This window comes from Streptomyces sp. NPDC059169 (genome assembly GCF_042755225.1).
In the GTDB taxonomy this organism is placed as follows: Bacteria; Actinomycetota; Actinomycetes; order Streptomycetales; family Streptomycetaceae; genus Streptomyces.
Genome location: NZ_JBHZCF010000020.1, coordinates 1 through 57,061, shown reverse-complemented (window position 1 = coordinate 57,061; position 57,061 = coordinate 1). Strand labels below are relative to the sequence as shown.

The window sequence follows — 57,061 nt, the reverse complement described above, 5'->3', positions numbered from 1 at the left end:
ACCGTCCTCGGCCGGGGTACGACCGTCGTCGCGCACCCGGACGGGCGCCTCGGCGACTACCTCGACTCGCTACGTCGACTGCGTTCACTGACGGTCGACGACGGGGTGCACACGGTCCTGCCGGGGCACGGTCCCGTCCTGGACGACGCCCAGGGCGTCGTCGAGTTCTACCTCGCGCACCGGGCGAACCGCCTGGCCCAGGTCGAGACGGCCGTGGAGAACGGGCACGGCAGCGCGGCCGAGGTGGTCGCGCACGTGTACGCGGACGTGGACAGGTCCCTGTGGCCCGCGGCCGAGCTCTCCGTGCGGGCACAGCTCGAGTACCTGCGCGAACACGGTCTGATCTAGCTCGGGGGTACCCCCGCTCCACCCCCTTGCCCCCGGGTGCTTTACTCTCCGCTTACTTTCGGCATGCCGTCTTGCTCTCGGCATGTCGTCCGTCGTTCGTACGCGGTCCGTGGACGGTCCGCACTTGGGGGGTAGCAGTGTTCGTCCTGTCCGTCCTGCTCGTCATCGCCGCGGTGGTGCTGTACGTCGTCGCGCGCACGAGCGACCGGCGCGGCCTCAAGGCCGGCGCCGCCGCCACACTGGTCGCGGGCCTGTTCGCGGGCACGGCCAGCATGGTCTACGTCGTCAGCGCCTACGAGGTGGGCGTCCCGGTCGTCTTCGGCAGGGTCGGCGCGCCGATGACGTCCGGCATGCACCTCACGTCGCCGTTCACGAGTGTCACGACGTTCTCGACCCGCCCGGTGGACCTCAACCTCTCGGACAAGGACGTGGTCGAGGTGCGGTCGAGCCAGGGCGGCGTCATGTACGTGGAGGTCACGGTCAAGTGGGCGGTCACGCCCGGGAAGGCTGTGGAGCTCTACAAACTGGCGGGCAGCGAGGGAGCCATCCAGCAGCGGCTCGTGTATCCGGACAGCCGGGAGATCGTCCGCAACGTCTTCGCCCGCTACACGAGCGAGCAGGGCTACACCTCGGCCCGCGAGAAGATCAACACCGAGATCGGTGCGTTGATCAAGGAGCGTCTGGCCCCGCGCGGCATCGATGTGACCACGGTCAACCTGCGCAACGTGAAGCCGTCGGACCGGCTCCAGGACCAGATCGACCGCAAGATCCAGCAGCAGCAGGCGACGGAGCGCGCACTGGAAGCGGCGCGTACGGCGACGGCCGAGGCGGAGCGGCGCCGCATCGAGGCGGAGGGCATCGCCCGCGCCAACAAGATCCTCAACAATTCGCTGAGCGACAAGGTCCTGATGAACCAGTGCATCGACGCCTTCAAGGAGGCGGCGGCCAAGCACCCCGTGTACGCGGTCCCGTGCGGTGGCGGAACCGGGAACCCGCTGATCGTGGACGGCACGAAGAACTGACGCGCCGAATCGACCGCAGACAGGACGGAGGCCGCTCCGGTGTGTACCGGGGCGGCCTCCTGCGTTCGTTCGCCGGCGAACCGTGCGTGAACCGCGCGAACGGTCCTCGTGCCGAAGGTCTCAGCGGGAGCGCTTGGCGAGCCGCTCCACGTCGAGCAGGATCACGGCCCGCGCCTCCAGGCGCAGCCAGCCGCGCTGGGCGAAGTCGGCGAGTGCCTTGTTGACGGTCTCGCGGGAGGCGCCGACCAGCTGGGCCAGCTCCTCCTGGGTCAGGTCGTGCACGACGTGGATGCCCTCCTCCGACTGCACACCGAAGCGGCGCGACAGGTCGAGCAGCGCGCGCGCCACACGACCCGGGACGTCGGAGAAGACCAGGTCGGACATCTGGTCGTTGGTCTTGCGCAGCCGCCGTGCCACGGCGCGCAGCAGGGCGGTGGCCACTTCCGGGCGTGCGTTCAGCCACGGCTGGAGGTCGCCGTGGCCGAGGCCGAGCAGCTTCACCTCGGTGAGCGCGGTGGCGGTCGCCGTGCGCGGGCCCGGGTCGAAGAGCGACAACTCGCCGATCAGCTCACCGGGGCCGAGTACCGCCAGCATGTTCTCGCGGCCGTCGGGCGAGGTGCGGTGGAGCTTGACCTTGCCTTCGGTGACCACGTACAGGCGGTCACCGGGGTCGCCCTCGTGGAAGAGCGCGTCGCCGCGGGCGAGCGTCACTTCACTCATCGAGGCGCGGAGCTCCGCGGCCTGCTCGTCATCGAGCGCCGCGAAGAGCGGGGCGCGCCGCAGAACGTCGTCCACGAGTTCTCTCCTTGTCGACCTGCTCAGGGGACGGTGGTCCCCATGATGCCGCACCGGAAAACAGTGCGATCGATCACAAGGGTCCGACACAAGTTTGACGCACGGCCGTGTCCTGCCGGGAGCCAGGGGTCGAATCGGGTGGTGATCCGCTGTGGCCGGGGCGTAAGCCGACGGTGACCTTTAGGCTGGCCGGGTGTCCAATTCGCCGGTGAAAGCACAGGCCGAGGGGGCCGGAAGAGTGTCAGGGGAGCAGAATTCCGCCGTGGGCGAACAGTCGCCGCCCGCATCGACGAAAGCCGCAAAAGGGTCAAATGGCAGGACCTCGCGGGCGTCGCAGGCTGCGCGGCCTGCGAAGACCCGGGGCGCCGGGAGGCGCACGAAGACCGCCGAGGAGGCCGAGAGCGCGAAGGGGACCGGGAGGGCGAAGGTGACCGAGAACACCCAGGCAGCCAAGAGCGCCAAAGCGACCAGGAGCGCGAAGGCGGCCAAAGCCGGCGGGTCGTCCTCGGCCACGGCCCGGACAGCGGGTCGGAGGTCCGTCGCGTCCTCCGGCGCCGAGCCCCCGGCGAAGACCGCGGCCAAGCCGGAATCGCGGCTCGCGATGGTCCGTCGCGCCCGGCGGATCAACCGGGAACTGGCCGACGTGTACCCGTACGCACATCCCGAGCTCGACTTCCGGAACCCGTTCCAGCTGCTCGTCGCCACCGTCCTGTCTGCCCAGACGACCGATCTGCGCGTCAACCAGACGACCCCGGCCCTCTTCGCCAGGTACCCCACCCCCGAGGACATGGCCGCCGCCGTGCCCGAGGAGCTCGAGGAACTCATCAGGCCCACCGGCTTCTTCCGAGCCAAGGCCAAGTCACTGATCGGACTGTCCGCGGCGCTGAGGGACAACTTCGGCGGTGAGGTCCCCGGGCGGCTCGAAGACCTCGTCACGCTGCCCGGGGTGGGCCGCAAGACGGCTTTCGTCGTGCTCGGCAACGCGTTCGGGGTCCCGGGCATCACCGTCGACACCCACTTCATGCGGCTCGCCCGCCGCTGGAGGTGGACGGAGCAGGAGGACCCGGTGAAGATCGAGGCGGAAATCGCGACGATCTTCCCCAGGAGCGAGTGGACGATGCTCTCGCACCGGGTGATCTTCCACGGTCGGCGCATCTGCCACGCGCGCAGGCCCGCCTGCGGCGCCTGCCCGATCACCCACCTGTGTCCTGCGTACGGCGAGGGCGAGACCGACCCCGAGAAGGCGAAGAAGCTGCTCAAGTACGAGATGGGCGGCTACCCCGGCCAGCGGTTGAACCCGCCGCCCGACTATCCGGGCACGCCCGCTCCGCCGCTGAGCGCCACGTGACGCGCCGCGCCGCCGCACGTCCCGCCGTGGCTCGCGGACCGGTCCGTCGGCGTGTGGTGCCGCTCCCCGTCCACGGGCAGCCCGGAGGCCCCCTCCCCGAAGCACACGATCCAGGGGCACCCCCTCCGGCGCTCGCACGGCACGGACGGACCGCCGGGGGGCGGGGTTCCCACCACGGGGGTCCCGCGGGCCCGGTGCCGGCCTGCGCGGGAGCGTCCGGCGGTACGGGGGCGTCTCCCTCCGGGAGGGGGCCATGGCCGTCCTCGTCCGAGGGCGGGGCCCCGAGGGGCTTCTCACGCCGGGCCGCCGTCTCTCCGGTGGCGTCCGGGCGGAGGGTCGGTCCCCTGCGGCACCGCCGGGTCGGTCGTGCCGGAACGTGCCCCTGCGCCCGCCCTTCCGGCTGCGCGTGGAACGATCCCGGCCACCGCACGCGTTGCACACGACGGGGGTGCCCATGACACGCACAGACGAGACGTACGACGGCGACCTGGCCGTGACGAGCGACGGTCTGCCCGACTGGCTGGCTCCGGTCGACCGGGCGGCCAGGACCGTGGCCCCCGAGCAACTGAGTCGGTTCCTCCCGCCCGAGGGCGGCGGAGGACGCCAGTCAGCGGTGCTCATCCTCTTCGGGCACGGCGCCCGGGGCCCGGAGCTGCTGCTCATGGAGCGTGCGAGCAGTCTGCGCTCGCACGCCGGACAGGCGTCGTTCCCCGGCGGTGCGCTGGACCCCGAGGACGGAAATCCGACCACCACCGGTCCGCTCCGTGCCGCCCTCCGCGAGGCGGAGGAGGAGACCGGCCTCGAGCCGGCCGGCGTCCAGATCTTCGGTGTGCTGCCGCGCCTGTACATTCCCGTCAGCGCGTTCGTGGTGACCCCCGTCCTCGGCTGGTGGCGCGACCCCAGTCCCGTCAGGGCGGTCGACCTCGCGGAGACCGCCCGTGTCTTCACGGTTCCCGTGGCGGATCTCACGGATCCGGACAACCGAGCAACGACGGTCCATCCCAGCGGTCACCTGGGCCCGGCATTCCTGGTCGAGGACGCTCTGGTCTGGGGTTTCACCGCCGGAGTGATCGACCGCATCCTTCATTTCGCCGGTTGGGAGCAGCCCTGGGACCGCGCGAAGCGGGTCACGCTCGACTGGCGCGCATGAGAGCGTTGCCCACGTGCTGTGTTTGCCCGGAGCCCGGCTCGGCTTCACCCCGTGTTGACCTGAGAACCCCCGGCCGGACCGAATGCCGGACGACGAAACTGCGAGGCTAATGACGGTGAACGTGCTGGACATCCTGTTGTTGGTCGCCGCCGTGTGGTTCGCGATCGTCGGTTACCGCCAGGGCTTCGTCGTCGGCATCCTGTCGGTGGTCGGCTTCCTCGGCGGTGGACTCGTCGCCGTCTATCTGCTCCCTTTCCTCTGGGACAAGATCACCAACGAGGCCGAGGTCACCACGAGCGTCGCGATCGTCGCCGTGGTGATCGTGATCGTCTGTGCCTCCGTCGGGCAAGCCTTCACCACGCACCTCGGCAGCCGGCTACGCCGCCACATCACGTGGTCGCCGGCGCGTGCCGTCGACGCGACGGGCGGCGCGGTCGTCAACGTCGTGGCCATGCTGCTCGTCGCCTGGCTGATCGGTTCCGCGCTCGCGGGAACATCCCTGCCGACACTCGGCAAAGAGGTGCGCAACTCCAAGGTCCTCCTCGGCGTATCGCGGGTGCTGCCCGCTCAGGCCTCGGGATGGTTCACCGATTTCTCCTCGGTCCTCGCGCAGAACGGCTTCCCCCAGGTCTTCAGCCCGTTCGCCAACGAGCCCATCACCGAAGTGCGCGCACCCGACCCGGCGCTCGCCAACAGTCCGGTGGCGGCCCGCTCGCAGCGGTCCATCGTCAAGGTCGTCGGCACGGCGCCGAGCTGCAACAAGGTGCTCGAAGGCACCGGATTCGTCTTCGCCCCACGACGCGTCATGACCAATGCCCACGTCGTCGGGGGCGTCAGCGAACCCACCGTCCAGATAGGCGGCCAGGGGCGGCTGTACGACGCCAAGGTCGTGCTCTACGACTGGCGCCGGGACATCGCCGTACTGGACGTGCCCGACCTGGAGGCGCCCCCGCTCAGCTTCACCGACACCGACGCCCGCACCGGCGACAGCGCGATCGTCGCGGGCTTCCCCGAGAACGGCTCGTACGACGTGCGCTCCGCGCGGGTCCGCGGCCGCATCGACGCCAACGGCCCCGACATCTACCGCCGCGGTGAAGTGCGCCGCGATGTCTACTCGCTGTTTACGACGGTCCGCCAGGGGAACTCCGGAGGTCCGCTGCTCACCCCCGAGGGCGACGTGTACGGAGTGATCTTTGCCAGGTCGCTCGACGACACCCGCACCGGCTACGCCCTGACGGCCGATGAGATCCGTGACGACATCAGGCTCGGCCGGAGCGCCAACCAGCAGGTCGACAGCCAGGGCTGCGCACTGTGACGCCGCGGCGGGTCAGCCGCGAGGGTGGCGGAGCCGCGCCGAGACCCAACGGGCCCGGCGGCGGAGGATACGCGGGATCCCGAGACGGGGGTCGTGTCCCTGCCCTTGCGGGCGGCTCCTCCCGTCGGTGATCGGCGCGGAGGCCGAGCGGGAAGTGCTTGCCGTGTCACCGTAGTCGTGCGTCCAGCCCATACCCCGACGTGTGCCCCTGCGCCAAGGTCGGTAACCGTATCGGGGACCGCCAATTGGCCTATGCGCGAGGCAATGCCCATGTGTCGGACACCCGTTCGGCCCGACGCCTTCGTGAGCGGAGAGCCCCTTTCCGCCCGGCGCTTGGACCCGACGGTCCCGCCCACCCTGCGCCCGGCCGCACGCCTGGCGGGTCGCACGATGTCACCGGTCAGGTTCGGGGTCCTTCAGCCAGTTGATGAGTTCCGTGGAGAACGCCACCGGGTCCTCCTCGTGAGGGAAGTGCCCGAGGCCGTCGAAAAGGCGCCATCGGTACGGGGCTTCGACGTACTCGCCCGACCCGGCTGCGCTGCGCGTGCGCATCGCGGGGTCGAGCGAACCGTGCAGGTGCAGCGTCGGCACCCGCACGGGCCGCTTCATCCGTCGGTTGAACTGGATGCCGTCGGGGCGGGCCATCGACCGCACCATCCACCGGTACGGCTCGATCGAGCAGTGTGCTGTTGACGGGATGCACATGGCTCGCCGGTAGACGTCCAGCACCTCCTCCTCCGGCGGCTGTGGGCCCGACCAGTCCTGGATCAGTCGACCCACCAAGGCTGCGTCGTCCGCGACCAGCTGACGCTCCGGCAGCCACGGCCGCTGGAAGCCCCAGACGTACGACCCGGCGCGGCTCTGGGCGTAGTCGCCGAGCATCGATGAACGCCAACGGCGCGGGTGCGGCATGGAGGAGACCGCGAGGCGGCGCACCAGCTTGGGCCGCATGACCGCCGCCGTCCAGGCGAGATAGCCGCCCAGGTCGTGGCCGACGAGCGCCGCGTCGGGCTCGCCGAGGGACCGTACGACCCCCGTGATGTCGAGGGCGAGGTTCGCCGGGTCGTACCCGCGTGGGGTGCGGTCACTGCCGCCCACCCCTCGCAGGTCCATGGCCACCGCGCGGAACCCGGCGTCCGCGAGCGCGGTCAGCTGGTGTCGCCACGTCCACCAGAACTGCGGGAACCCGTGGAGCAGTAGTACCAGCGGCCCGTCGCCCAACTCGGCGATGTGGAAGCGCGCACCATTGGCCGCCACGTCCCGGTGGGTCCATGGACCCCCGATCCGTACCGGGCTGCCATGGCCCTTGCCGTACCCGCGGTCGCTGTCGGCCGAGGGCGTGTCAGGTGCCGTCATGCCGACGAGCGTGCCACAGCAGTGGACGACTCCGGTGCCGGACGGGGGTGCGGCTTCGCGTTCTGCAGCACGGCAGCGGTCTGCTTCGCCGAGGCGATCGTGCGCTCCGGTGGCTTGACCTTCTTGAACTTGGACACCGCGACCAGCGCCAGGATCCCGGCCAGCAGCAGGAACGCCGCCCCCACGATCAAGAACGACCAGGCGAGCCCGAGGCCCAGGTTGTGGATGCCGTACGCGGCGGCGAAACTCAGCACCGGCAGGGAGAACAGCGCCAGGACACCGGCGACGCTCACAGCCGCACCGCCCGTCACGCCGCGCTTGACGTCCTGTCGGATCTCCGCCTTGGCGAGTGCGATCTCGTCGTGCACCAGGGCGGACATCTCGGTGGTCGCGAGCGCGACCAGCTGCCCGACCGTTTTGTCGGTGCCGGCCAGCCGGACCGGACCGACCGCGTCGCCCGCGGCCTCGAGGGCGGTACCTGCGCTGCTGCCGGGGTCGCTCATCGCTGTATCCCTCATCTCTGCTTCGTCTCCGTGGTCAGATCATGCCGGACGGTCGCCGTCGCCGCGCGACGCCCCCGCGACTTGTGCCTTGCGCCGGTGCTCCGCCGCCTTCTCCTCGTAGATTGCGGCCATCCGAAGGTGGTACTGCGGGTTGTCCTGTTCATACACGTCCGGTATGCCGTCCAGGTCCTCGTCGCGCTCCTCCTCGTCGCACAGCGCCCGGTAGGTGCGTACCCGCAGTTTGAGCAGCACGCTCGCGAGGACCGCGGCGATGAGGGAGCCCATCAGCACCGCGGCCTTCACCTCGTCCGTCAGCAGCGGGTCACCGGCGAAGGCCAGCTCGCCGATGAGGAGGGAGACGGTGAAGCCGATCCCGGCGAGCGACGCCACGGCGAAGACGTCCGCCCAGGCAAGGTCCTCATTGAGTTCGGCCTTGGTGAACCGGGCGGCGAGCCAGGTACCGCCGAAGATGCCGACCGACTTGCCCACCACCAGCCCGAGGACGACGCCGAGGGTCTCGGGCTTGCCGAAGACGTCGGTGAGGGCGCTCCCGGAGATCGTCACCCCGGCCGAGAACAGGGCGAACAGCGGCACGGCGAGACCGGCGGAGACCGGGCGTACGAGGTGCTCGATGTGCTCGCCGGGCGACTGATCCTCGCCCTCGTGCCTGGTGCAGCGCAGCATGAGGCCCATCGCCACTCCGGCGATGGTGGCGTGGACCCCGCTGTTGTACATCAGGCCCCAGATGACCAAGGCGAGTGGTACGTACACGTACCAGCCGCGTACGCCCTTGTGGAGGAGCAGCCAGAAGACGCCGAGTCCGACGATCGCGCCCGCGAGGGCGGCGAAGTTCAGGTCGCCGGTGAAGAAGATCGCGATGATCAGGATCGCGAAGAGGTCGTCCACGACGGCGAGGGTGAGCAGGAACGCCCGTATCGCGGAGGGCAGTGAGGTACCGATGACCGCGAGGACGGCCAGGGCGAAGGCGATGTCGGTGGCCGTCGGGACGGCCCAGCCGGCCATCGAGCCGCCGCCCGCCGCGCTGACCACCGCGTAGACGACCGCGGGTGCGACCATGCCGCAGATCGCTGCGATCACCGGCAGGGCCGCTGCTCTGGGGTCGCGGAGCTCGCCCGCGACCAGTTCGCGCTTGAGCTCGATGCCGGCGACGAAGAAGAAGACGGCGAGCAGTCCGTCGGCGGCCCAGTGCTGGACGGACAGGTCGAGGCCCAGTGCGGCCGGGCCCAGGTGGAAGTTGCCCACCGCCTCGTAGCTGTCGCTCAGGTTCGCCCATATGAGGGCGGCGACGGCCGCTGCGAGGAGCAGGATGCCGCCGACGGTCTCAGCGCGCAGCGCATCCGTGAGGTACGTCCGCTCGGGGAGTGGTAGACGTCCTAGGAACTTACGGGCAGTGGGGGTCGGCGCGGGCACGTGCGGGCACCTCCGGTCTGACGGGCATGGGTGAACACATGCCGACCAGACTTCCCGGCTCACCTGGATCTTCGCAGTGCACTCTCAATCGATCATTACTTTACCTAAGAGTTTGCCCGGGTGCACAAGAGAGGTCTGGCGAGCTTCACCATAGGCGCAGAACGGGGCACCCGGCGCGTTGATGCCGGGTGCCCCGAGGAGTGCGCGGGGAGACCGATCAGTCTTCCGCAGCCGCCGCCGGCAGCTTGGACTGGATCAGATCCATCACCGAGGAGTCGGTGAGGGTGGTGACATCGCCGAGCTCGCGGTTCTCGGCGACATCGCGCAGCAGCCGGCGCATGATCTTGCCCGAGCGCGTCTTGGGTAGTTCGGCCACGGGGAGGATGCGCTTGGGCTTGGCGATCGGCCCGAGCGTCGCACCGACGTGGTTGCGCAGGTCCGCGACGAGCCCAGCGTCATTCGCGTCCGCCGCGGCGCTTCCGCGCAGGATCACGAAGGCCACGATGGCCTGGCCGGTGGTCTCGTCCGCCGCTCCCACTACGGCGGCCTCGGCGACCTTCGGGTGGGAGACCAGGGCGGACTCGACCTCGGTGGTCGAGATGTTGTGCCCCGAGACCAGCATGACGTCGTCGACGCGGCCCAGCAGCCAGACGTCGCCGTCGTCGTCCTTCTTCGCGCCGTCACCCGCGAAGTACCTGCCCTCGAACCTCGACCAGTAGGTGTCGATGTAGCGCTGGTCGTCACCCCAGATGGTGCGGAGCATCGACGGCCACGGCTCGGTGAGCACCAGGTAGCCTCCGCCACCGTCGGGCACTTCACGGGCCTCGTCGTCCACGACCGTCGCGGAGATGCCTGGGAGCGGGCGCTGCGCGGAGCCCGGCTTGGTCTCGGTGACACCGGGCAGCGGAGAGATCATCATGGCGCCGGTCTCGGTCTGCCACCACGTGTCGACGATGGGGCACCTTCCGCCGCCGATGTGCTCCCGGTACCAGATCCAGGCCTCGGGGTTGATCGGCTCCCCGACCGAACCGAGGATGCGCAGGCTGGAGAGGTCGAACTTGGCGGGGATGTCGTCCCCCCACTTCATGAACGTACGGATCGCCGTCGGCGCCGTGTAGAGGATCGTCACGCCGTACTTCTGCACGATCTCCCAGAAGCGCCCCTGGTGCGGGGTGTCGGGCGTGCCCTCGTACATCACCTGCGTGGCGCCGTTGGCCAGCGGTCCGTAGACGATGTAGGAGTGACCGGTCACCCAGCCGATGTCGGCGGTGCACCAGTAGACGTCGGACTCCGGCTTGAGGTCGAAGACGGCGTGGTGGGTGTAGGCCGCCTGGGTGAGGTATCCGCCGGAGGTGTGCAGGATGCCCTTGGGCTTACCCGTCGTCCCGGACGTGTAGAGGATGAAGAGCGGGTGCTCCGCGTCGAATGCCTCGGGCGTGTGGTCGCTCGACTGGCGTCCGACGATGTCGTCCCACCACACGTCCCGTCCCTCGGTGAAGTCGACGTCCTGGCCGGTCCTGCGGACGACGAGCACGTGCTCGACCTGCGGGCACTTTCCGACGGCGTCGTCGATGGCCGGCTTGAGGGCGCTCGGTTTGCCCCGGCGGTAGCCCCCGTCGGCCGTGATCACGAGCTTCGCGTCGGCGTCCTGGATGCGGGAGGCGACCGCATCGGCCGAGAAGCCGCCGAAGACGACGGAGTGGGCCGCGCCGATGCGGGCGCAGGCAAGCATCGCAACGGCCGCCTCGGGGATCATCGGGAGGTAGACGGCGACGCGGTCGCCCTTGCGCACCCCCAGCTCCGTCAGGGCGTTGGCGGCCTTGGAGACTTCGTCCTTGAGCTCGGCGTAGGTGAGGGCCCGGCTGTCGCCCGGTTCGCCCTCGAAGTGGATCGCGACGCGGTCGCCGTGGCCCGCCTCGACGTGCCGGTCCACACAGTTGTACGCGACGTTCAGCCTGCCGTCGGCGAACCACTTGGCGAACGGGGGGTTCGACCAGTCGAGGGTCTCGGTCGGCTCGGTGGCCCAGGTGAGCCGGCGGGCCTGCTCGGCCCAGAAGCCGAGCCGGTCCGCCGCCGCCTGCTCGTACGCCTCGGCTGTCACGTTGGCGTTCGCGGCGAGCTCGGCCGGCGGCGCGAACTTCCGCTCCTCCTTGAGCAGGTTGGCCAGGCTTTCGTTGCTCACGACTTCTCCCTTTCCCAGGGCGTCCTATGTGCCTATGTGTCCCAGGCCATAGCTCATCAGGCAGAAGGCCGGGTGACAAGAGCCTTCGAAAGATTGGTTTAGACCTCTTTGTTCAGTTCCGTCGCCCGTGAGGACGAGCGGCCCCTCCTCCCCGGGCGGTGGGGAAGAGGGGCCACACTTTTTCACGTGCGCCGGGCCCGCCTGGTTCACGCCGCGTTCGGAGCGGGCGTGTCCTGTGGTGCGTGTGGGGCGGATGTGACCCGGTGGAAGACGCCGGGGACGGTGCCCTGTCCCTCGGTCAGGAGGTACGCCTGTGCCTCGCCCACGTGGAAGTACATCCCGTGAAGCTGCAGCGTGCCCTCGGCCAGGCGCCGGGCCACCGCCTCGTGCCGCCGCAGGTGCTCCAACTGCTGGACCACGTTGGTGAGACACAGCTGCTCCACCGCGTCGGCGGGCGGCCTCCAGGAGATCGTCGCACCGGAGGCGTGCGGTGCCGCCGTTCGGTCCAGGCTGGGGCGGCCGTGTCGCAGCCAGCGCTGCAGCGGGGTCGATCCCGCAGCCTCTTTCGGTGGACCCTGCATCAGAGCCTGCATCGCGCCGCAGCCGGAGTGGCCGCATACCGTGATCGAGTCCACCCGGAGGACGTCGACGGCGTACTCGATCGCCGCGGCGACCGAGTCGTCCCCGCTCTCCTCGCCTGGGAGCGGGACGAGGTTGCCCACGTTCCGCACGGTGAACAGGTCCCCCGGCCCGCTGGCAGTGATCATGCTCGTGACCAGCCGGGAATCCGCACAGGTCAGGAAGAGCTGCGAGGGACGCTGTCCTTCTCGGGCGAGGCGGGCGAGCTCGTCACGGACCAGCGGTGCGGTGTCGCGCTGGAAGGAGCTGAGTCCACTGGCGAGTTGATGGCCGACCACATTCGGCCGCTGACCCGCGGCGGCGTCCGGATGCCGTCCGCAGTGGTGGTTGCGCCAGGGCGTCCAGGGCCTGCAGCAGGCGTGCGGCTCGGACGCGGGCTCGGCGATCCGCCCGCCCGAGCGCCCCGTGAACTCGACCGTGCCACCGTGGGCCTCATGAGCCGCCTGCCAGTCGTGCAGTGCTTCATGAGCCGCGTGGTCCATGAACGAACCGTTCAACTCCACAACCGCGGCGGCTCCGTGGGGGACCTGACCGAGGACCCGGCTCAGTCGTGGCACCGCCAGGAACGTCAATTGCCCGTGGACCCGGACCCGGTGGACCGCCTCACCTTCCTCCACCGTGATCCGCGTACGGGTCAGCCGCTGAAGTGAGACCGCCACCGCCACGGCGATCCCGATGGCCACGCCCTCGAGAACTCCGGTGAGGACGACGCCGGCCATGGTCGTCGCGTACACCAGCAGTTCACGGTTCCGCTTGACGCTGCGCACATGCGTGATGTTGACCATCTGGATGCCGATGACCATCACGAGTGCGGCGAGGGCGGCCAGCGGGATCAGGTCGAGGACGGGCACCAGCAACAGCGCGGCGATGGCGATCCACAGTCCGTGGAGGATCGTCGAATGACGGCTCACCGCGCCGGACGAGACGTTCGCGGAGCTGCGGACCGCGACGCCGGTGATCGGTAGTCCGCCGAGGGCGCCGGAGACGACGTTCGCCGCACCTTGTCCGGTGAGTTCACGGTCGAGGTTGACGCGGGGGAGGCGGACGGCTGGCTTCTTGCGCGCCGCGGCCAGCTTGTCGATGGCGACGGCCGACAGCAGGGACTCGACACTGCCGACCAAGGTGATCGTCAAGACCGCGGCGATCAGGCCGAGCACGGGCCCTTCGGGGAGCTCGGGCAGAGCGTGGCTCTGCCAGGAGGGCAGGTCTACTCGGGGAAGATCGAACCCGGCCAGGGCGGCCAGTGCGGTCGCGGCGACGACCGAGGCGAGTGCGGCGGGGAGCTTCCGTGCGGTGCGGCCGATGTGCCCGGGCAAACGCGGCCACGCGAGCAACACCGCGATAGTCAGGACGCTGACGGCCAGTGCGCTGAGGTGGACGGCGGCCATTTGGCTGGGCAGGCCGAGGAAGTTGTCCAGGGCGGAACTCTGCGGCGTGCCGCCGAGCACGATGTGGAGCTGGGCGAGTGCGATGGTGACGCCGATGCCGGCCAACATGCCGTGCACGATGGCCGGACTGACGGCGAGGGCGGACCGGGCCACTCGGAGCGCGGACAGTGCGAGCTGGGCGAGTCCGGCGAGCACGGTGATGGCGCACGTGGTGCGCCAGCCGTAGCGGTGGATGAGATCGGCGGTGACCACGGTGAGTCCGGCAGCGGGGCCGCTGACCTGCAAGGGGGAGCCGCCCAGGAACCCCGCGACGATCCCGCCGACGGCTGCCGCGACGAGTCCGGCCTGTAGGGGCGCCCCGGTGGCCAGAGCGATCCCGAGGGAGAGTGGTAGCGCGATCAGGAAGACGCTGACGGAGGCGGAGACGTCCGCGCCGGCGACCCGGAAGCGGCGTCCGGGTCCGCGCTGTGGCCGCTCGCCCGGTCCCGTGGGCTCGGCGTCGTCGCCCGGCGCGTGGGTGCCTGTCGTGCGCGAACTGTCGGCTGTTCGACCGGCGTCTGGCGGTGGCGGTGCACCGGCCGTGCCGTTGGGATCAGGGGAGTCGGCTGAGCCGGTGGCTTCGGTGGTGTCAGCGGGAGTGGGGGCGTCGGTCGCGGACTGTGGGTCTGTCGTTCGAGCGGCGCGGGTGGTGGGGGGCGTGCAAGGCAGGTCGTCGCAGGCAGACATGTTCCCGTCTCCTCCGGGGCTGCGCGGTCGCGGAATATGGGGCGCGGCCGTGGGTCACGGCGTACAGCGGCGGGCTGTCGACCTCGGAGCACTGAACTCGGTGCTACCTCAACTCCGCAGTCAACGATCAGTAAATGGATCGTAATCCAGAGTAAAGGTTTCGGTAGGATTTTTCGTGCAAATAGGGCATCAATTCACTCAGTTGGCTGATTAGTCATTCTGGTTCAGCCTGTTGTGACCTGCTTCCCGGTACATGACGCCCCACATTCCTGCCGTCGTATGCGCGTACCGGCCGGTGCGTCGGCAAGGGGTGGGCGTGTGGCCTTTCTCGCGGAAGGCGTACTTCGAAGGTCACGTCACGGCGATCCGCGCCGGGCTCACGGGGCGCGCGAGCAGCGACGGGCAGAGGCCGGTACCTGGCAGTCCGCCGCGCCACCGCCGTCCATCGACGAGGACGTGGGGCGGGGCCCGTCGGGCCGCACCTCCGGGACGGCGTGTGCACGCGGGAGGGTGCCCGGAATGTGATGGTCCGTCAATTCGTCGACCGGCCCGGGTGTGCAGCCCTCCGGAGCCTGTACGCCCGGACCTCGACAGGTAGGTGCCCGAGCGGGACTCGGGAGTCCTTCACGGCCGTTGCCCGTAGGCCGCCCACTGGCCCCCGTGGGCCGGACGGGCGCGCGTGGATGTGTGAACGCGCACCCGTCGACGCCGGTGCGGTGAGGGGGAGAGCGAGAGGGAGCCGACGATCGTCTCCCCTGGTCGGCGCTGAACGTGCAGCCGTGGTCAGGCCGGCTGCGGGGCGTTGGGCTCCGCAGCCCGTTCCCCGAGCACGAAGGCAGGGTCGACCTGAGCGGCGAGGTCGACCCCGGTGCGCGCGTTGCCCCAGCTCTCCGCGTTCTTCAGGTGGAAGTGCACCATCTGGCGGGTGTACCGCTCCCAGTCGCGGCCGGTGTACGACGCGTCCGCCGCCTGCTGGAGCGTTCGCAGAGCGGCCCGGTTGTCCTCCTCCAGGCGGCCGAAAAGGGGAGGGCGTCCCTTCTCCATCGCCCGTACCCAGTTTGAATGGCCGACGGTGACGAGCAGGTCATCGCCCGCAGCCTCGCGGAGGAACTCCAGGTCGTCCGGGCTCTGGACCTTGTTGCCGACGACCTTCAGTGAGACGCCGAAGTCCCGCGCGTAGCTCTTGTACTGGCGGTAGACGGAGACGCCCTTGAGGGTCGGCTCGGCGACGAGGAATGTCATGTCGAAGCGCGTGAACAAACCTGAGGCGAAGGAGTCCGAACCCGCCGTCATGTCCACCACGACGTATTCGTCCGCCCCGTCGACGAGGTGGTTGAGGCACAACTCCACGGCTCCGACCTTCGAGTGGTAACAGGACACCCCGAGGTCCGTCTCGGTGAACGGACCCGTCGCCATCAGTCGGATCTCTCCGCCGTCCAACCGCAAGGGTCGGGAGCAGGCGTCGTAGACCGGGTTGTCCTCGCGTACCCGCAGCAGGCGGGAACCCTCTCCGGGCGGTGTCGTCTTGATCATCGTGTCGGTCGAGGTGATCCGCGGATTGGTGCCGCGCAGGTAGTCCTTGATGAGCGGGAGGTGTGCGCCCATCGCGGGCAGCGCCGCCGCCTGTTCCTCATCGAGGCCGAGCGCCGCGCCGAGGTGCTGGTTGATGTCGGCGTCCACCGCGATGACATGGGCCTGCTGCGCGGCGAGGTGGCGGACGAACAGCGACGACAGCGTGGTCTTGCCGCTGCCGCCCTTCCCAACGAAAGCGATCTTCATGTTCACCTAGGGTAGCGGTGTGGTTACTCGACGCGCTGTGGGTGCGTGAAGAAGACCACTCCAACGTGGGGCGGGCGCCGGGGGCGCGTAGCCTCGCTACTTATGAGTACGAACGCCTCTGACCCCTTGGCCGCACTGAGTGACCTCCCTGGGGTCGTCGACGCCGTGGACTCCGTGCGCAAGGCGGTGGACCGCGTTTACGGGCACCGCGTCATGCGGCGCCGCAGCAACGAGGTCGCGTCGGAGGCGGCTTTGCGCGGGGCCCGCGCCTCGGCGGCCCTGGCGGGAGCCGACTGGGCACTGGAGGAAGTTCGCCGGCGGACGGACTTCAGCGGCGACGCGGAGGCCCGCACGGTCGGGGCCGCACTGCGCCTGACGGCGGAGTGCGGCCAGTTGCTGTCGATCTGGCGCCAGTCGCCGCTGCGCGTCCTGGCCCGGCTGCATCTGGTGGCGGAAGGCGGCGTGGCTCCCGATGAGTCCGTCGGCCGGCCCAGGCTCGCGGGCGAACGGGTCGACGAGCCGTTGATCGAGGCGCCACTGCCTGATGCGGGGGAGGTCGCGGGGCGTCTGGAAGGGCTCTCCGGTCTGATCATCGCAGGGACTTCGGCCCCGGCTCTGGTGACCGCCGCCGTCGTGCACGGCGAATTGCTTGCACTGCGTTCCTTCTCCTCGGCCAACGGGCTCGTCGCCCGCGCCGCGGAACGCATCGTCCTCGTCGGCAGTGGACTCGACCCGAAGTCGATCTGCCCGGCCGAGGTCGGACACGCCGAACTCGGCCGCGCTGCATACCTCGCTGCGTTCGACGGCTATCTCTCCGGGTCCCCGGACGGGATGGCCGCCTGGATCGCCCACTGCGGGCGCGCGGTCGAACTCGGCGTGCGGGAGTCGACGGCGGTGTGCGAGGCGCTGCAGCGCGGAGCCGCATAGGGCTTCGGGAGTGATCAGTCCACGGCGGACGGCGTTTCCGTCGGTCCGTGGCGGCGAAGTGGCGTTCCGCCCGAGGGGCGTGCGGCGATCCCGGCGGCGACGGCGCTCATGTACCGATGGGTGCCGGTCGGTTCGGGCGGCCTGGCCATGCCGTGCGGGACGCGTGGGGAGGCCGGGAAAAGGGTTGCGGCGGTACCGGTTGGTACCGCCGCTGGCATGTCGGTCGAGTTACCAAGCGTCCTCGATGTGTTGCCCATCAGGTCGGGAACTTTGCCCGTCACCTGGTGCGGCTGGCCCGTAATCGACGGGTCGACGTCGCGTGGGTGCTCGGCGTCCATGCTTCGGTCCGTGGGGCCTTTGTTGCGTAGAAGGTGATCCTCTCGGATGTCCCAGGTCTCGCGGGCCGTTAAGTCCTTTGTACTCCAGCGATCCGGCAAGTGGAACCCCTGGCTGCACTTTTTACTTTTGACCTCAAATCCGGGCAAGGGAGGCGCTGCGCCTGCGACTGGTGTACCAAACCAACCCGGCGGTGGCGACGGCGGCGCCCACGGCAGCCGCCGCGACCAGCGCAGGACGGGCCGGCAGCGTGAACGCCGGGATCCGCTGCTTCAGCCGTACCGGACGGTTGAAGACGAGCACGGGCCAGCCGCGCGAAACGGCCTCGCGGCGCAGCGCACGGTCGGGGTTGACGGCGTGCGGATGGCCGACGGACTCCAGCATGGGGACGTCGGTGACGGAATCGCTGTAGGCGTAGCAGCGTGTCAGGTCGTACCCCTCCGACGCGGCGAGTTGCTTGACCGCCTCGGCCTTCGTCGGCCCGTATGCGTAGTACTCCACCTCTCCGGTGAAGCAGCCGTCGTCGCCCACGACCATACGGGTGGCGACGACCCGGTCGGCGCCGAGTAGTTCGCCGATGGGTTCGACGACCTCGGCCCCCGAGGTCGAGACGATGACGACGTCTCGACCCGCGGTGTGGTGTTCTTCGATGAGGGATGCGGCCTCGTCGTAAATGATCGGGTCGATGAGGTCGTGCAGGGTCTCCGCGACGATCTCCTTTACCTGTTGCACGTTCCATCCGGTGCAGAGCGCCGAGAGGTACTTGCGCATCCGCTCCATCTGGTCGTGGTCGGCACCGCCAGCGAGGAACACGAACTGGGAGTACGCGGTCCGCAGTACGGCGCGGCGGTTGATCAGTCCGCCGTGGTAGAAGGACTTGCTGAAGGTCAGCGTCGACGACTTCGCAATGACCGTCTTGTCCAGGTCAAAGAACGCTGCTGTGCGCGGCAAGGAGTGGTTTTCCACGCCCCAGAGCATAGGGGCCCACCATTCGGCGTAAGCTATGGCGTGTGGGTTTGCCTGAGAAGGCTCTCGGGTACACCATGGAAGTCACGGATCGTTCGCGACCGTGCTAACCCGGTCCGACTCCTCCCCCCCCGAGTCGGCCGTGGGGACGACCCCCGCTCTCCCCCCCGGCGGGGGTCGTCGCATGTCCGGACGCGTTTTCGGTCGCTTGCATCTGATCATCTCTTCTCTCCTCGGCCTCGCGCTGCCGGTCATGGGCCACCTTCGGTACGTAACTCTGGGTAGTTGATGCGCTGCGCTCCGGCAGTCATGCAGGAAGTCACCGGTATGGGTTACGGAGATATTCACAAGTGGTGAGTTGTCCACAGTTTTAGAGCAAGATCCACACGATTTCCCGGGCCGGTGCACGGTGATTCCGTTCGTGAAAGTTCACGGGCCGAAGGAATCGCAGATCGCGGAACGATCTCGCCGTGCACCGGGCGCCGGGGCGGCCGCTGCGCCGCACCCGTGACGCCCCCGCGACCGCACGGCGGAAGGGGGAGAAATCGTGGCGGGTTTCATCACGTCCGGTCCTGCCTGGGCTTCGGGACCAAGCACGTCCGGCCCTGAAAGCGCATCGGGACCTACCGTCGGGACACCGGGAGGTGGAGAGCGGCGTGCGGGTCCGCTGATCGTCACGGAGGATCCGGTGCTGTTGGACGATCTGCTGCGGCTGTGCGCCGCGGCCGGTGCCGATCCCCAGGTGCACCACTCCGTTCCCGACGACAGACAGGCCTGGGAAGGCGCACCGCTGGTCCTGGTCGGGGAAGACGCTGCCGCACGCTGCAGGGGCGTCCCGCGTCGGCGCGGGGTGCTGCTGGTCGGTCGCGGCCAGGACGATCCACGGGTGTGGCGCTCGGCCGTCGAGATCGGAGCCGACTGCGTGCTGCGGTTGCCCGAGGCCGAGGGGTGGCTCGTGGACCGGATCGCCGACGTGGCCGAGGGGCACGGCAGACCGGCACTCACCGTCGGTGTGATCGGGGGCCGAGGCGGTGCGGGAGCGTCGACGCTGGCTTGTGCGCTTGCGGTGACGGCAGCCCGTGAGGGGCGGCGCACCATGCTCGTCGACGGTGATCCGCTGGGCGGCGGGCTCGATGTGCTCCTCGGCGGCGAGCAGTCAGAGGGCAGGCGCTGGCCCGACTTCGTCGCGTCCAGGGGAAGGGTGGCCGGCGGCGCCCTCGAGGAGTCCCTGCCGTCGGTGCACGGGCTGCGCGTCCTCAGCTGGGACCGGGGGGATGCGGTGCTGGTCCCTCCCGAAGCCGTGTGCTCGGTGCTGGCTGCCGCCCGCCGGCGCGGAGGGGTCGTGGTCGTCGATGTGCCGCGCCGGGTCGACGAGAGCGTCGCCGAGGTGCTGGCGCAACTGGACCTCGGGCTGCTGGTCGTTCCCGGCGAACTCCGTGCGGTGTCAGCCGCCCGGCGCGTCGCCGCCACGGTGGGCATGGTGCTGGGCGATCTGCGGGTCGTGGCCCGCGGCCCGTACTCCGCGGGGCTTGACGAGAAGTGGGTGGCGGAAGCGCTCGAACTGCCGCTAGCCGGAGAACTGCCGGTTGATTCAGGGCTCTTGGCCGACCTGGACGGAGGGATTCCGCCGGGTGGTGGGGCACGTGGGCCACTGGGCCGGTTCTGCTCGGCCTTCTGGGAGCGCGCTCTCGCGGGCGGTGATCCGTCGTGACCGCGATGCTTCTGGAAGCAGTGCGGCAGCGGCTCGCCGAGAGCGGTGCCGAGCCGACCCCGGCCAGGGTCGCGGCCGCTCTCCGGGCGCAGGGGCGGCTCCTGGGCGATGCGGAAGTCCTTGGCGCCGCCGAGGAACTGCGCTGCGAGCTGGTGGGTACGGGGCCCCTGGAGTCGCTGCTCGCAGATCCGGCGGTCACGGACGTGCTCGTGTCGGCTCCCGACCAGGTGTGGGTGGACCGGGGACGCGGGCTCGAACTCGCCGGTGTCACCTTCGCCGATGCGGAGGCCGTGCGCAGGCTGGCGCAGCGGCTCGCCGCGGTGGCGGGACGCCGACTGGACGACGCTCGTCCGTGGGTGGACGCAAGGCTGCCCGACGGCACCCGGATGCACGCCGTGCTTCCTCCCGTCGCGGTCGGATCGACCTGTCTCTCGTTGCGGGTCGTGAGGCCGAAGGCCTTCTCGCTCGCGGAGTTGGTCGAGGCGGGGACGGTTCCTCCGGGCGGAGATCTGGTGCTTGCCGCACTGGTCGCGGCGAGGGTGTCGTTCCTGATCAGCGGCGGCACCGGCTCGGGGAAGACGACGTTGTTGTCGTCCCTGCTCGGTCTGGTCGGCCGGTGCGAACGGATCGTGCTGACCGAGGACTCGTCAGAGCTCCGGCCCGATCATCCGCACGTGGTGCGCCTGGAATCCCGTCCGGCCAACCAGGAGGGCGCGGGCCAGGTCACGCTGCGGGACCTGGTGTGCCAGGCGCTGCGGATGCGGCCGGATCGGCTGGTGGTTGGCGAGGTGCGCGGTCCCGAAGTGACTGATCTGCTCGCCGCGTTGAACACGGGGCACGACGGCGGCTGCGGCACCGTCCACGCCAACACCGCGGCGGACGTCCCTGCGCGCCTTGAAGCCCTGGGTACGGGGGCCGGTCTGGATCGGGGCGCGCTGCACAGCCAGCTCGCTGCCGCGCTTTCCACTGTGATCCATCTCGTCCGAGACCGGGACGGACGGCGGCGGGTGGCCGAGATCCATGTGCTGGGGCGTGATGCGGACGGGCTGGTGGTGACGGTACCGGCGCTCCGGTGGGGCGCGGCGGGTTTCGTACGCGAACCGGGCTGGGAGCGGCTGCGATCGCTGCTCGGGGATCTCGGAGATGGGGAGCGGTGACGACCGCGGTGGTGTGTGCGGCCCTGTGCGCGGGCGCTGCGGTGTGGGTGGCGGTGGACGGGGACGGATGCCTGCGACGGCCCGGCCCGACACTGGCAGGCGGCCGTGTGGTGGTGGAGGGGACACCTCGGTGGCAGAGGGAGAAGCTGCAGAGAGTGCTGGGGCGACTCCGGCGCGAATGGCTCCTGTTGCCGGCCGCCTTGGCGCTGGCCGTCCTGGGCCAGTCGGTGCTGCCTCTGATCGCGGGGGCGGTGGCGGTTCCTCTGGTCGGACGGTGGCTGAGGGCCGCGGAGCGGGAGAAGGCCGGGGAGGCGCGGGCAGGTTCGGTGATCGCGCTCTGCGAGGCCATCGCGAGTGAACTGCGAGCGGGCCGGCAACCAGGAGCGGCGCTGTCGGTCGCCGGCCGGGCCACAGGGGCGCTCGGAGACTCGGAGTCGGCTGTACTGGCTGCTGCGCGCTTCGGCGGCGACGTGCCGGGAGAGCTCCGACGTGCCGCCGGAGCACCCGGCGCGGCCGGGCTGGCCGGACTCGCGGCTTGCTGGCGGGTCGCCGTGGACGGCGGGGCCGGGCTGGCCTGCGGGTTGGACCGGCTTCATGCCGCGTTGCGGGCCGAGCGAGACCAAAGGGAACAACTGCACGCACAGTTGACAGGTGTTCGGTCCACGGTCGTGGTCCTCGCGCTACTGCCGGTCGTGGGGCTCGGACTCGGCTGGGCGCTCGGTGCGCAACCCCTGCGGGTCCTGCTGCACACCCCCGGTGGCCTTGGGTGCCTCCTGCTGGGAGGGTTGTTGGAAGCTGCGGGTCTCTGCTGGGCGGCACGGGTCGTACGGGCGGGGGAGAGACCGTGAGCGCGGCTCTTCCCCACGAGGGGCACGCGGTCGCCCTCACGGTCTTTGTGGCGGCGTGGATGGTCTGTGCCGCAGCCGGCTGGCGTCGTGAGCGGCGGGTGCGTGCGCGGACCGCGGTGCTGCTGGCGGTGCGGCCCGGGCGCCGCCGCATCTCGGCCCCCGGGAGCGGGAGGCAGGTGTGGCGGTGGGCCGTGCCCGCGGTCGTGGTGATCGCCGGCTGGATCCTGGCCGACGGTCCCGCAGGGGCCCTGCTGGGCATCGCCGGGGCGTACGGCGTCCACGGATGGCGACGAGGTCGCCGCCGGGACAGCCCCGCGGTCGATCCTGGAGCCGTGGAGCAACTGCCCCTCGCGGCCGATCTGCTGGCGGCGTGCCTGTCCGCGGGGGCCGGTCCACGGGAAGCAGCGGAAGCCGTCGGCGAATCCCTTGGCGGCCCGGTGGGTGAGCGTCTCGTACACGTGGCCGCGCAACTGAGGCTCGGTAGCGAACCGGCTCGGGCGTGGGGCCTGTTCGGGGAGATAACGGGCGCGGCGGGGCTGGCCCGATGCCTGGAGCGCGCCGGTTCCTCAGGGGCACCGTCGGCAGAGCCGGTGTCCCGGTTGGCTGCCGGTTTGAGAGCCGCACGGTCGAGGGCCGCTGCGTCCCGGGCCCAGCGCGCGCAGGTCCTGATCACCGCGCCGGTCGGCCTGTGCTTCCTGCCCGCGTTCCTGGCCATCGGGGTCGCTCCGGTGGTGATCGGTCTGGCGAGCGGACTGCTGAGCAGGACGTGAAGCGACAGCACTCACGGCGCGACGGATGTCTCGACAACAACGATGATCACAGGGGGTTGACGTGGAACTCATGGTACGGACGAAGGAACGGATGGCGGCGGTCCGGTCCAGGTCCCGGGCGGGTCTGGGGAAGCGGTGGCTCCGCGGGGACGCGGGGATGACCACCTCGGAGTACGCGATGGGCACGATCGCGGCGTGTGCTTTCGCCGCTGTCCTGTACAAGGTCGTGACGAGCGGGAGCGTATCGGCGGCGCTGCAGTCGGTGATCGGGAAGGCGCTCGATGCGCAGTTCTGACGGCAGTTCTCGCAGCAGGCACTTCCTCGATGCGGGGTTGGCGGGGACGGTGGCGACGCGCAGCCTGGGGTCGCTGAGGGAGAGACGGGCCCGTGGTCGTGCTTCGGCGACCGCGCCGATGACGCCCGACCGGGGCTCGGTGACGGCGGAGGCGGCTGTCGCGGTCCCGGCGCTGGTGGTGTTCACGATGGCGCTGGTCTGGGCCCTGGCGGCGGCTGCCGCCCAGATCCAGTGCGTCGATGCCGCCAGGGCCGGTGCCAGGGCGGCGGCCCGGTCCGAGACCAGGGCCGCGGCGCTCGCTGCTGCGCGGTCGGCGGCTCCGCCGGGCTCCAGGGTCATGCTGGGCAGGGGCGGTGACCTGTGGCGGGTTCGGGTGGAGGCTCCCAGCCCCGGCCCGGGGGCGCTGTCCCTGACACTGTCCGCCGAGGCCGCCGCACTCGCGGAGGACACCGTGGGGAGGACCCCGAGGTGAACGTCCCGAAGAGAGCTGGAGATAGCGGTTCGGCGACGGTGTGGGTGGCGGTGGCGGCGAGCGCCATGTGCGCGGTGTTCGCCGTGGTGCTGGCGCTGGGGCAGGCGGTGGCGGCACGCCATCGGGCCGGGGCTGCGGCCGACCTGGCGGCCATCGCCGCGGCGGACCGAGCCCTGGAGGGGGCAGAGTCCGCATGCCATGTGGCAGCGCGGGTTGCCGCAGCGCAAGGAGCTGCCGTCGTGCGGTGTTCGGTGGACGGCGAGGTCGCCGATGTGGTGGCGCGGGCTGCTTTCGGCCCGTACGGGCCGCAGATCAGGTCGCGTGCGGGTCCGCCGGGTGCGCTGTTCCCGGGGAGCCCTCCTCTCGCGGACCACGGGCCTCCGACTCTGTCGGCGTCCCCGGCCGAGGGGTCTCCGTCCCGGAGCCGGGGCCCGTCCCTGGTCGAGGGGTCTGCGATACGTCGACCTCAGAACCGCCCGACACGCCCGACACGCCCGGGCGGTCCAGTGGGCCCCGGGATTTTTCCTCTGGCACCGGCGCTTCCTTGAGCAGAACGCTGAGCAGGCGGACGGCTGCTCGCTTGTGCAGCGGTTCGTTGCCGTTGCCGCACTTCGGGGACTGGATGCAGGAGGGGCAGCCCGCCTCACACTCGCAGGAGGCGATTGCTTCCCGTGTCGCGCCCAGCCACGCATGGGCTGTGTGGAAAGCCCGCTCGGCGAAGCCGGCGCCGCCCGGATGGCCGTCGTACACGAACACGGTGGGCAGCAGGGTGTCCGGATGGAGCGGGACGGAGACCCCACCGATGTCCCAGCGGTCGCAGGTGGCGAAGAGCGGCAGCATCCCGATCGAGGCGTGTTCCGCAGCGTGCAGGGCGCCGCCCAGCTGCTCGGGGGCCACCCGTGCGGAGTCGAGTTGGTCCTCCGTGACCGTCCACCACACGGCTCGGGTGCGCAGGGTGCGCGGCGGGAGGTCGAGTCTGGTCTCGCCGAGGACTTCACCCGTGATGAGCCTCCTGCGCAGGAAGGAGACGACCTGGTTCGTGACCTCGACCGATCCGAAGCAGAGGCGTCCGGCGCCCCAGGGGATCTCGGTGTCGGTGTCCAGGATGGTGATGGAGGTGGTGTCACGTGCGGTGGTGGAATACGGCGGGTTCGCTTCCTCGACCAAGGCGACGGAGTCCTCCAGGTCCAGCTGCTTCACCAGGTACGTACGCCCCTGGTGGAGGTGGACGGCACCTTGGTGGACGGCGGCGTGGGCGGCGGGTTCGTCGACGGTGCCCAGGAGCCGGCCGGTCACGGCCTCCACGATCTGCACGGGCCGCCCGCCCTGCCCCCGGATGTCCGTCAGCTCGGCCGCCCGCTCGCGCCGGGTCCAGTACCAGCCCGTGGTCCGCTTGCGCAGCAGTCCACTGCTCTCCAGCTGTGGCATCAGTTCCGGCGCAGCTGGGCCGAACAGCGCAAGGTCGTCCTCCGTGAGGGGCATTTCCGCGGCGGCGGCGCAGAGGTGCGGGGCGAGGACGTAGGGGTTGTCGGGATCGAGGACGGTGGACTCGACCGGCTGCCGGAAAAGCGCTTCGGGGTGGTGGACGAGGAAGGTGTCCAGTGGATCGTCCCGGGCGACCAGTACCGCGAGGGCGCCTTGACCGGAGCGCCCCGCCCGGCCCGCCTGCTGCCAGAGCGAGGCCCGGGTACCCGGGTAACCCGCGATCACCACTGCGTCCAGGCCGGAGACGTCGACGCCCAGTTCCAGCGCCGTGGTGGCGGCCAGGCCCAGCAGTTCGCCGGAATGCAGGGCTCGCTCCAGGGCGCGCCTCTCCTCCGGCAGGTAGCCGCCCCGGTAGGCGGCGACCCGTCGGGCGAGGCCACGGTCGACCTCCGCCAGCCGTTCCTGGGCGATCACGGAGATCAGTTCCGCGCCGCGTCGGGAGCGTACGAAGGCGACCGTGCGGACGCCCTGGACCGTCAGATCGGTGAGCAGGTCGGCGGTCTCTGCCGTGGCGGTCCGGCGCACCGGGGCGCCCTTTTCGCCGTGCAGTTCGGTGAGCGGGGGTTCCCAGAGGGCGAAGACGAGCTCGCCGCGGGGTGACGCGTCGTCCGAGACCTCGGTGACGGGCAGCCCGGTGAGGCGCTCGGCGGCGACGGCCGGTTCCGCCGCGGTGGCGGAGGCGAGGAGGAAGACGGGGTGCGCGCCGTAGCGGGCGCAGACCCGGCGTAGCCGGCGCAGCACCTGGGCCACGTGGGACCCGAAGACGCCCCGGTAGGTGTGGCACTCGTCGACGACGACGTAGCGCAGGGAGCGCAGGAAGGATGACCAGCGGGGGTGGGAGGGGAGTATCCCGCGGTGGAGCATGTCCGGATTGGTGAGCACGTAGTTCGCGTACTGGCGGACCCACTCGCGCTCCTCGACGGGTGTGTCGCCGTCGTACACGGCAGGTCGCACACGGTTGCCGAGCGGTTCCGCGAGCTCTTTCACGGAGCGTCGCTGGTCGGCGGCGAGGGCCTTGGTGGGAGCCAGGTACAGGGCCGTGGTTCCGCGCCCTCCCGGGGCCTCGGCGCCGTCGAGGAGGGTGGACAGGACAGGAGCCAGGTACGCGAGGGACTTGCCGGACGCGGTGCCCGTGGCGATCACGACCGATTCGCCGTCCAGGGCGTGTTCGGCCGCGGTGGCCTGGTGGGCCCACGGGTGTTCGATACCGGCTAGGAGGATGGCGTTGATCACTTCTCCGCGGATGCGATGCGGCCAAACGGCATGGCGGCCCGGCCTGGGGGGCAAGTGCTCCGTATGAGTGATGCGCGCAGCCCGGTCCGCCCCCGTGGTGAGGCGGTCGAGGACCCTACCGGGGGAGGGGCGGGTCTCCCCGCTCTCGGGGTGTCGTCTGGGACGGTGATTCGTGGCCATCGGCACCGAGTGTGTCACCGGCGTGACGGACAATGGTCTCAAGGCGTCGTGCATGGCTGCTGGTAAGTGATTGAATGCCATGGCGGCTGGCGATCCGTCCCCTGGCTCCGCCGGGGAGACCCGAGGGGCGACCGCTCGATAGCAAGGTGCTGGAGGATCCGTGGACCTGTCCCTGTCGACTCGCAACGTTTCCGGTCCTGGTGGCGACCGCACGGTCGTCGAGGTCGGTGGCGAGATTGATGTGTATACCGCGCCCAAGCTGCGCGAGCAGTTGGTCGAGTTGGTGAACGACGGCAGCTATCACCTGGTTGTCGACATGGAGGGTGTGGACTTCCTCGACTCGACCGGCCTCGGCGTGCTTGTGGGCGGTCTGAAGCGCGTGCGTGCGCACGAAGGCTCGCTGCGCCTGGTCTGCAACCAGGAGCGCATTCTCAAGATCTTCCGGATCACTGGTCTGACCAAGGTGTTCCCCATTCACACCACGGTCGACGAGGCCGTCGCGGCGACCGACTGAGTCGCCCGGAGGGCTCCGGAGGCTCCGGGCGGTTGCCTGGAGGCTCCGGAGAGGTCCGGAGAAACGTCTCGGGTTCCGGGCGCGCAAGCCCGGGCCCTGGCAAGCACGCTCGCACGCTGGTACGTCCGAGGGGGACCGTATGGCCACCGTTGAACTGCGCTTCAGCGCTCAACCCGAGCACGTCAGGACGGCCCGGCTCGTGGCCGCTGCCGTGGCGCGTCGGGCGGGGGTGGACGAAGCCGTTCTCGACGAGGTCAGGCTTGCCGTCGGAGAGGCGTGCAGTCGCGCCGTGGGGCTGCACCGCAGCAATGCCATCACCGCCCCGGTGCGGGTCGTGCTGGTGGAGGAGGAGAAGACCTTCTCCATCGAGGTAGGCGACGAGGTGCCCGTTCCGGGTGCAGCAGCCGGCGGGTCTGGTTCCGGAGGGCGGTCGGCGGAAACGGAGAGTGACGGCGAGGACGAGATGGGGCTTGCGGTGATCAGCGGCCTCGTGGACGACGTCGAGGTGATGTCGGGCGAGGACGGCGGGGTCATCCGGATGAGCTGGCCGGCCAATCCAGCCGTGATCGCGTCAGGCCAGTGAGACCCATGAGGACGGTGTTGCCGCCCGCTCACGCCTGAGCGGGTGTGTGGCCCTGCTGCGTCCGCCTTCTTCCCAGGCCCTGCTGAGCAGGGCCTTTTTCATTTCCCTAGATCATTGATCAAGCGTCAACGCTTTTGCCCCATTACCGCTTTCGGGGGGCAATCTTGAGGCGCGATCTTTTGCTGAGTAGCGAGCAAAGGTCAATTGCGTTTGTCGCGCCCTGTTTTGATCAGGTTCAGCTCCCTACAATCCGTCCACATCTTGAGCTCTGAACGTCAAGGAGGACGAATGGCGGGGCTCTTCAACCCATACGTGGCCGCCGACCCCACAACGCTCGCGGCAGCGGTCCTTACAGAAGACAATCGATTGATCGTCATTGTCATCGCGGCTGTCGCGCTGGCGGCACTGGTCGTCGCCCAGTTGCTGGTGCGCCAGGTGCTGGCTGCCGGTGAAGGCACCGATTCCATGAAGAAGATCGCGGCCGCCGTGCAGGAAGGAGCAAACGCCTATCTGGCGCGGCAGTTGCGTACGCTCGGCATCTTCGCCGTCGTCGTGTTCTTCCTGCTGATGCTCTTGCCTGCGGACAACTGGTCGCAGCGTGCGGGACGTTCCGTGTTCTTCCTGGTGGGTGCGGTTTTCTCAGCGGCCACCGGATACATCGGCATGCGTCTTGCGGTACGGAGCAATGTGCGTGTGGCCGCGGCCGCGCGCGAGGCGACGCCGGCGGAAGGAGAACCAGAAAAGGATCTGACGTCCGTTGCGCACCGGGCCATGAAGATCGCTTTCCGAACGGGCGGAGTGGTCGGCATGTTCACCGTGGGCCTCGGCCTGCTCGGTGCCTCATGCGTGGTCCTCGTCTACGCGGCGGACGCCCCCAAGGTCCTGGAGGGCTTCGGCCTCGGGGCGGCGCTCATCGCCATGTTCATGCGTGTCGGTGGAGGCATCTTCACCAAGGCCGCGGACGTCGGCGCTGACCTCGTCGGCAAGGTCGAGCAGGGCATCCCCGAGGACGACCCGCGCAATGCCGCCACCATCGCCGACAACGTCGGCGACAATGTCGGCGACTGCGCGGGTATGGCCGCCGACCTCTTCGAGTCGTACGCCGTCACCCTGGTCGCCGCACTCATCCTCGGCAAGGCCGCCTTCGGTGATCTGGGGCTGGCCTTCCCGCTGATCGTCCCGGCGATCGGCGTGGTCACCGCGATGATCGGCATCTTCGCGGTCGCCCCGCGGCGCGCCGACCGCAGTGGGATGACCGCCATCAACCGCGGTTTCTTCATCTCTGCGGCGATCTCGCTCGCACTGGTGGCGGTTGCCGTGTTCGTGTACCTGCCGTCGTCGTACGCGGACCTGAAGGGCGTCACCGAGCCGGCGATCCTCGGCCACAGCGGCGACCCACGGATGCTCGCCCTCGTCGCGGTCGCCATCGGCATCCTGCTGGCCGCCGTGATCCAGCAACTCACCGGGTACTTCACCGAGACGAACCGGCGGCCCGTCCGCGACATCGGCAAGTCCTCGCTGACCGGACCGGCCACCGTCGTCCTCGCCGGTATCGCGATCGGCCTCGAATCGGCCGTCTACACGGCCCTGTTGATCGGCCTGAGCGTTTACGGGGCGTTCCTGCTCGGCGGCACGTCGATCATGCTCGCGCTGTTCGCCGTGGCGCTGGCCGGAACCGGTCTGCTCACGACCGTCGGTGTCATCGTCGCCATGGACACCTTCGGTCCGGTCTCCGACAACGCCCAGGGCATCGCCGAGATGTCCGGTGACGTCCAGGGCGCGGGCGCGCAGGTCCTCACCGACCTCGACGCCGTCGGCAACACCACGAAGGCCATCACCAAGGGCATCGCCATCGCGACTGCCGTGCTCGCCGCGGCCGCGCTCTTCGGTTCGTACCGCGACGCCATCGCCACGGCCGTGGCGGAGGTCGGTACGAAGGCGAGCGGGATGAACCTCAGCCTGGACATCTCGCAGCCCAACAACCTGGTGGGGCTCGTTCTCGGCGCCGCGGTCGTCTTCCTCTTCTCCGGTCTGGCGATCAACGCGGTGTCCCGGTCGGCAGGCTCCGTGGTCTACGAGGTGCGGCGGCAGTTCCGCGACCACCCCGGGATCATGGACTACAGCGAGAAGCCCGAGTACGGCCGTGTCGTCGACATCTGCACCAAGGACGCGCTGCGTGAGCTGGCCACGCCCGGCCTGCTCGCCGTCATGGCGCCGATCGCCGTCGGGTTCACCCTCGGGGTCGGCTCGCTGGGTTCCTACCTCGCGGGGGCCATCGCCACCGGAACGCTGATGGCCGTGTTCCTCGCCAACTCGGGCGGGGCCTGGGACAACGCCAAGAAACTCGTCGAGGACGGTCACCACGGTGGCAAGGGGAGCGAGGCGCACGCCGCGACGGTCATCGGCGACACCGTCGGGGACCCGTTCAAGGACACCGCGGGTCCCGCGATCAACCCGCTGCTCAAGGTCATGAACCTGGTGGCGCTGTTGATCGCGCCGGCAGTGGTGCAGTTCAGCTACGGCCAGGACGCCAGTGCTGGGGTGCGGGCCGTGGTCGCGACCGTGGCGATCGTGGTCATCGTCGGCGCCGTGTACATCTCCAAGCGGCGCTCCGTAGCTGTGGGTGACGAAGACAACGCCGCCGAGCGGACGTCGAAGTCGCCGGACCCGGCGACTGTTTCGTAGGAATCGTCCCGCCTGCGGGAAATGCCTGCTCACAGTGCGGGCGGACGGCGCGTTCCGGCGCGACGTCCGCCCGTTCGTGTGTCCGGGCGTGGGGCGCCGGTGAGTCTTCTCTCTCTTGGTGTAAAAACCTGCAAATTCGGATGAATCAGACATATAGCACGGGATTGTTGTCCGCTTGGCGTGTATGTTCCGGGGCCGAGAGCCTTGGAAGGGACCCATCGGTGAACAAGAAGCTTGCGGCCGCCCTGTCCGGCGGCGCGGTACTGGTGCTGGCGCTGTCCGGCTGCAGCGACGACGGCGAGAACGACGCCAAGGTGCAGGCCTGGGCCAAGAGCGTCTGCGACCGGGCGCAGCCGCAGATCCAGAAGCGGGCCAACGCACAGCAGACGATCATTTCGACGTCCGTGGACGGCAAGCCCGCCGACATCCAGGCCGCCGACTCGAAGGCCTTCCAGGACATCGCCGACGCCAACAAGGCGCTGGCCGCCGCAGTGCAGGGCGCCGGTACCGCTCCGGGCGAGGGGCACGAGAAGCTGCAGCAGGACGCCGTCAAGGAGCTCAACGCCACGGCTGCCGCCTACCTCTCGCTGAAGAAGGAGGTCGACGCGCTCGACCCCAAGGACCAGCAGAAGTTCGCGGACGGACTGCAGGGCATCGCGGACGGCCTGAAGAAGATCCAGCAGATGGACCAGGATGCCCTCGGCAAGCTTCAGAACGGCGAGCTGGGCAAGGCGTTGGGGAAGCAGAAGGGCTGTCAGCGGGTCAAGCCCGTCGTGGCGGAGACTCCGCCCGCCGACGGAGGCTCCGGTGCGCCGAAGCCCGCCACCGAGCCGTCGAACGCCGCAGGCCCCTCGAAGTCCGCCGGCGGATCCGAGTCGTCCGACGCTTCGAAGTCCCCGAGCGCCTCGAAGTCGAGCGAGTAGTCGGCGCGACGATCCCGATACGCGCGGTGCGGGCCCACGGTCCGCGCCGCGCGTCCGTCGTCCACGGTGGCCGCGGCGCGATGCGACGCCGGATCCTGGTCCGGTGCGGGCGGTAGCCCCGCCGGGGGCGCGGTTGAGGCACCACCCGCGCCTCTCGGGTGAGAATGGCCGCGTGAGTACGACCAGCCTCGCCGCAGGCCTACCCGTCCCCGACCAGTCAGACCGGCTCCGCGACGCCCTGCTCGCCGCCGACTTCACCGCCGACGGGCTGCTCGAGCTGCTCGGTGCGCCCGCCTATGCGGCCCTCGCGCGCAGCGAGACCGTTCCCGCGCTGCGCGCCACCCGGGGGGATTCGCCGCTGGAGACGCTCGTACGGCTCTTCCTGCTGCAGCGGACGGTGACGCCCGAGCAGGCCCGGGCAGCGCTGCCGCTGGACGCGGTGCTCGCCGACGGCTGGGTCGTCGAGGGTCGCACGGGCGTCCGGGCGACCGTGGACGTCCGCCCCTACGGCGGCCCCGAGGGGCAGGACTGGTTCATCGTCTCCGACCTCGGCTGCGCCGTCGGCGGGGCGAGCGGCGCGACGGGACACGACGAGGGCGTCGTCCTCGGTGTCGGCGGGGCGTCCACGACGCTCGCCGGGATCACCGTCCGCACGGCCGTGTCCAGTGCCCTCGACATCGGTACGGGGTCCGGCATCCAGGCGCTGCACGCCACCCAGCACGCGACGCGGGTCACGGCCACCGATCTGAACCCGCGCGCGCTCGGCTTCACCGCGCTCACCCTCGCGCTGTCCGGAGCGCCGGCGGCCGATCTGCGGGAGGGGTCGCTCTTCGCGCCGGTCGGGTCCGAGACGTACGACCTGATCGTGTCGAACCCACCGTTCGTCATCTCCCCGGGGGCCCGGCTCACGTACCGGGACGGCGGGATGGGCGGCGACGACCTGTGCCGCTCGCTCGTGCAGCAGTCCGGGGAGCGGCTCAACGACGGCGGGTTCGCACAGTTCCTCGCCAACTGGCAGCACGTGGAAGGGGAGGACTGGCAGGAGCGGGTGCGCTCCTGGGTGCCGCGCGGCTGTGACGCCTGGATCGTGCAGCGCGAGGTGCAGGACGTGACCCAGTACGCCGAGTTGTGGCTGCGGGACGGCGGGGACCACCGCACCGCCCCCGGAGAGTACGCGGCGCGATACGAGGCATGGCTCGACGAGTTCGAGGCGCGCAGGACCAAGGCGGTCGGCTTCGGTTGGATCACGCTCCGCAGGTCGGGCGCGCTGCAGCCGTCGATCGTGGTCGAGGAGTGGCCGCACCCCGTGGAGCAGCCACTCGGCGAGGCCGTGCGGGCGCACTTCGCGAGGCAGGACTACCTGCGGACGCACGACGATGCCGCGCTGCTCGCCGATCACCTGGTGCTGGCGGACGGGGTGGTCCAGGAGCAGGTGGGCATGCCCGGGGCGGAGGACCCCGAGCACGTCGTGCTCCGGCAGAACAGGGGGATGCGGCGCGCCACGAAGGTGGACACCGTGGCGGCGGGCTTCGCCGGTGTCTGCGACGGCTCGCTGAGCGCCGGGCGGATCCTCGACGCCATCGCCCAGCTCGTCGGCGAGGATCCGGTGGCGTTGCGGGACCGTACGCCGGCGGCGATCAGGCTGCTGGTGCAGGAGGGATTCCTGGAGCCGGGCGGGAGTGCGGACCGCGGCTGAGCGGTCCGGTCCGGGGATCGGTTCCGTCCCGCTCCGGCCGACCGGTTCCGGTGGGGACCGGTCGCCGGTTCCGGCCGTGCCCCCGGACCCGGCGACCGGTCCGGGGTCGACCGAACGGGCTCGTCGTGGTGTCCCGTGTCGCATACCGGCCACCGCTCCCATGCGGAACCGGCCATTGTCGGGCGGAAGCGGAGGGCGGCCGGTGCCCGCGCGTGAGGGTGCTGAACCGCCGCACATCCGGTGGGCGCATTCCTTCGGAGGGGGGCCTCCGTTTGTGGCCGAGAAGGACGCGCCGCCTCGGTTCGAGTGACGCCGGTAGCCCTGGAAGCATTCGTTCCGATTGCCTGTGCGAGCCTCGCGGCGCTCCTGTGGAGCCGTCCATTCCGGTCGTGGGGTGCCCTGCTCCGGCTGGTTGCGGCAGCCGGAGCGGCATCCGTGCCGGTGGCGGAGTTCCGGACGGCGGCAGCCCTCCCGCCGTGGCCTCGCGACGGCCCTCCCCCGGTGTTCCGGAGGTTCTCCTTCCGTGCCGGACGGCCCGCCTCCGTTCGAGGCACCGGGGCTCTCGGCCCGTGCGGCCGTCCGCGCGGCCCGTTCCTCCGGCCGTGGCGCGGAGCGGCGCCGCCCGGGTGAACCCGCGTCGCGTTCACCTGGAGTTCTCGCGGGTGACGCCCGGGAGTGCCAGCCTTCGGTTGCCGGGGCGTCCCGGGGACACGGCCGAGGAGTGGGTGGCGCACATGGAGAGCGGTCCGGCGATCTTCGCCACGGGGGTGTTCGCACTGTTCGGAGCCGCCCTGCTGGCGTGGTCGGGGGCGTGTCTGGCGCACCGCGCGCCGGTCGCGCACGGAGTGAACCCCGCCACGGCCGCCACCCTCTCCGTGATCTTCGGTGCCGCCTTCCTCCTCGTCGGAGTCTGGTGCTCCGGCCGCATCTGACCCCTTCCCGGGGAGCGCGGCGACCGACGCGCCCCGGGGACCGCCGTGGGAGTCCGGGCGGCAGGAATGCCCGGAGTCGGGTTACCGTTCGAGTGGCCGTTGCGAGCTTTTGCCGTTTGACACGGGGTCGGGTTGTACCGTCACACTCCGCAGCGACAGCAAAGTGCAGTACGGCCGTACGCCGTACGTTGTACGCCGTACGTGCCCACCGAGCGTCGACCGGAGAGAAGAGCGAAGTTGTCCCCGACCAGCGAGACCGCACAGGGCGGCCGTCGACTCGTCATCGTCGAGTCGCCTGCCAAGGCGAAGACGATCAAGGGGTACCTCGGCCCCGGCTATGTCGTCGAGGCAAGCGTCGGGCACATCCGCGACCTTCCGAACGGCGCGGCCGAGGTTCCTGAGAAGTACACGGGTGAGGTCCGCCGCCTGGGTGTGGACGTCGAACGCGACTTCCAGCCGATCTACGTCGTCAACGCCGACAAGAGGGCCCAGGTCAAGAAGCTCAAGGAGCAGCTGGCCGAGTCCGACGAGCTCTACCTCGCCACCGATGAGGACCGCGAGGGCGAGGCCATCGCCTGGCACCTCCTGGAAGTCCTCAAGCCCAAGGTCCCCGTCCACCGGATGGTCTTCCACGAGATCACCAAGGACGCGATCCGCGAGGCGGTGGCCAACCCGCGCGAGCTCAACAAGCGCATGGTCGACGCGCAGGAGACCCGACGCATTCTCGACCGCCTCTACGGCTACGAGGTCTCGCCGGTCCTGTGGAAGAAGGTCATGCCGCGGCTGTCGGCCGGCCGCGTCCAGTCCGTGGCGACCCGGCTCGTCGTCGAGCGCGAGCGCGAGCGCATCGCGTTCCGCTCCGCCGAGTACTGGGACCTGACCGGCACCTTCTCCACTGGTCGGGCCGGTGACCCGTCCGACCCCGCGGCTTTCACCGCGCGGCTGACCACCGTCGACGGACAGCGGGTCGCGCAAGGCCGGGACTTCGGCCCCAACGGACGGCTCAAGACATCGTCGGTGCTGCACCTGGACGAGGCGAACGCGCGCGCCCTGAAGGCCGCGCTCGACGGCGCCGCGTTCTCGGTCCGCTCGGTCGAGTCCAAGCCGTACCGCCGCTCGCCGTACGCCCCGTTCCGGACGACCACCCTCCAGCAGGAGGCCTCGCGCAAGCTCGGCTTCGGGGCCAAGGCCACGATGCAGATCGCGCAGAAGCTGTACGAGAACGGCTTCATCACCTATATGCGTACGGACTCGACCACGCTCTCCGACACCGCGGTGGTGGCCGCCCGGGCCCAGGTCACCCAGCTGTACGGCGCGGACTACCTGCCGGAGAAGCCACGCACGTACGCCGGGAAGGTCAAGAACGCCCAGGAGGCGCACGAAGCGATCCGTCCGTCGGGTGATCGTTTCCGCACGCCCGCGGAGACCGGGCTGACCGGTGACCAGTTCCGCCTCTACGAACTGATCTGGAAGCGCACCGTCGCCTCCCAGATGAAGGACGCGGTCGGCAACTCGGTCACCGTCAAGATCGGCGGAACGGGCTCCGACGGACGGGACGCGGAGTTCTCGGCCTCTGGGAAGACGATCACCTTCCACGGCTTCATGAAGGCCTATGTGGAGGGTGCCGACGACCCGAACGCCGAGCTGGACGACCGGGAGCGGCGGCTGCCGCAGGTCGTCGAGGGCGACCGGCTCGCCGCCGAGGAGATCACGGCGGACGGCCACGCGACCAAGCCGCCGGCCCGCTACACCGAGGCCAGCCTGGTCAAGGAGCTGGAAGAGCGCGAGATCGGCCGCCCGTCGACGTACGCGTCGATCATCGGCACGATCCTCGACCGCGGCTACGTCTTCAAGAAGGGCTCGGCGCTCGTCCCGTCCTTCCTCTCCTTCGCCGTGGTCAACCTGCTGGAGAAGCACTTCGGTCGGCTCGTCGACTACGACTTCACCGCGAAGATGGAGGACGACCTCGACCGCATCGCCCGGGGCGAGGCCCAGGCCGTGCCATGGCTGAAGCGTTTCTACTTCGGTGAGGGCGCGGCTGCGGGCGGCGCGGCGGAAGCCGGCAACGGCGACGGGGACCACCTCGGTGGCCTCAAGGAGCTCGTCACCGACCTCGGCGCGATCGACGCGCGCGAGATCTCGTCCTTCCCGGTCGGCAACGACGTCGTGCTGCGCGTCGGCCGGTACGGCCCGTACGTGGAGCGGGGAGAGAAGGACGCGGAGGGCCACCAGCGCGCCGACGTGCCCGCCGACCTGGCACCGGACGAGCTCACCGTCGAGCTGGCGGAGGAGCTGCTGGCCAAGCCGAGCGGCGACTTCGAGCTGGGCAAGGACCCGGAGACCGGCCACGAGATCGTCGCCAAGGACGGGCGCTACGGCCCGTACGTCACGGAGGTGCTGCCCGAGGGCACGCCGAAGACGGGCAAGAACGCGGTGAAGCCGAGGACGGCCTCCCTGTTCAAGTCGATGTCCCTGGACACGGTGACCCTGGAGGACGCGCTCCGGCTCATGTCGTTGCCGCGCACCGTCGGCAAGGACGCCGAGGGCGTCGAGATCACCGCCCAGAACGGCCGCTACGGCCCGTATCTGAAGAAGGGCACGGACTCGCGCTCCCTGGAGACCGAGGACCAGATCTTCAACATCACGCTGGACGAGGCGTTGGCGATCTACGCCCAGCCCAAGCAGCGCGGTCGTGCCGCGGCCAAGCCGCCGCTCAAGGAGCTCGGCACGGACCCGGTGAGCGAACGGCCCGTGGTGGTCAAGGACGGCCGCTTCGGTCCGTACGTCACCGACGGCGAGACCAACGCGACCCTGCGGACCGGCGACAGCGTCGAGGCGATCACGCCGGAGCGCGGCTACGAGCTGCTCGCCGAGAAGCGTGCGAAGGGGCCGGCGAAGAAGGCCGCCAAGAAGGCCCCTGCGAAGAAGGCCCCTGCGAAGAAGGCGACCGCCAAGAAGACGGCTGCCAAGAAGACCACGGCGTCGAAGAAGACAGCGGCCAAGAAGACGACCGCGAAGAAGACGGCTGCCAAGAAGACCACGGCGACGGCGGCGAAGGCGGCTGCCTCCAAGACGTCGCCCTCGGACGAGTAGCGGCAGGCCGGCAGGGAGGGGAGCCGACCGCGCGCGCGATCGGCTCCCCTCCGCCGGCCCGCCGCCCATTTGTTCGGCCTGGGCCTCCGGGGAGCAACACCGTCCGGATAGGCTGGGCGGATGACGCGAGCCGAGCAGCCAACGGCCCAGAGCCCCACCTCTGACCCCGACGCACGTGCCGCCGACGCACTGGCCGCGGACTCACGCGAGCGGGCCGTACGCGCACTGTTGCGCGTACCCGCGCTGCGGCGATTGTGGAGTGCCCAACTCGTCGGCAGTATCGGCGACGCCCTCGCACTGCTGGTGCTGGTGTTGCTGGCGCTCCAGGCGACGGTTTCCGAAGGGGCGTTCGGCGGTGGATACCGGGGGGCTGCATTCGCCGTCGCCGCCGTGTTCGGCGTCCGCGTCCTCGCCACCGTCCTGTCCGGTGCCGTCCTGCTGGGTCCGCTGACCGCACTCACCACACCCGGAGGTCCCCTCGACCGGCGGTGGACCATGATCGGCGCCGATGGAATCCGCATCGTGCTGCTCGTGATCGCCCCGCTGTGGATCGACTGGACCCCCGAGGCGGCCGTGGCCTGCCTGCTCGCCACGGTCTTCGTCGCCGGCGTCGCCGAGCGGTTCTGGGCGGTCGCACGGGAGAGCGCCGCCCCGGCCCTGCTGCCGGCGCCGCCGCTGGAAGGCGCTGCCGTCCGTCCGCTGCCCGACCACCAGGACGCGCTGCGCCGGCTCTCGTTGCGCACCGCTTTCGCCGCGGTTCCCGCCGGGGCCGCCGTCCTCCTCGTCGCCACGCTGATCGGCAACCTCCTCGGTTCCGGCATCGACTGGTTCTCGGTCCACCAGGCGGCCCTCGGGTCCTACGTCGCGGCAGGCCTCTTCGCCGCGTCGGTGTCCGTGCTGTCTGCCGTCGACTTCCCGGGCATTCCGACCCCGCGCCCCCGCTCCCCGCTCGAGGGGCTGCGCCGCCCTTCCACCGGCAGCGGTCTCGACAAGGGCCGGACGGGAGCGGTGCCGCTGTTCGTCCTGGCCTGCGCCGCGGTCGCCGGGGCCATTGCCTCCGCCGCGTCCGTCGCCGTCCTGCACGCCCGCGACCTGCACGGTGGACCTGTCTCGTACGCGCTGCTCGTCCTCGCACTGACCGGCGGCACCGGCGTGGGCATCCGGGCCGCGAACTCCGTGCTCCCGACGCTGTCGCGCCGCCGCCTGCTGGCCCTCGCCGTGGCCGTCACCGGTATCGCGCTTCTGGCGCTCGGACTCGTGCCGGACACGGCGACCGTGTTGTTCATCGCGGTCTTCGCGGGGGTCGCGGCCGGGATCGCCGCAGCCACCGGACACACGCTGATCGACCAGGAGACCGAGGAGTACCGGCGTCCGCGGATCACCGAGCACCTCCAGGCCGTCGTCCGCGTCTCCATTGCGCTCGGTGCGATCATCGCCCCGTTGCTCGCCGCCGCCATCGGCCCGCACCGCCTCGCCAGCGGCGACTTCGTCTTCGCGCACGGCGGCGCCGCCTTCACGCTGATGCTGGTCGGTGCGCTGCTGCTCCCCGTCGCCGTGGTCGTCCTGGCCAAGACCGACGACCGCTCCGGCGTTCCCCTGCGCCGCGATCTCGCCGACGCGGTGCGCCGCGGAGCGGACCCGGCGCAGGCACCGGCGGCGACCGGCTTCTTCATCGCCCTCGAGGGCGGTGACGGGGCGGGGAAATCCACCCAGGTGGAAGCACTCGCGGAGTGGATCCGGGCCAAGGGCCACGAGGTCGTCGTCACGCGCGAACCGGGCGCGACCCCGGTCGGCAAGCGGCTGCGCTCGATCCTGCTCGACGTCTCCTCGGCCGGCCTCTCGAACCGCGCTGAGGCACTGCTGTACGCAGCGGACCGGGCCGAGCACGTCGACACCGTCGTCCGCCCGGCGCTGGAGCGCGGTGCGATCGTCATCTCCGACCGCTACATCGACTCGTCCGTCGCCTACCAGGGCGCGGGGCGAGACCTGTCCCCGACGGAGATCGCCCGCATCTCCCGCTGGGCCACGGACGGACTCGTGCCGCACCTGACGGTGCTGCTGGACGTCTCTCCCGAGACGGCACGCGAGCGCTTCACGGAGGCGCCGGACCGGCTGGAATCCGAGCCGGCCGAATTCCACCAGCGGGTGAGGGCCGGTTTCCTGACGCTCGCCGCCGCCGACCCGGGCCGCTACCTCGTGGTGGACGCGGGCCAGGAGCCCGAGGCCGTGACCACGGTGGTGCGCCACCGGCTCGACCAGATGCTGCCGCTCTCCGAGGCCGAGGTGAAGGCCCAGGAAGAGGCGCGGCGGGCCGCGGAGGAAGAAGCCCGACGCAAGGCCGAGGAAGAGGCCGCCCGGAAGGCGGAGGAGGAGCGTCTGGCGCGCGAGCGGGAGGAACAGCTCGCCAAGCTGCGTGCCGAGGAGGAGGAGCGCAAGCGCCGCGAGCTGGAGGAGGCGCGGCAGCGCGAGGCCGAACGGCAGGCTGAGGAGGCCAGGCAGCGCGCCGAGGAGGCGCGACGGATGGCCGAGGAAGAACGGCGCAGGCGCGAGGCCGAGGAGAAGGCCCTCCGCGAGGAGGCGGAACGCCGCCGTCAGCAGGCCGAGGAGGAGGCCCGGCTGCGGGCGGAGGCGGAAGAGCGGCGTCGGGAGAAGCAGCGCAAGGCCGAGGAGGCACTGCTGCGCGCCGAGGAGGCTCGGCGCGCAGCCGAGGAAGCTGCGGCGGCGGCCGCGGCCTCGGCGGCGACCGCCACACCGGCGTCGTCCGGCCCTTCGGGTCCGACCGGCTCGACAACGGGCTCGACCGGTTTGACCTCGACCTCCGCCGCGGACGCGCAGACGGTCCAGACTCCGCGTCAGGCTGTCGTCCCCGCCGATGCGCAGACGGTCGAGACCGCACGGGCCGACATGGCCAAGCGCGATCTCCCGGATGCCGCGGAAACGGCCGTGCTGCCCCAGGTCGCCGACGCGGAAGAGACCACGGTGCTTCCGCCCGTTCGGGAGGCTTCGGCCGCCGAGGAGACGGCCGTGCTCCCGCCGGTGCGCGCCGCCGATCCTGCCGACCGGGTACCGCCGGGCACCTTCCGGGACGACGCGGCCCCGGGAACGGACGAGCGCACGCGTGAACTGCCTCAGGTCGACGGCGAGGGACGTCCGCGGCGCCGCTCCGACTGGGCTGAGGAGACTCCGCTGGACGACCTTCCGACCCTCGCGGACGAGCTGCTCGGCCCTCGTGACGACGACGATGAGGACGGGTGGTACGGCGGTCGCCGCCGCCGCTGACCTCGGACGCCGCTCGGGGCGGGGCCGGCGCGCGCGGAGTTTTCCACAGGGGGCCGGGGCTGTCCGACCCCTGCCCCACAATGGGAATCCGCATCTCGGAAGACATCGGAAGGCGGTGGCGGAAGCATGGCCGTATGGGATGACCTGGTCGGGCAGGAGCGGGTCCAGGAGCAGCTCGCCGCCGCCGCCAAGGACGCGGACGCGCTCGTCACCGCTGGAGCCGCGGGGGAGCGGCCGGCCGATGCGTCGAGGATGACGCACGCCTGGTTGTTCACGGGCCCGCCGGGATCCGGCAGGGCCACTGCAGCCAGGGCGTTCGCCGCCGCCCTGCAGTGCACCAGCCCGGACCGCGCGCTGGGTGGGTCTCCCGGCTGCGGGTTCTGCGACGGCTGTCACACCAGCCTGGTCGGTACGCACGCGGACGTCGAGGTCGTCCGCACCGACCTGCTCTCCATCGGTGTGAAGGAGACCCGTGACCTGGTCCGCCGGGCCCAGTTGTCACCCGCGGTCGGACGCTGGCAGGTGATCGTCCTGGAGGACGCCGACCGCCTCACCGAGGGGGCGGGCAACGTCCTGCTCAAGGCGGTCGAAGAGCCCGCCCCGCGCACGGTCTGGCTGCTGTGCGCTCCGTCACTGGAGGACGTGCTTCCGACGATCCGCTCCCGTTGCCGGCACCTCACGCTCCGTACGCCTTCCGTCTCCGCCGTCGCGGACGTCCTGATGCGGCGGGACGGCATCGAGCCCGAGGCGGCCGCGTCCGCCGCCCGCGCCACGCAGGGACACATCGGTCGGGCGCGGAGGCTCGCCACGGACGAGCGGGCCCGTGCCCGCCGGGCCTCTGTCCTGAAGCTCCCGCTGCGCATCGACGAAGTCGGTGGGTGCCTCAAGGCCGCGCAGGAGCTGGTGGACTCCGCCGCCGAGGATGCCAAGCAGGTCTCCGAGGAGATCGACGCCAAGGAGACCGAGGAGCTCAAGGCTGCTTTGGGCGCGGCGGCCGGAGGGCGGATGCCGCGCGGTACGGCGGGGGCGGTGAAGGAGCTGGAGGACCGCCAGAAGCGCCGCAAGACCCGGACCCAGCGCGACAGTCTCGATCTGGCCCTCACCGAACTGACCGGCTTCTACCGGGACGTCCTTGCGATGCAGCTCGGTTCCGGGCTGGCCCTTGCCAACGAGGACGCCCGGGATGCGCTCGACAGGGTCGCCCGGAGTTCCAGCCCGGAGCGGACCCTGCGCCGGATAGAAGCCGTCCTGGCCTGCCGTGAGGCCTTGGACGCGAACGTGGCGCCGCTGCTGGCCGTGGAGGCCATGGCGATGGCGCTGCGCGCGGGCTGATCCTGGCGATGGTGCGGGGGTTGGGCTGACCTCGCAGCGGCACGATGGCCTGCGGGGGCGCAGGAGTCCGGTGCCCGCGCTGCCCTTCTTACGAGCAGCCCCGTCATGGTGCAGAAGTGTTCTCGAGGAGGGCGCATGAGTTCGAAGTGGTGGGTGCACGGCCACTCGGGCGCGTCCCACGGGGCTGCCCGCACCGACGCCAGGGAACGCGCGCCGCTTCGCTCCGCCCGTGGCATGCACGGCAGCCCGGTCGCGCGCGGCACGGGCCCGGTGCAGTAGCGCGGGGCTACGTCCTCTCGGCCTTGGGGCCCGGCGATCACAGCTCTCGGGGCTCCGCCGAGGTGCCGGATCTGCACGGGCTGACGTCAGCCTGGTGTCACCCACCGCCTCGTCCACCGAAGGCTTGGCAACAGAGGGGTCAGACTCATCCGTACGGGTGCAAAACGGCATTTTCCGGCGCCTGGAGGTTAGGCTCGCAAGATGGACACCAGGCAGCTCCTGAGGACCTCCGCGGTCACGTTCGCCACAGCCCTGGGGCTGCTCATCACCGGCTGCAGTGCGGACAGTTCGTCGGACGCACCCGGGCCCGCTGAGACCTCGCCCGCGCCGGGGGCGTCCGCGCCGTCGCCGGTCTCGTCCGCCGCCCTCAAGCCGTACTACACGCAGCGGCTGACCTGGCGGGCGTGCGGCGTGCCCGGCTTTGAATGCGCCACCCTCAAGGCGCCGCTGGACTACGCGAAGCCCGACGGGCCCTCGGTGAAGCTGGCGGTCGCCCGGGTGAAGGCCACAGGGCCGGGTAAGCGGATCGGGTCGCTGCTGGTGAACCCCGGCGGACCGGGCGGCTCGGCGGTTGCCTACCTCCAGGGGTACGCGGGCATCGGCTACCCCGCGCCGGTCCGTGCCCGGTACGACATGGTCGCCATCGATCCGCGGGGCGTGGCCCGCAGCGAGCCCGTCGAATGCCTCGACGACAAGCAGATGGACACGTACACCCAGGTCGACCTGACCCCGGACGACCAGGCCGAGATCAACGAGCTGGACACCGCGTACAAGGGTTTCGCAGCGTCCTGCGAGAAGCGTTCCGCCGCGGTGCTCCCGCACGTCTCGACCGTCGAGGCCGCCCGCGACATGGACGTCCTGCGGGCGGTTCTGGGCGACGCGAAGCTGTCGTACGTCGGGGCGTCGTACGGCACCTTCCTCGGTGCGACCTACGCGGAGCTCTACCCTGACCGCGTCGGACGGCTCGTCCTCGACGGAGCCGTGGACCCCTCTCTCTCGTCCCGCCGGATGAACCGCGACCAGACCGCGGGTTTCGAGACGGCGTTCCAGTCCTTCGCTGCCGATTGCGTCCAGAAGCCGGATTGCCCGCTCGGCACCACCTCGCCCGCGGACGCAGCGGACCGGCTGAAGGACTTCTTCGCCGAGCTCGACGCCCACCCGGTGGCGACCGGCGAGAGCAGACGCCTCACCGAGTCACTTGCCACCACGGGCGTCATCGCCGCGATGTACGACGAGAGCACTTGGCCGTCCCTGCGCGATGGCCTCACCCAGGCCATGAAGGGTGACGGCTCCGGGCTGCTGACGCTGTCCGACACGTACTACGAGCGGAACGACGACGGCGCGTATTCCAACCTGATGCCCGCCTTCGCCGCCGTGAGCTGCCTCGACCAGCCACCCGCGTTCAGCTCTCCCGCCGAGGTCGCGGCAGCTCTGCCGGACTTCGAGAAGGCATCCCCCGTCTTCGGCGAGGGCTTCGCCTGGTCCTCCCTGAACTGCGCCTCCTGGCCCACTCCGGCGACCGGCGTCCCACACCGCATCGTGGCCAAGGGAGCCGACCCGATCCTGGTCGTCGGCACCACGCGCGACCCCGCCACTCCGTACGCATGGGCGCAGTCCCTCGCCGGCCAGCTGTCCTCCGGGACACTGCTCACGTATGACGGTGACGGACACACCGCGTACGGCCGCGGCAGCGACTGCATCGACACCGCGATCAACACCTACCTCCTGGAGGGCACGACCCCACCGGCCGGAAAGACCTGCGACTGACGGCTCCTTCGCCTCCAAGGGGTACCCCGCATCGCCTCGCCTCGGGCTGGTGCGGGGCACCCCGATTGACCCTGTAGACTTGGCGCCGCTGCTGATGCGAACCTGATCTCTCGGGAACGGGTATATCCGCAGCTTGCCGCCTTAGCTCAGTTGGCCAGAGCAACGCACTCGTAATGCGTAGGTCTCGGGTTCGAATCCCGAAGGCGGCTCCATCGAAACCCCAGGTCGGATGTGCTCCGACCTGGGGTTTCGTCGTTCAGCGGATGCGGCGACGGCGTAGGGAGCGGGCCGCGCGGGTGTCGGCGGTCTCAGTTCTGGTCTCAGTGGGGCCGGAACCCGGGCCCGGATCGGGGGCCGAGGGAGCAGGGACGAAGAACTCGCCCATGCGCCGCATCGCGTCCTTCGACAGGTGTGATCTGCCCTTCACGTAGCGGCGGGTCTGGCTGATCTGCGTGTGCCGCAGGATCTCCATGATCGTGGGCATGTCGACGCCCAGCTCGTTCAGGATCGTGCCAGCCGTATGACGGCTACCGTCGTACAGGCGGCGGTCGTCGATCCCGGCCTCGGCGAGCAGCTCCTTGAACTCCTCGTAGTCCTGCCGGGGGTCGAGCGGGCGGCCGTCCGGCCGGGAGAACACGACGTGGTGCTCTTGCCACAGCTCCCCGGCCGCGGCTCGCATCGCCTCCTGTTGAGCCTTGTGGTCGCGCAGGAACGGGATGAAGACGGGAGGGATCGGGACGGGGTTCTGGCTCTTCTTGGTCTTGGGGCGGGTGAAGGTGAGACCGCCTTCTTTGCGGTCGGGGCAGGCGCTCGCGTGCTTCGTGCACGTCTTGATGCAGGGTTTGGGGCAGCCACGCTTGTACTTCTTGTGCGTGGTGCAGTTCGGCGGGCACGGCTCGAAGTGGTGGAGGCGCTCGCCGCAGGCGTGCGGGTCGTCGCAACCGTGCCGCCATGTGAGGCGCTGTAGCTGCCACTTGGGATGGAACAGCTCCGCTTCGAGGTCGACGTACGGCCAGCGCAGACCGAGCGTCTCGCCTTGCCGGAACCCCATGCCCACGCCGACGATCCACCGCATGAAGGTGGGACGCTTCGCCGCAGCTTCGAGGAACGCTTTGGACTCCTCCTGAGTGAAGGGGTTCGCCTCGGTCTCGTCGACGCTGGGCGGGTCCACCAGCGTGGCCACGTTTTCGCTGACCATGCGGCGACGGTGGGCAATCTTCAGGGCCCGAGACAGGATGCGATGCACCTTCACGACGTGCGACGGGGCGTGACCGGCGTCGAGCATCGCCCGGTACATGCGCTCCAGGTGCTCCGGCTGCAGCTTGTCGATCCGGTGCTGGCCGACTCCCGGGATGATGTCGTTGCGGGTCTTGGACCAGTAGTCATCCAGGGAGCGGGGCTTGAGCTTCAGGCTCGCGATGTCGGTGAGGTAGGTCTCCATCCACTTGGCGACGGTCGGTGCGCGACCGGCCTTGGTCGCGCGGCCCTCGTCGCGCTGGCGCTCCAATTCCTTGACCTTGCGCTTGATTTCGGGCTCGGTCCTGGCGCGGCGGTGGCGGCGGTCGGGGCTGCCGTCGTTCTTCACGCCCATCGTGACGCGACCGTGCCACCAGCCGTCGGACCCGAAGTAGATGGATGACTCGTTGTTGGGTTTGCGGGGGCTCATGTGCTCCTCCATGCGAGAGGCGCCCCGAGCGGAGTGCTCGGGGCGCCTCAGGGCGTGCTCGGGTCAAGCGGGCAGTGGGGCGAGGTTCTCGACGTACGCCTCCAAGTCCGCGCGGCGGATTCGGCGCGTGCGGCCCAACTTGATGTACTTCAGGGTGCCTTCGGCCATGAGTTCGTAGACGGTGGAGCGGCCGATGGCGAGTGCCTCGGCAGCCTCCTCCGGCTTGTACAGGAGTCGGTCGACGGGGGCAGCGGTCACGGTGCTCATCCGGGGTGCCTCCTCGGCAGGGCTCTCGGGACCTTCTGGGAAGTCCGCTACATCCGCTACAGCGCTACATCGCAGGTCAGCGGGGGTGTTTTTGTAGCGGAGGGGTGGCGTGTAGCGGCTACGCGTGCGCTACGGGGTGGCGGGCGTAGCCGCTACACGCTTTGGTGCCGCTACAGATTCAGGGTCTCTGAGCTGGGCTGTAGCGGTGTAGCGGATGTAGCGGAGTCCTGAGAGGGGGGCGGGCAGTAGCGCGCCCACGCGTCCGTCAGGTCTTCGGCGTGGAAACCCTTGAGGACCCCGCCAGCGGTGCGGATGTTGCGGGACCGGATGGGCGCGTTGTCGGCCGTCATGTACTCCCCGAGCATCCGCGCGAGGCGCCTGTTGTCGAGCGGCTTGCCGTCGAGGTCGGCCCATGGGGCATCGTCGAGGGCATTGAGCCGGTCGAGGATGGCGATGGTGGGCAGCTTGTCCACGCCAATCAGTACATGGTCGCGCAGATCGGTCAACAGCCGGATTCCCAGGCTGTGTTTGTCGGTGGTCTGCGCGGCCTTGACGAGGGTGACGCACGCTTCGCGGGCCCGGCGCGGCCATTCGCCGCCGACGGCGTCGGCGATGGCGAGCAAGGGTTCCCACACATCCGCCGGGCGGTCGGTCACCCCGTCCGGCATGTCCGGCCAGGCCCCGAGTACGAAGCCGCGTGCCTGTGCGGCCCATTCGGCGAGCCGGTCACGGAGCTTGTGGCCTTCGGCTTCGTGGATGCGGGCGCGAAAGGGTTCCACGCGTTCGTTGCGGGCCCGTCGGCGCATGCGGATGACGATGGAGCGGGTCAGGATCGTGTCGGGCAGGGAGCCGAGTCCGGCGACCGCGACCGCGCAGTACGAGGGGAAGGCTTGGACAGTCTGGTTGCCACCGTCTCCGATGCACCGGTAGGTGACCCCGGTACGGCGGTGTCCGGCGTTCAGGAAGCCGCGAAGGTCCTCGTTGTCTCCGGCTTTGGGACCGAAGATGGTGTCGATTTCGTCGAACAGGATCGTGGGCCGTCCGTCCACGCCGGACACCGCGCGGAAGAGCGCGGCGGCGGACGCGTTCACGGCCACCATCGGGTGTGGCACGAGCGTCTCGACGATCTCCAGTGCCCGCGACTTGCCCGATCCCGGCTCGGGGGACAGGAACGCCAGACGGGGGGTGGAGTCGAAGCAGTCGAGGAGGTGGGCGTGTGCGTCCCACAGGGCGACGGCGACGTAGGCGGCGTCGGTGGGGAAGACGTTGAATCGGCGGTGGAAGGCTTCCACCTCGTCGAGTAGCGTGGCGCCGTCGATGGGGTTGGTCATGCGGCGGCCCTTCCTTCCTGAGGGTTGCAGCGGTCGTCGTCGCCGTGCGCGTCAGAACCACAAGCAGCTCGGACGCCCTGACGGGCGGCGCCTTTCGGCTCGCCTACGGTCGTCGTGTCCACAGGCTGTGGAGCGGCGTGCGGTCCGTTGAGGGTGTTGGTGGGGCAGTCCAGGGCGGGGGGAGTTGGCGCCGTCATGCTGCCTCCCGTGGGGTGGCGTGGGCGATGACCCAGTCCAGGGCGCTGCGGATGGTGGTGCGGCATTCGGTCGGCGGAAGTCCCGTGGCCTCCCCCGCCCCCTGGATTGCCTGCTCGACCACGTGCCGGGGGATGTCGCCCCATGCCACGAACCGCGCCACCTTGCAGGCGCTTCGGTGCAGGGTGTTGTTGCGGCCGTTCGGCCCGCCCTCGGTCGTGGAGGCGATGACGGCGCACTCGCGTTCCAGGGCGGTCCTGGCAGCGCTGGTGCCGTCGTAGACCTGTACCGGCACCGGAGCAGGCCGCTCAGGCTCGCGCAGCAACGCGGCGATCCAGGCGGGGAGTTCGGCCACGGGCGCGTCGTGGGTGACCTCGTATGTGCCGTCGGGGGTGGTGCTTCCAGGGGCGACGACGTAGCCGCCCCATGCGCGGGTGTCGATGTGCGGTCCGAGCCGGTCCACGCTGCACTTCAACCGCACCCCGGTGGGGGCGGTGAAGTAGAGGTGTTTACCGCGCGCGGTCCGCACCCGGTAGGTGTCCGGGAGAACCTGCCCGGCGCGCTCGCAGAGCGCCTGCAAGGAAGTGGCGCCGTCAGGCGCTCCTTCTGGCTCTTCTGCCTTGACCGGGTCCAGGTCGATGACGAGCAGCCCGGCCGGGCCGGTCGCGATCCCGACGTTGTAGGGCCGGTGCGCCCACGCGGCGTGGATCAGCTCGGGGTCGGTGGTGGCTCGCTCCTCCGGGGTGCGGTGCCCGTTGGCGCACCGCCCGGTGCCGGGGCAAGCACGCTCGGGATGCCCCGCCGGGCGCTTACTGCCGGGTTGAAGCGGGATAACCGGCCAGCCGCGTTCAGCGGCCGTAAGGGCGGACGCGAGCAGCGGCAGACACTCCAGGTCGGCACTCGGGATCGTCGGCGGCGAGCCGGGGACTCGCCGGATCTGTACGGGTTGGGTCATGCTGGGAGACCTCCACAGGTCTGTTGAGGACTGGAGACAAGGGCGGCCCCGCGACTTTGGCGAGACGAGGGGGCCGCCCTTGGCGTAGCTAGAGGTCGGTGCCGGTGTAGTGCGCGACGTAGCCGGGGCAGTCGCAGCCGCCGCGCTCGTTGCAGATGTCGCCGGAGCACTGGTCACACAGTTCGTGGCCGGGGCATCCGTAGTCGGCGCAGTCGTCGCAGTAGGTCTCGTCGTCCATCGGGTTCCTTTCGTGTGCGGTCAGGCGGCGGCGGTGTCGTCGCCGCACGTGGTGGTCAGTCGGCCGTCAAGGGTGCGGACGACCGTGCCGCCGATGTTGAGCGTCTTGACGGCCTTGGACACGGCGCCCTTGGACAGGCCCGTGAGCGTGACCAGGTCCTTCTGGAGGACCGGTTCGTCGGCTGTCTCGATGGCCTTCAGGACACGGGCGACTGCGCCGTCGGTGGCCGGTGCCGCCTCGGTCGCGGTGTCCTTGACGAGGGTGAGCGTCGGGGTGCCCGCGGCTTCTACGGTGGGCGCGACCGAGCGGGACCACGGCGTGCGGTCGGGTAGGGCGATAACGACGGCCTTGTCCATGTAGCGGACCTTGACCGGGTCGGGCTTGCGCTTGCCGTCCCGGATCAGCGCCACACCCGGCACGGGCAGTTCGTCTGCGTTCCAGCCCTTGGCCTGAGCGTCCTCCCCGAGGACGACGCGGGCTTCGGCGGGGGTGCGCACGGCGAGGCAGATGGAGACGCCGATCTGCGGGGCGATCTGCTTGGGGATGCCGTCGCCGATGGTGGGCTTCTGGGTCATCCACCACAGGTCGATGCACGCCGCGCGCCCCATGCGGGCGATGGACTCCAGGCCCGGCAGTGCGGAGCGGTCGACGGTGCGGGTCTTGCCGTCGGCGGTCTCGGTCTCGTAGGGGACCTTGTCGGCGGCGGTCATGACCTCGGCGCCTTCGTCGACGACGACTGTGATGCGCGGCCGGTCGGCGGTGGGGGTCCAGGTGTCCTGTCCCTTGGGCAGGATGCTGAGCCGTTCCAGCATCTCCGTCTCCAGCTCATCGACCACGTCGACGACTTCGCGCGGAGTGGAGGCGACACGGGCCCGGTGGTCCCACAACCGGCCTTCCACGCGCTTGAGGTCCACGACGACGAGCGCGTTCGTGGCTCCCTCGGATGCGTCGAACAGCAGCGGCCGGGACGCGACCGACTTACCGGCGCCGGAGCGTCCGGCGATGAGCAGCCGTTCCCCGAGCGGCACGCTCACCTGCTCGCCGGTGACGGTGTCGATGCCGAGCGAGCGCCGCTCGGGCGTCCACGTCAGGTCGTCGCCGTCGGCCGCGCTGCGGGTGCGCAAGGTGAGTTCCGCCCAGCCGCCTTGCTTGCCCGCCTTGATCTGCATGCGCAGGCCCGTGCGGGCCCCGAGCAGCGCGCGGATGTGATCCTCGGCGGTGCGGAGCTTGGTCGCGGTCCACGTGCCGTCGAGTCGGACGGCGCACACGATGCCCGCCTCGGTCAGCTTCGGACGGCCGGTCAGCGTCCCGGCGAGACCGCGCTGTTCGGCGTGCTCCTTCCAGTGCTGCGGCTGAAGGCGCTTGAGCAGCGCGGATTCCTCGGCGGTGGGCTTGAGGCCACTGGTGTCGCGCTCGCGTACCGCGATCCACACCGTCAGGGCGGTGACGGCCGCGACGACGGCGACGGCCGACCACACCCACGCGCGGGCGGAGACCTGCGGCAGCCACACGTACCCGGCGACACCGAGCGCGGTGGCGGTCTTGGTGGCGAACAGCCACATCGGGTCGGGCACGCGCCGCTTGGCGGTGCGCAACTCGCGCTCGGCACGGTGGCGCAGGGGGGTGACGCCCTCGGGGTCGATGGCGCGGGCGGTGGCGAGCGCGCGGCGGGCGTCGCGCACGAGCGGCTTGCGTTCGGCGCGCAGGGCGCGGCGGTGCTCAGCTTCCTTGCGCCACACGGCGGCGGTCCAGCGGGCGGCGGTGGCGGCGTACTGGCGGTGGGTGCGCCAGACTTGTCCGTGACTCACGGGTGTCCTCTTCTCAGGGATCGGTGGGTTGGTGGTGACGGGCCCTGCGACGGCCCGTCACCACACGTGCGGGTTACGCGGAGTGAGCGTGTTTCCGGTTTCCTGGTTTCCGAGGGGGCCTCTACGCGTGCGCGCGCGAGAACGGAAACTTCCGTCACCCTGCGTCGCTACGGGGTCTACAGCGGCCGAACAGTCTTCCGGGGGTCAAACCCCACCCGGAAGGGGGCTCAGGCGCCCTGCGGGGCGCCTACGGCTTCGGGGTGTTTCAGCGGCCCTTCCGGCCGTGCTTGCCAGCGGCCTTGCCGCCGTCGCCGACGGCGCGGACGACGGTGACAACGGACCAGCCGAGCACGAGCGCGATGAAGGCGAGCATGGCCAGGTTCGCGGCGATGGCGGTCAGCGCGCCGACGAGGAGCGGGCCGAAGTAGACACCGGCCGCGACCGCACCGGCGCCGACACCGGAGCCGAGCGCGACGCGCTGCACCGTGCGGTCCGGCGGTGCCTGGTGGATGTGCACCACCTGCGGCCCGGCGGGCTGTTGGGCGGGCAGGTTGGCGGGGTCGGCGTAGGCGTGGGTGCCGTCGGGGAGCTGGACGACGGTCAGCGGGCGGTGTGCGGGGAGCTGTTCCATGACGCACCCTCCGGGGCGTTGTCGGGGAAAGCGCAGGGCGTGCACATGCCGAGCGACGGCGGGATGACGTATCCCGCGTCCCGGCGGCACTCGGGGCAGATGCGGCGAGCGGCGTTGGCCTTGGCCAGAGCCGCCCACCGGGCCGGGGTCATCGGGCGCACCGGCTTCGCAAGGTCGACGCGGTACAGGTGGGCGACCAGCGGGCCCCGGCGGCGCCGGGGCCGCTCCACCTGCGCCGCCACGTCCTGACCGCCGGGGCGGAGTCCGAGGGCGCGGAGCTGGCGGTAGGTGGCGTAGCCGTCCGGCGCCATGCGCCACCGGTAGACCGGCAGCGTGGCCATCAGACGACCTGGAGACCGCGTTCGGCGCGCAGGGTGTCGCGCAGGGTGCGGGCGTTGGCCGGGGATGTGCGGACCTCACGGCGGATGCCCTCGGCGGTCAGCTTTGCATCCGGCCAATCGGCCGTCGCCTTCCGTGCCTCATCGAGCAGCGCATCGGCGGTGCGCTTCGGGCGCGGGGTGCGGGCGACCTCGGGCACACGGCCCGTGGCCCGGCGCACTCGGGTCGACTCGGCAGCCACCGCGCGCCGCTCGATCGGCGCCACGGTCGGCTGCTCGATGGCCACCACGGGCTTGGCCGGGATGGTCGACTTCAGGAAGCCGACCGCCACCGCTCGGGGCAGCGGCTTCACGTTCGGCGTGATCGGCGCCGGGGTCGATACCACGAGGTCAGAACTAGACCGATTCCTCTCGGTATTGGTCGATTCCTCCGCATTCGTGGTCGGGATGGCGATCGGGGTGGGTCGGTGGTGCAGCACCTTCGCCACGAGGTCGGAACCGAAGTAGATCGACCCGACCGGCAGCGAGGTAGCGAGCAGTACGAGCACCCAGTTCGCCGGGTCCCAGTCAGCCAGTCGACCCCAGTCGACCGACCGGCCGTGCAGCTCCGGGACCAGGCCGTGCACGTAGTTCAGCACGAGCGAAGCGATCGTGTAGGCGGCCAGCACCCGCAGCGCGAAGATGCGGTCCTGACCGGCGAGCACGAGCGTCGCGATCAGAGCCAGCGCCATCAGGCCGTCGACGACGAACGGGTACAGCGTCGCGGCCGTGTCGTCCGCGCCGATGGCGCCCGCGATGTCGCGCAGGGCGTTCCAGGACACCCGGAAGGCCATCGCGACCACGACGACCAGCGCGAGCACGAGGGCGGCGCGGCCCTTGCGGTGCAGGTTCATGCGGCACCGCCCGTCTGGCCGTTCGCGCCGTTGACGTGGTCGCGGTGCGCGGCCAGCGCGCGCCTGCGGGCCCGGCGGATGCGCCGCTCGTCCAGCTCGCACGGCGTGCGGTCGATGACGATGATCTGCGCGTCCAGCAACTCCATCTCCGCGCGGATGACGGGCATCTCCGCGTCGATGGCGTCCAGCTCCGCGTCCGTGGGCTCCATCCACGGCTCGAACGCGGTAACAGCGTCCTGAACAGTCACGATGTGGTCCATGGGTCGTGTTCTCCCTAGCAGGTGGCAACGGCCCGAACAGCGGCCCCGGTGTTCCAGCACCGGGGCCGCGCGCCGTTGAAGTCGGTAGATCCGGCTCCCCTCTGCGCCGCTCGTACGAGACGAGCGGCGGAGGCAACCGGCGCGGCGAGGCCGCGAAGGTCGACGCGCGATCCAGTCGCGCGGTCCGCCTTTTCGACTCGGGGAGGCGGGGCCCACCTATGCAGTTCTCAAGCAACGACCGACGCGGGGCCCCTCGTAGTGGCGAGCCATCCCGGATCGGAGCGGTGCCGCGCACGGCTGCACCTGCACTCCTGTACTCATGTGCAGGAGTGATGTGTAAGAGAGTGCCCGACTCATGTACATGAGTCAACCCGCCGAGCGAAATTGCTGCGACGGGCCGGGGCTCGGGAGGAGGGCTCTTCAGTCGTCCGCAGGGATGCGGTACTCCAGAACGAACTGGTCAGCGGCCATGAACGTGTCGCAGACCTCGATGACCCGGCCCGCCTCAGATTCGGCGTTGCGGGTCAGATGGATGATGGGTGAGCCAGGGCTCAGGCTCAGCGCGGCGATCTCCTGCTTGGTGGCGAGCCGCACGCGTACTGTCTCCGACAGTTCCTTCAGGACGTGCCCGTGCTCTTCTAGCCGGGCGTAGATGCCACCGCCACCAGGGTTCTCCTCGAACAGTTCCGGGATGTCCTTGGCGATGTCCCACGGAAGGTAGGAGGTGGCTTCCTCGGTGGGGATGCCGTCGCTGAAGTAGAGGCGGCGCCGCGCCAGAACCTTCGCGCCGGCCGGAACCGACAGCCGCTCTGCGATCTCCTCGGGCGCGTCGACCGGTCCGACGTACAGGACGCTCACGCTGGGCGTACTGCCCGCTTGCTCTGCCTCCGCGAGGTACGCGGCCTTGCCCGCAGTGCGATGTGACCGACGGAACCTGTCAGAGGATTTCCGGCGCACCGGAGGGCGCCGCTTCACGTATGACCCCTTGCCGTGGCGGGTCTCGATGAGCCCAGTGGCGCGCAGCTCAGCGAACGCCTTGCGAACCGTTCCCTGGGAGGCGGCGTACTTCTCCATGAGGTCGGATTCACTGGGTAGCTGCTCTCCTGGAGGGAGGTCCTTCCCCTTGATCTGCTGAACAAGGTCGTCAGCGATCTGGAGGTACTTCGGCTTTCCCGAGTCTCTGGTCGACGTGGCCATGTCCTACTGTTCCTCCTAGGGTCCTGTACATAAGCAACGCTACTCGGAGGCGTACCAATGCCGCTTCACTCGGTCTCGGTCGCTGGCGTAGTCGTGCGCGACGACGGCCGTGTCCTCGCGATCCGGCGTGCCGACAACGGCACGTGGGAGCCTCCGGGGGGAGTCCTTGAACTGGATGAACGGCCAGAGGATGGAGCCGTTCGGGAGGTGCTCGAAGAGACAGGCATCCGCGTCTCCATCGAGCGCCTGACGGGCGTCTACAAGAACATGAACCGGGGCGTAGTGGCCTTGGTCTTTCGGTGCCGCCAGGTCGGCGGAGTAGAGCGCACGTCCAACGAGTCGACTGCTGTGGAATGGCTGACCCCTGAAGAGGTTGAGAAATGGATGGGCGAGGTCTACGCGGTGCGCGTGCTTGACGCCCTGGACCCGGTCGGAGCACCGCACGTTCGCGCGCACGATGGGCGCCACTTGCTCGAATCGGCGTAGGCGGAGCGTTCCGGCCATTCCGTTCGGTGGGTGCTTGACTGGCGAGCAACAGAGGTAGCTACCCCTGGTCATGACGGCATCGATCAAGGGGTGGCTATGCCTGGCGTGAACGAGAACATGGCCGATCGGCGGTCGGAGAAGGCAACCGACCTCGGCGAAGAGAACGCCATCGGGTGGGGGCTGGCGGCGGTTTCGAGTGCGCTTCTGGAGGTCGCGGCGGCCATTCGTGAGGCTGGTAGTGATGTCGCCAGCGCCTTGCGCGAGCGGTGAGGCGCGGGGCCTGACCGGTCTCAGTTCTGGTCTCGTTGCTGGCTCACTCCGAGGTAGTACGCGAGCGTCCGCCGTCGTCCGACAAGCCGTCTGACCAGCGCTTCGAGCCCTGGAGGGGACTGCGGTGGACAACCTCGGATCAAGATCGGACAACTCGTAATGCGTAGGTCTCGGGTTCGAATCCCGAAGGCGGCTCCAGAGAAGCCCTGGTCATATAGCATCTGACCAGGGCTTTTTCTTGTGCCCGGACCAGTCGGGGGCGGAACGCGATGATCTTCGCACCCTCCTGCGTGCCCATTGCGTGCCCATCCGTTTGCCCCTGTACCTGCTCGACCTCGGGCTCGACGGGATCGGGCACCGCCTGCACCGGGCGCGTCGTACGCCTCGGGGCCATGGCGACGGTGGCCTCGGCGGCGTCTCGCGCAGCCTCGGGCATGACCGACTGATAGATGTCTCGCGTGATCCGGCTGTCACTGTGGCCGAGGGCCTCGGACACGATCTCGACGTCGACGTCGAGCATGAGCGAGGCGGCGACGTGGCGCAGGTCCTGCAGTCGGATGGGCAGCAGACCGGAGAGCTCGACGAGCCGCTCGAACTGCTCGGTCAGCCACCCGGGGTGAAGCCACTCCCCGATTCCCACGTGAACATGCGCCGGTGTCCTGCCACCCGTCGAAGCGAGGGCGGCGCCCTGGTCGCCGAGCCCAACGTTGCCGCGGAGTATCCGGCGCTCATCACGGCTTGCCGGATGATCGCCGTCGAGGTGTGCTCGTGCTCGTCGACTCGGATCTCGAATGGGTTCAGAGCAATTCCGGTGCCGACCTGCCCGGTTGGCGGAATGATGAGATGGGCCCGGATTTCCCGGTCGTCGTCGAACGATGCGCCGCCCTGGGCGCGGACCAGGCGGTCAGGTCGCCGGGATACGGATTCCGCTGGCTCGCGCCGTAGCGTTGGCGCAGGGGCCAGGAGGCGACGCCGTCCGCTGATCACCTGGAGATTCCGTCGCTTCCTCAAACCAGACGGACTTCCAGCGGCAGAAGCGAGCGAAACGGGGCGGCGCCGCGCGGCGAGAGGGCTGCGAATCTCGCCTGCCGCTCCGACCGGCGCATAGCAGGGCAGCAGCGAAAGCCGCCCAACGGGGCATAGCCATGTACGTGCTCTCTCATGGGTCGTTTCGGCTAGGGGGCGGCGGGGACAGCTCTGGGGCGGTCCCGAGGTGACCCAGGGGCGGCTAGGGGTGTTCGCGCCGTCCCGGCCGGACAACGCTTGGCTTGATCAGCCGTCCCATCGAGACGGTCCCCGGACACCCCGGGGCGCCTCGGGCCATGGGCTCACGGGCTGACGTGTTCGCTGCGGGCAGCGGCTCCCGGCTCCGGTCTCACGGGCGCCGGAGTCGCTGCCCGAGCGCTGCGCCGGACGGGGGTCCGCGTGCGCCAGGCCATCGACGAAGAGGTTGCCCCAGATGCAGAACGAGCAGAAGCTTCGCGACTACCTCAAGCGGGTCACGGCAGACCTGGCGCAGACCCGCCAGCGCCTCCGCGAGGTGGAGGCCAAGGCCAACGAGCCGATCGCGATCGTCGGCATGAGCTGCCGCTACCCCGGAAGCGTCACCTCCCCCGAGCAACTGTGGGACCTCGTCGCCGGACAGCGCAGCGCGATCACCCCGTTCCCCGACGACCGCGGCTGGGACATCGAGGGGCTCTACCACCCCGACCCCGAGAACCCCGGCACCTTCTACGCACAGGGCGGCGGATTCCTCGACCGCGTCGGCGACTTCGACCCCGAGTTCTTCGGGATCAGTCCGCGCGAGGCGCTGGCGATGGACCCGCACCAGCGCCTCCTTCTGGAGATCTCCTGGGAGGCCTTCGAACGGGCCGGCATCGACCCGCAGTCCGTGCGAGGCAGCGCGACCGGCGTCTTCGCCGGCGTCATGTACCAGGACTACGCGTCCAGGCTCGACACCATCCCCCACGAGCTCGAGGGCTACATCGGCAACGGCAACGCCTACAGCGTCGCCTCCGGCCGTGTCGCCTACACCCTCGGCCTCGAAGGCCCGGCCGTGACCGTCGACACGGCCTGCTCGTCGTCGCTGGTGACCCTGCACCTGGCGGCTCAGTCACTGCGGCGCGGTGAGTGTTCGATGGCCCTCGCCGGCGGCGTCACCGTCCTGTCCACCCCCGACGTCTACATCGAACTCAGCCGGCAGCGCGGCCTGTCCACCGACGGACGCTGCCGCTCCTTCTCCGACGACGCCGACGGCACCGGCTTCTCCGAGGGCGCGGGCATGCTGCTCCTGGAGCGTCTCTCGGATGCGCAGCGTCTGGGGCATCGGGTGTTGGCTGTGGTGCGGGGCTCGGCTGTCAACCAGGACGGTGCCTCCAGCGGTCTGACGGCGCCGAATGGTCCGGCGCAGCAGCGGGTGATCCGTGCGGCGCTCGCTGATGCGGGGTTGTCGGCGGCGGATGTGGACGTGGTCGAGGCGCATGGTACGGGTACGACGTTGGGTGACCCGATCGAGGCGCAGGCGCTGCTCGCTACGTATGGTCAGGAGCGTGGGGGCGAGCATGCCGAGCCGCTGTTCCTCGGTTCGCTGAAGTCGAACATCGGGCACACGCAGGCTGCGGCTGGTGTTGGTGGTGTCATCAAGATGGTGCAGGCGTTGCGGCATGGTGTGTTGCCGAGGACGCTGCATGTGGATGAGCCGTCGGGGCAGGTGGATTGGTCGGCGGGTGCGGTGGAGTTGTTGTCGGAGTCGCGGGTGTGGCCTGTGGTGGGGCGTGCGCGGCGGGCTGGTGTGTCGTCGTTCGGTATCAGTGGGACGAATGCGCATGTGGTGCTTGAGCAGGCTCCGGAGGTGGGGTCTGTTGAGGCGGGGTCTGTTGGGGTGGGGTCTGTTGGGGTGGGGTCTGTGGTGCCGTGGGTGGTGTCGGGTAGGTCGGCGGCGGCGCTTGCTGCTCAGGCGGGTCGGTTGGCGGAGTTCGTGGCGGGTGCGGGTGCGGGTGCGGGTGTAGGGGAGGGGGTGCGTGCGGTGGATGTGGCTGCTTCGTTGGTCCGTTCGCGTGCGTCGTTCGCTCACCGGGCGGT

50 protein-coding genes, 1 tRNA gene and 1 pseudogene (1 of these 52 cut by a window edge) are annotated in these 57,061 nt (G+C 70.2%); 29 read left to right on the top strand and 23 right to left on the bottom strand.

The window, feature by feature from the left end; genetic code table 11:
* Together ACFXOM_RS29935 and ACFXOM_RS29930 are read left to right on the top strand one after the other, a co-directional pair.
* Window positions 1-348, top strand: the 3' portion of a protein-coding gene (locus ACFXOM_RS29935; protein ID WP_385040372.1) for an MBL fold metallo-hydrolase. 483 nt of this gene lie to the left of the window's left edge; the window shows 348 of its 831 coding nt (coding positions 484-831); its start codon lies off the left edge, out of view; the stop codon is at window positions 346-348.
* A 137-nt stretch (window positions 349-485) separates the two neighbouring features.
* Window positions 486-1,370: a prohibitin family protein gene (locus ACFXOM_RS29930; RefSeq protein ID WP_384946322.1), complete on the top strand. Its 885-nt coding sequence runs from the start codon at window positions 486-488 to the stop codon at window positions 1,368-1,370.
* A gap of 120 nt (window positions 1,371-1,490) precedes the next feature.
* Here the strand turns inward: ACFXOM_RS29930 and ACFXOM_RS29925 are convergent, their stop codons facing one another.
* Window positions 1,491-2,165: a Crp/Fnr family transcriptional regulator gene (locus ACFXOM_RS29925; protein WP_017947815.1), complete on the bottom strand. Its 675-nt coding sequence runs from the start codon at window positions 2,163-2,165 to the stop codon at window positions 1,491-1,493.
* A gap of 427 nt (window positions 2,166-2,592) precedes the next feature.
* Between ACFXOM_RS29925 and nth the strand changes: the two genes are divergently transcribed.
* The 3 genes from nth (at window position 2,593) to ACFXOM_RS29910 (ending at window position 5,978) form a co-directional block, all read left to right on the top strand.
* Window positions 2,593-3,513, top strand: coding sequence for an endonuclease III (gene nth / locus ACFXOM_RS29920; RefSeq protein ID WP_384946324.1), 921 nt, complete (start codon window positions 2,593-2,595; stop codon window positions 3,511-3,513).
* Window positions 3,514-3,967: 454 nt separating this feature from the next.
* Window positions 3,968-4,663 carry an NUDIX hydrolase gene (locus ACFXOM_RS29915; RefSeq protein WP_384939782.1) on the top strand — a complete coding sequence of 232 codons (696 nt, stop codon included), beginning with the start codon at window positions 3,968-3,970 and terminating at the stop codon, window positions 4,661-4,663.
* Between the two features lie 115 nt (window positions 4,664-4,778).
* Window positions 4,779-5,978, top strand: a complete 1,200-nt coding sequence (locus ACFXOM_RS29910; RefSeq protein ID WP_384946518.1) for a MarP family serine protease — start codon at window positions 4,779-4,781, stop codon at window positions 5,976-5,978.
* 12 nt (window positions 5,979-5,990) lie between these two features.
* On the opposite strand, the gene ACFXOM_RS29905 is transcribed toward ACFXOM_RS29910, so the two are convergent.
* The 7 genes from ACFXOM_RS29905 to ACFXOM_RS29875 all read right to left on the bottom strand — a co-directional run bounded on the left by ACFXOM_RS29905 (window position 5,991) and on the right by ACFXOM_RS29875 (window position 15,982).
* Window positions 5,991-6,170, bottom strand: coding sequence for a hypothetical protein (locus tag ACFXOM_RS29905; RefSeq protein WP_384939784.1), 180 nt, complete (start codon window positions 6,168-6,170; stop codon window positions 5,991-5,993).
* Between the two features lie 201 nt (window positions 6,171-6,371).
* Window positions 6,372-7,334, bottom strand: coding sequence for an alpha/beta fold hydrolase (locus ACFXOM_RS29900; RefSeq protein ID WP_384939786.1), 963 nt, complete (start codon window positions 7,332-7,334; stop codon window positions 6,372-6,374).
* Window positions 7,331-7,837, bottom strand: coding sequence for a phage holin family protein (locus ACFXOM_RS29895; RefSeq protein ID WP_384939788.1), 507 nt, complete (start codon window positions 7,835-7,837; stop codon window positions 7,331-7,333). Before ACFXOM_RS29895 ends, ACFXOM_RS29900 begins: the two co-directional genes overlap by 4 nt.
* Window positions 7,838-7,876: 39 nt before the next feature.
* A complete protein-coding gene (gene nhaA / locus ACFXOM_RS29890) occupies window positions 7,877-9,268 on the bottom strand; it encodes a Na+/H+ antiporter NhaA (protein WP_384939790.1) in 1,392 nt (463 codons plus the stop codon).
* A gap of 217 nt (window positions 9,269-9,485) precedes the next feature.
* Window positions 9,486-11,450: an acetate--CoA ligase gene (gene acs / locus ACFXOM_RS29885; protein ID WP_384939792.1), complete on the bottom strand. Its 1,965-nt coding sequence runs from the start codon at window positions 11,448-11,450 to the stop codon at window positions 9,486-9,488.
* 206 nt (window positions 11,451-11,656) lie between these two features.
* Window positions 11,657-14,203 carry a SulP family inorganic anion transporter gene (locus tag ACFXOM_RS29880; RefSeq protein WP_384939793.1) on the bottom strand — a complete coding sequence of 849 codons (2,547 nt, stop codon included), beginning with the start codon at window positions 14,201-14,203 and terminating at the stop codon, window positions 11,657-11,659.
* Between the two features lie 783 nt (window positions 14,204-14,986).
* Window positions 14,987-15,982, bottom strand: a complete 996-nt coding sequence (locus ACFXOM_RS29875) for an ATP-binding protein (RefSeq protein ID WP_384939795.1) — start codon at window positions 15,980-15,982, stop codon at window positions 14,987-14,989.
* Between the two features lie 102 nt (window positions 15,983-16,084).
* Here ACFXOM_RS29875 and ACFXOM_RS29870 point away from each other — a divergent pair, with 102 nt between their 5' ends.
* Window positions 16,085-16,909 (top strand): oxidoreductase, encoded by an 825-nt coding sequence (locus ACFXOM_RS29870; RefSeq protein WP_384939797.1) that lies wholly within the window; start codon window positions 16,085-16,087, stop codon window positions 16,907-16,909.
* Window positions 16,910-16,923: 14 nt separating this feature from the next.
* Here the strand turns inward: ACFXOM_RS29870 and ACFXOM_RS29865 are convergent, their stop codons facing one another.
* Complete coding sequence (locus ACFXOM_RS29865) at window positions 16,924-17,247, bottom strand: hypothetical protein (RefSeq protein WP_385040368.1); 324 nt, start codon at window positions 17,245-17,247, stop codon at window positions 16,924-16,926.
* 133 nt (window positions 17,248-17,380) lie between these two features.
* Window positions 17,381-18,223, bottom strand: a complete 843-nt coding sequence (locus ACFXOM_RS29860) for an HAD family hydrolase (RefSeq protein ID WP_384939799.1) — start codon at window positions 18,221-18,223, stop codon at window positions 17,381-17,383.
* Window positions 18,224-18,878: 655 nt separating this feature from the next.
* Between ACFXOM_RS29860 and ssd the strand changes: the two genes are divergently transcribed.
* From ssd to ACFXOM_RS29825, 7 genes and pseudogenes are all read left to right on the top strand, one after another.
* On the top strand, window positions 18,879-19,922 hold the full coding sequence (gene ssd / locus ACFXOM_RS29855) for a septum site-determining protein Ssd (RefSeq protein ID WP_384939838.1): 1,044 nt from the start codon (window positions 18,879-18,881) through the stop codon (window positions 19,920-19,922).
* Window positions 19,919-21,079, top strand: a complete 1,161-nt coding sequence (locus ACFXOM_RS29850; protein WP_384939801.1) for a TadA family conjugal transfer-associated ATPase — start codon at window positions 19,919-19,921, stop codon at window positions 21,077-21,079. The genes ssd and ACFXOM_RS29850 overlap by 4 nt, the downstream gene beginning before the upstream one ends.
* Window positions 21,076-21,927, top strand: a complete 852-nt coding sequence (locus ACFXOM_RS29845) for a type II secretion system F family protein (protein WP_384946497.1) — start codon at window positions 21,076-21,078, stop codon at window positions 21,925-21,927. Before ACFXOM_RS29850 ends, ACFXOM_RS29845 begins: the two co-directional genes overlap by 4 nt.
* A 59-nt stretch (window positions 21,928-21,986) precedes the next feature.
* Window positions 21,987-22,697, top strand: a complete 711-nt coding sequence (locus tag ACFXOM_RS29840) for a type II secretion system F family protein (protein ID WP_385040445.1) — start codon at window positions 21,987-21,989, stop codon at window positions 22,695-22,697.
* A gap of 91 nt (window positions 22,698-22,788) precedes the next feature.
* Window positions 22,789-22,992 (top strand): DUF4244 domain-containing protein, encoded by a 204-nt coding sequence (locus ACFXOM_RS29835; protein WP_384939842.1) that lies wholly within the window; start codon window positions 22,789-22,791, stop codon window positions 22,990-22,992.
* Between the two features lie 118 nt (window positions 22,993-23,110).
* Window positions 23,111-23,464 (top strand): TadE family type IV pilus minor pilin, encoded by a 354-nt coding sequence (locus tag ACFXOM_RS29830; RefSeq protein WP_384939844.1) that lies wholly within the window; start codon window positions 23,111-23,113, stop codon window positions 23,462-23,464.
* A 65-nt stretch (window positions 23,465-23,529) separates the two neighbouring features.
* A pseudogene (locus tag ACFXOM_RS29825) lies at window positions 23,530-23,691 on the top strand (pilus assembly protein TadG-related protein); the annotation flags it as partial.
* Between the two features lie 85 nt (window positions 23,692-23,776).
* On the opposite strand, the gene ACFXOM_RS29820 reads toward ACFXOM_RS29825, so the two are convergent.
* Window positions 23,777-26,443, bottom strand: coding sequence for a DEAD/DEAH box helicase (locus ACFXOM_RS29820; RefSeq protein ID WP_385040365.1), 2,667 nt, complete (start codon window positions 26,441-26,443; stop codon window positions 23,777-23,779).
* 79 nt (window positions 26,444-26,522) lie between these two features.
* Here ACFXOM_RS29820 and ACFXOM_RS29815 point away from each other — a divergent pair, with 79 nt between their 5' ends.
* The 12 genes from ACFXOM_RS29815 to ACFXOM_RS29760 all read left to right on the top strand — a co-directional run bounded on the left by ACFXOM_RS29815 (window position 26,523) and on the right by ACFXOM_RS29760 (window position 43,657).
* Window positions 26,523-26,876, top strand: a complete 354-nt coding sequence (locus tag ACFXOM_RS29815) for an STAS domain-containing protein (RefSeq protein ID WP_003967428.1) — start codon at window positions 26,523-26,525, stop codon at window positions 26,874-26,876.
* Between the two features lie 139 nt (window positions 26,877-27,015).
* Window positions 27,016-27,459 carry an ATP-binding protein gene (locus ACFXOM_RS29810; RefSeq protein WP_385040362.1) on the top strand — a complete coding sequence of 148 codons (444 nt, stop codon included), beginning with the start codon at window positions 27,016-27,018 and terminating at the stop codon, window positions 27,457-27,459.
* Window positions 27,460-27,747: 288 nt separating this feature from the next.
* On the top strand, window positions 27,748-30,144 hold the full coding sequence (locus ACFXOM_RS29805) for a sodium-translocating pyrophosphatase (RefSeq protein WP_384939809.1): 2,397 nt from the start codon (window positions 27,748-27,750) through the stop codon (window positions 30,142-30,144).
* 221 nt (window positions 30,145-30,365) lie between these two features.
* On the top strand, window positions 30,366-31,067 hold the full coding sequence (locus ACFXOM_RS29800) for a small secreted protein (RefSeq protein WP_384939811.1): 702 nt from the start codon (window positions 30,366-30,368) through the stop codon (window positions 31,065-31,067).
* Window positions 31,068-31,239: 172 nt separating this feature from the next.
* Complete coding sequence (locus ACFXOM_RS29795; RefSeq protein ID WP_385040359.1) at window positions 31,240-32,763, top strand: methyltransferase; 1,524 nt, start codon at window positions 31,240-31,242, stop codon at window positions 32,761-32,763.
* A 734-nt stretch (window positions 32,764-33,497) separates the two neighbouring features.
* Complete coding sequence (locus ACFXOM_RS29790; protein ID WP_384939815.1) at window positions 33,498-33,695, top strand: hypothetical protein; 198 nt, start codon at window positions 33,498-33,500, stop codon at window positions 33,693-33,695.
* 237 nt (window positions 33,696-33,932) lie between these two features.
* A complete protein-coding gene (gene topA / locus ACFXOM_RS29785; protein ID WP_384939817.1) occupies window positions 33,933-36,788 on the top strand; it encodes a type I DNA topoisomerase in 2,856 nt (951 codons plus the stop codon).
* A gap of 120 nt (window positions 36,789-36,908) precedes the next feature.
* Entirely contained in the window at window positions 36,909-40,067 is a 3,159-nt protein-coding gene (tmk, locus tag ACFXOM_RS29780; RefSeq protein WP_385040356.1) for a dTMP kinase, read from the top strand.
* Between the two features lie 126 nt (window positions 40,068-40,193).
* Window positions 40,194-41,399, top strand: coding sequence for a DNA polymerase III subunit delta' (locus ACFXOM_RS29775; protein WP_384946509.1), 1,206 nt, complete (start codon window positions 40,194-40,196; stop codon window positions 41,397-41,399).
* Between the two features lie 135 nt (window positions 41,400-41,534).
* Window positions 41,535-41,678 carry a hypothetical protein gene (locus tag ACFXOM_RS29770; protein ID WP_384939823.1) on the top strand — a complete coding sequence of 48 codons (144 nt, stop codon included), beginning with the start codon at window positions 41,535-41,537 and terminating at the stop codon, window positions 41,676-41,678.
* A 201-nt stretch (window positions 41,679-41,879) separates the two neighbouring features.
* Window positions 41,880-43,445, top strand: coding sequence for an alpha/beta hydrolase (locus ACFXOM_RS29765; protein ID WP_384946510.1), 1,566 nt, complete (start codon window positions 41,880-41,882; stop codon window positions 43,443-43,445).
* 135 nt (window positions 43,446-43,580) lie between these two features.
* Window positions 43,581-43,657 (top strand) — tRNA-Thr (locus ACFXOM_RS29760).
* Window positions 43,658-43,701: 44 nt separating this feature from the next.
* Here the strand turns inward: ACFXOM_RS29760 and ACFXOM_RS29755 are convergent.
* From ACFXOM_RS29755 to ACFXOM_RS29705, 11 genes are all read right to left on the bottom strand, one after another.
* The gene (locus ACFXOM_RS29755) at window positions 43,702-45,111 is read right to left on the bottom strand and encodes a tyrosine-type recombinase/integrase (protein WP_385040353.1); all 1,410 of its coding nucleotides are present in this window, start codon (window positions 45,109-45,111) and stop codon (window positions 43,702-43,704) included.
* A 63-nt stretch (window positions 45,112-45,174) separates the two neighbouring features.
* On the bottom strand, window positions 45,175-45,378 hold the full coding sequence (locus ACFXOM_RS29750) for a helix-turn-helix domain-containing protein (protein WP_385040350.1): 204 nt from the start codon (window positions 45,376-45,378) through the stop codon (window positions 45,175-45,177).
* A 170-nt stretch (window positions 45,379-45,548) separates the two neighbouring features.
* Window positions 45,549-46,709, bottom strand: coding sequence for a DUF3631 domain-containing protein (locus ACFXOM_RS29745; RefSeq protein WP_385040347.1), 1,161 nt, complete (start codon window positions 46,707-46,709; stop codon window positions 45,549-45,551).
* Window positions 46,710-46,902: 193 nt separating this feature from the next.
* Window positions 46,903-47,859, bottom strand: a complete 957-nt coding sequence (locus tag ACFXOM_RS29740; protein ID WP_385040344.1) for a bifunctional DNA primase/polymerase — start codon at window positions 47,857-47,859, stop codon at window positions 46,903-46,905.
* Between the two features lie 88 nt (window positions 47,860-47,947).
* Window positions 47,948-48,097, bottom strand: a complete 150-nt coding sequence (locus ACFXOM_RS29735; RefSeq protein ID WP_385040341.1) for a hypothetical protein — start codon at window positions 48,095-48,097, stop codon at window positions 47,948-47,950.
* 20 nt (window positions 48,098-48,117) lie between these two features.
* Window positions 48,118-49,905, bottom strand: a complete 1,788-nt coding sequence (locus ACFXOM_RS29730) for a MarR family transcriptional regulator (RefSeq protein WP_385040338.1) — start codon at window positions 49,903-49,905, stop codon at window positions 48,118-48,120.
* A 265-nt stretch (window positions 49,906-50,170) separates the two neighbouring features.
* Window positions 50,171-50,536 (bottom strand): DUF6251 family protein, encoded by a 366-nt coding sequence (locus tag ACFXOM_RS29725; protein WP_385040336.1) that lies wholly within the window; start codon window positions 50,534-50,536, stop codon window positions 50,171-50,173.
* Window positions 50,506-50,877: an RRQRL motif-containing zinc-binding protein gene (locus tag ACFXOM_RS29720; RefSeq protein WP_385040333.1), complete on the bottom strand. Its 372-nt coding sequence runs from the start codon at window positions 50,875-50,877 to the stop codon at window positions 50,506-50,508. The genes ACFXOM_RS29725 and ACFXOM_RS29720 overlap by 31 nt, the downstream gene beginning before the upstream one ends.
* Window positions 50,877-51,767 carry a DUF2637 domain-containing protein gene (locus ACFXOM_RS29715; RefSeq protein ID WP_385040330.1) on the bottom strand — a complete coding sequence of 297 codons (891 nt, stop codon included), beginning with the start codon at window positions 51,765-51,767 and terminating at the stop codon, window positions 50,877-50,879. Before ACFXOM_RS29715 ends, ACFXOM_RS29720 begins: the two co-directional genes overlap by 1 nt.
* On the bottom strand, window positions 51,764-52,027 hold the full coding sequence (locus ACFXOM_RS29710) for a DUF6284 family protein (RefSeq protein WP_385040327.1): 264 nt from the start codon (window positions 52,025-52,027) through the stop codon (window positions 51,764-51,766). Before ACFXOM_RS29710 ends, ACFXOM_RS29715 begins: the two co-directional genes overlap by 4 nt.
* A 420-nt stretch (window positions 52,028-52,447) precedes the next feature.
* A complete protein-coding gene (locus ACFXOM_RS29705) occupies window positions 52,448-53,224 on the bottom strand; it encodes a GntR family transcriptional regulator (protein WP_385040324.1) in 777 nt (258 codons plus the stop codon).
* Between the two features lie 57 nt (window positions 53,225-53,281).
* Here ACFXOM_RS29705 and ACFXOM_RS29700 point away from each other — a divergent pair, with 57 nt between their 5' ends.
* The gene (locus ACFXOM_RS29700) at window positions 53,282-53,710 is read left to right on the top strand and encodes an NUDIX hydrolase (protein ID WP_385040321.1); all 429 of its coding nucleotides are present in this window, start codon (window positions 53,282-53,284) and stop codon (window positions 53,708-53,710) included.
* A 105-nt stretch (window positions 53,711-53,815) separates the two neighbouring features.
* Entirely contained in the window at window positions 53,816-53,980 is a 165-nt protein-coding gene (locus ACFXOM_RS29695) for a hypothetical protein (RefSeq protein ID WP_385040319.1), read from the top strand.
* A gap of 139 nt (window positions 53,981-54,119) precedes the next feature.
* Here ACFXOM_RS29695 and ACFXOM_RS29690 read toward each other — a convergent pair whose 3' ends face one another.
* Window positions 54,120-54,620 carry a hypothetical protein gene (locus ACFXOM_RS29690; protein ID WP_385040316.1) on the bottom strand — a complete coding sequence of 167 codons (501 nt, stop codon included), beginning with the start codon at window positions 54,618-54,620 and terminating at the stop codon, window positions 54,120-54,122.
* A gap of 128 nt (window positions 54,621-54,748) precedes the next feature.
* On the opposite strand from ACFXOM_RS29690, the gene ACFXOM_RS29685 reads away from it, so the two are divergent.
* Window positions 54,749-54,925 (top strand): hypothetical protein, encoded by a 177-nt coding sequence (locus ACFXOM_RS29685; RefSeq protein WP_384946513.1) that lies wholly within the window; start codon window positions 54,749-54,751, stop codon window positions 54,923-54,925.
* A gap of 514 nt (window positions 54,926-55,439) precedes the next feature.
* Window positions 55,440-57,061 (top strand): type I polyketide synthase (locus ACFXOM_RS29680; RefSeq protein WP_385040313.1); only part of this gene is annotated, 1,622 nt, incomplete at its 3' end.

Coding starts and splice junctions, on each gene's coding strand:
- ACFXOM_RS29915 (WP_384939782.1), top strand. CDS start 3,968: ATGACACGCACAGACGAGACGTACGACGGCGACCTGGCCGTGACGAGC.
- ACFXOM_RS29905 (WP_384939784.1), bottom strand. CDS start 6,170: ATGGGCTGGACGCACGACTACGGTGACACGGCAAGCACTTCCCGCTCG.
- ACFXOM_RS29900 (WP_384939786.1), bottom strand. CDS start 7,334: ATGACGGCACCTGACACGCCCTCGGCCGACAGCGACCGCGGGTACGGC.
- ACFXOM_RS29895 (WP_384939788.1), bottom strand. CDS start 7,837: ATGAGCGACCCCGGCAGCAGCGCAGGTACCGCCCTCGAGGCCGCGGGC.
- ACFXOM_RS29880 (WP_384939793.1), bottom strand. CDS start 14,203: ATGTCTGCCTGCGACGACCTGCCTTGCACGCCCCCCACCACCCGCGCC.
- ACFXOM_RS29875 (WP_384939795.1), bottom strand. CDS start 15,982: ATGAAGATCGCTTTCGTTGGGAAGGGCGGCAGCGGCAAGACCACGCTG.
- ACFXOM_RS29870 (WP_384939797.1), top strand. CDS start 16,085: ATGAGTACGAACGCCTCTGACCCCTTGGCCGCACTGAGTGACCTCCCT.
- ACFXOM_RS29865 (WP_385040368.1), bottom strand. CDS start 17,247: ATGGACGCCGAGCACCCACGCGACGTCGACCCGTCGATTACGGGCCAG.
- ACFXOM_RS29860 (WP_384939799.1), bottom strand. CDS start 18,223: ATGCTCTGGGGCGTGGAAAACCACTCCTTGCCGCGCACAGCAGCGTTC.
- ACFXOM_RS29840 (WP_385040445.1), top strand. CDS start 21,987: ATGGTCTGTGCCGCAGCCGGCTGGCGTCGTGAGCGGCGGGTGCGTGCG.
- ACFXOM_RS29835 (WP_384939842.1), top strand. CDS start 22,789: ATGGCGGCGGTCCGGTCCAGGTCCCGGGCGGGTCTGGGGAAGCGGTGG.
- ACFXOM_RS29830 (WP_384939844.1), top strand. CDS start 23,111: ATGACGCCCGACCGGGGCTCGGTGACGGCGGAGGCGGCTGTCGCGGTC.
- ACFXOM_RS29820 (WP_385040365.1), bottom strand. CDS start 26,443: ATGGCATTCAATCACTTACCAGCAGCCATGCACGACGCCTTGAGACCA.
- ACFXOM_RS29810 (WP_385040362.1), top strand. CDS start 27,016: ATGGCCACCGTTGAACTGCGCTTCAGCGCTCAACCCGAGCACGTCAGG.
- ACFXOM_RS29805 (WP_384939809.1), top strand. CDS start 27,748: ATGGCGGGGCTCTTCAACCCATACGTGGCCGCCGACCCCACAACGCTC.
- ACFXOM_RS29790 (WP_384939815.1), top strand. CDS start 33,498: ATGGAGAGCGGTCCGGCGATCTTCGCCACGGGGGTGTTCGCACTGTTC.
- tmk (WP_385040356.1), top strand. CDS start 36,909: ATGACGCGAGCCGAGCAGCCAACGGCCCAGAGCCCCACCTCTGACCCC.
- ACFXOM_RS29775 (WP_384946509.1), top strand. CDS start 40,194: ATGGCCGTATGGGATGACCTGGTCGGGCAGGAGCGGGTCCAGGAGCAG.
- ACFXOM_RS29770 (WP_384939823.1), top strand. CDS start 41,535: ATGAGTTCGAAGTGGTGGGTGCACGGCCACTCGGGCGCGTCCCACGGG.
- ACFXOM_RS29765 (WP_384946510.1), top strand. CDS start 41,880: ATGGACACCAGGCAGCTCCTGAGGACCTCCGCGGTCACGTTCGCCACA.
- ACFXOM_RS29755 (WP_385040353.1), bottom strand. CDS start 45,111: ATGAGCCCCCGCAAACCCAACAACGAGTCATCCATCTACTTCGGGTCC.
- ACFXOM_RS29750 (WP_385040350.1), bottom strand. CDS start 45,378: ATGAGCACCGTGACCGCTGCCCCCGTCGACCGACTCCTGTACAAGCCG.
- ACFXOM_RS29745 (WP_385040347.1), bottom strand. CDS start 46,709: ATGACCAACCCCATCGACGGCGCCACGCTACTCGACGAGGTGGAAGCC.
- ACFXOM_RS29740 (WP_385040344.1), bottom strand. CDS start 47,859: ATGACCCAACCCGTACAGATCCGGCGAGTCCCCGGCTCGCCGCCGACG.
- ACFXOM_RS29735 (WP_385040341.1), bottom strand. CDS start 48,097: ATGGACGACGAGACCTACTGCGACGACTGCGCCGACTACGGATGCCCC.
- ACFXOM_RS29725 (WP_385040336.1), bottom strand. CDS start 50,536: ATGGAACAGCTCCCCGCACACCGCCCGCTGACCGTCGTCCAGCTCCCC.
- ACFXOM_RS29720 (WP_385040333.1), bottom strand. CDS start 50,877: ATGGCCACGCTGCCGGTCTACCGGTGGCGCATGGCGCCGGACGGCTAC.
- ACFXOM_RS29715 (WP_385040330.1), bottom strand. CDS start 51,767: ATGAACCTGCACCGCAAGGGCCGCGCCGCCCTCGTGCTCGCGCTGGTC.
- ACFXOM_RS29710 (WP_385040327.1), bottom strand. CDS start 52,027: ATGGACCACATCGTGACTGTTCAGGACGCTGTTACCGCGTTCGAGCCG.
- ACFXOM_RS29705 (WP_385040324.1), bottom strand. CDS start 53,224: ATGGCCACGTCGACCAGAGACTCGGGAAAGCCGAAGTACCTCCAGATC.
- ACFXOM_RS29700 (WP_385040321.1), top strand. CDS start 53,282: ATGCCGCTTCACTCGGTCTCGGTCGCTGGCGTAGTCGTGCGCGACGAC.